The organism is Klebsiella grimontii, assembly GCF_900200035.1.
Lineage (GTDB): Bacteria > Pseudomonadota > Gammaproteobacteria > Enterobacterales > Enterobacteriaceae > Klebsiella > Klebsiella grimontii.
The window spans coordinates 1-57671 of the sequence record NZ_FZTC01000034.1 but is presented as its reverse complement, the minus strand read 5'-3'; the positions used below and the strand labels follow the sequence as shown (position 1 = coordinate 57671).

Sequence of the window (57671 nt, the reverse complement as noted above, 5' to 3'; positions counted from 1 at the left end):
TTCGACTGCGTGCGCAGCCAGCGGCGGATCCATGCCAGACAGGGGGAAATAAAGCTGCTGATTGACTCTCGCCTGCGCTGGCAAAAAGCGGAGTGGGATATCGTCGGCACCCCGTGGGTAATCAATAGCGGAATGCTGCTGCGTCTGCGGAATACGGAAAACCAACGTACCCAGCATTTATGGGTCGCGGCGGATAGCATGGACGCGGGAGAATGGCGCGACCTGCGTCGGCTGGTGTTACAGAAACCGACGCAAGAGTAGGCAAAGGCTCAGGAGAACTGCTCAGCCATTTCACCGAGGATTTGCTCGCACCAGTTCTGAATGCGCTCATCGCTCAGATCGTACTGGTTCGTTTCATCAAGCGCCAGGCCAACGAACAGCTGGCCGTCGGCGATGACCGGTTTCGGGCTGGTGAATTCATAGCCTTCGGTAGGCCAGTAGCCAATGAACTTAACCCCTTTGGTCGCCAGCTTATCGTGCAGCATACCGAGCGCGTCGAGGAACCATTCGCCGTAGCCGAGCTGGTCGCCCATGCCGTACAGCGCGACGATTTTATCCTGCAGATCCAGCGTATCAAGCTGCTGCCAGACGGTTTCCCAATCTTCCTGGATCTCGCCGAAATCCCAGGTCGGAATGCCGAGGATCAGCACGTCATACTGCGTCATCAGGGCAGGGGAATCATCTTTCAGGTTGTGCAGCGTGACCAGTTCAGGGCCGATAATATCGCGGATTTTTTCCGCCGCCATTTCGGTGTAGCAGGTGCTGGAACCGTAAAAAAGACCTATGTTCATCGCGGAAACGTCTCAATTCTTGCTGTGACTTTGCGCTTAGTGTACCAGAAAGGCCGCGCCCGCCTGCAACTCGAATTATTTAGGGTATAATGGCGCCGTTTTAATAAGCAAAGAGGCCGGAGTGGAACAGGATCTCGCACGAATCGAGCAGTTTCTTGATGCCTTATGGCTGGAGCGTAATCTGGCGGAGAACACGCTAAGCGCCTACCGCCGGGACCTGACGATGGTGGTGGAATGGCTGCATCATCGTGGCCTGTCGCTTGCCAGCGTCAGCGGCGAAGATCTCCAGTCGCTGCTGGCGGAGCGGCAAACCGGCGGCTACAAGGCCACCAGCACCGCGCGCCTCCTAAGCGCCGTGCGACGCTTCTTCCAGCATCTTTACCGGGAGAAAATTCGTCCGGACGATCCCAGCGCGCTGCTGGCCTCGCCAAAGCTGCCGCAGCGGCTGCCGAAGGATCTGAGTGAGGCGCAGGTGGAGCGGCTACTCCAGGCTCCGCTGGTTGAACAGCCGCTGGAGCTGCGCGATAAAGCGATGCTGGAAGTGCTGTACGCCACCGGTCTGCGCGTTTCCGAGCTGGTGGGCCTGACCATGAGCGACATTAGCCTGCGCCAGGGCGTGCTGCGCGTGATTGGTAAAGGAAATAAAGAACGTCTGGTACCGTTAGGCGAAGAGGCGGTGCTGTGGGTTGAGAATTACCTTGAATACGGCCGCCCCTGGCTGCTGAACGGCGTGGCGTCCGATGTGCTTTTCCCCAGCCAGCGCGCGCAGCAGATGACGCGCCAGACCTTCTGGCATCGAATTAAGCACTATGCCGTACTGGCGGGGATTGATAGCGAAAAGCTCTCCCCGCACGTGTTACGCCATGCGTTTGCTACACATTTACTTAACCATGGCGCCGACTTACGCGTGGTGCAGATGCTGTTAGGACACAGCGATCTCTCCACGACGCAGATCTACACCCACGTGGCGACCGAGCGTCTGCGACAACTCCATCAACAGCATCACCCGCGTGCGTGAGTGCTGAAAAAAAGGACTGAGTATGAAAAAAGGTTTACTGATGTTCACTCTGCTGGCGACCACCTTATCCGGTGCGGCGCATGCGGATAGCGCGGCGATTAAGCAACTGCTGGCGAAGCTGGGTGTGCAGAGTTCGGACGTGCAACCTTCGCCGATCAAAGGCATCAGCACCGCATTGACGGACAGCGGCGTGATATACGTTACCGATGACGGTAAGCACATTATCCAGGGGCCGATGTACGACGTCAGCGGCGCGCAGCCGGTAAACGTCACCAATACGCTGCTGGCCGGTAAGCTGAACGCGCTGGAAAAAGAGATGATCGTCTATAAGGCGCCGCAGGAAAAACACGTCATCACCGTCTTCACCGATATTACCTGCGGCTACTGCCATAAACTGCACGAACAGATGAGCGACTACAACGCGCTGGGGATTACCGTGCGCTATCTGGCCTTCCCGCGCCAGGGGCTGCAAAGCGAAGCCGAGCAGAACATGAAGGCTATCTGGTGCGCCAAAGATCGCAACAAAGCCCTGGATAACGCGATGAGCGGCAAAGGCGTGCAGCCGGCCAGCTGCGATGTTGATATCGCTAAACACTACACGCTGGGCGTGCAGCTTGGCGTTAACGGCACGCCGGCGATGGTGCTGAGCGACGGCACCCTTATGCCCGGCTATCGCGATCCGAAAGACCTGAAAGCGCTCCTCGATGAGCATCAAAAACAGACAAGCGGTAACTGATTCGCGTGAAACAACAGATACAACTACGCCGCCGCGAGGCGGTTGACGGCGTCGATTTACCTGCCGATCTCCCGCCGCTGCTGCAGCGGCTGTACGCCAGCCGCGGCGTGCGCAGCGCGCAGGAGCTGGAGCGCGGGGTGAAAGGCATGCTGCCGTGGTCGCAGCTGACCGGCGTCGAAAAAGCGGTAGAGATACTTTACGGCGCATTTAAGCAGGGGCTGCATATCGTGGTGGTCGGCGACTTTGACGCTGACGGTGCCACCAGCACCGCGCTGAGCGTGCTGGCTCTGCGCGCGCTGGGTTACGGCAACGTTTCGTACCTGGTGCCAAACCGTTTTGAAGATGGCTACGGCCTGAGTCCGGAAGTAGTCGATCAGGCTCACGCCCGCGGCGCGCAGCTGATTATGACCGTCGACAACGGCATTTCTTCGCACGCTGGCGTCGATCATGCCCACGCGCTGGGTATTCCGGTGCTGGTAACCGATCACCACCTGCCGGGGGATTCGCTGCCCGCGGCGGAAGCGATTATTAACCCGAACCTGCGCGACTGTGAGTTCCCGTCGAAATCGCTGGCCGGGGTGGGCGTAGCTTTTTATCTGATGCTGGCGCTGCGCACTTTTCTGCGCGATAAAGGCTGGTTTGAGGAGCGCGGCATCGCGCCGCCGAATCTGGCTGATTTACTCGATCTGGTGGCGCTTGGCACCGTGGCGGACGTCGTACCGCTGGATGCCAACAACCGGATCCTGACCTGGCAGGGGCTGAGCCGCATTCGGGCGGGGAAATGCCGTCCGGGCATTAAAGCGCTGCTGGAAATCGCCAACCGCGATCCGCAAAAGCTGGCGGCAAGCGATCTCGGCTTTGCGCTCGGCCCGCGTCTGAACGCGGCGGGGCGGCTGGACGATATGTCCGTCGGCGTGGCGCTGCTGCTGTGCGACAACACCGGCGAAGCCCGGGTGCTGGCCAATGAGCTGGACGCGCTGAACCAGACGCGTAAAGAGATAGAACAGGGGATGCAGGCGGAAGCGCTGACCCTGTGTGAAAAGCTGGAACGCAGCGGCGAGACGCTGCCCGGCGGCCTGGCGATGTACCACCCGCAGTGGCATCAGGGCGTCGTCGGCATTCTGGCCTCGCGTATCAAAGAGCGCTTCCATCGCCCGGTTATCGCCTTTGCGCCCACCGGCGACGGTACGCTCAAAGGCTCAGGTCGGTCGATTCAGGGGCTGCATATGCGCGATGCGCTGGAGCGTCTGGACACGCTCTATCCGGGGCTGATTATGAAGTTTGGCGGCCATGCCATGGCGGCAGGGCTATCGCTGGAAGAGGCGCGCTTTGAAGAGTTCCAGCAGCGCTTTGGCGAGCTGGTGACCGAGTGGCTCGATCCGGCGCTGCTGCAGGGCGAAGTGGTCTCCGACGGTCCGCTGACGGCGGCAGAAATGAGCATGGAGGTCGCGCAGATGCTGCGCGACGCCGGGCCGTGGGGGCAGATGTTCCCCGAGCCGCTGTTTGACGGGCGTTTTCGTCTGCTGCAGCAGCGGCTGGTCGGTGAGCGTCATTTGAAGGTGATGGTTGAACCGGTCGGCGGCGGCCCACTGCTGGACGGTATCGCGTTCAATGTTGATACTTCCCTTTGGCCGGATAACGGCGTTCGCGAAGTTCAGCTTGCCTATAAGCTGGATATCAATGAGTTCCGCGGCAACCGCAGCCTGCAGCTGATCATTGACCACCTCTGGCCAAATTGACAACAGTATATTAATGAGAGCGCGAATCCGGTAGAATTCCGCTCTTATCACCGCATTTTGACGAATCCATTAAAAGAAACCGACCATGTTTGAAATAAATCCGGTAAAAAACCGCATTCAGGACCTCACGGAGCGCTCGGGCGTTCTTAGGGGGTATCTTTGACTACGATGCTAAGAAAGAGCGTCTCGAAGAAGTAAACGCCGAGCTGGAGCAGCCGGACGTCTGGAACGAACCCGAGCGCGCACAGGCGCTGGGCAAAGAGCGTTCCTCGCTGGAAGCCATCGTTGATACGCTGGATCAGATGTCTCAGGGGCTGGAGGACGTATCCGGCCTGCTGGAGCTGGCCGTTGAAGCCGACGACGAAGAGACCTTCAACGAAGCCGTCGCTGAGCTCGATGTGCTGGAAGAGAAGCTGGCACAGCTGGAATTCCGCCGCATGTTCTCCGGTGAATACGACAGCGCCGATTGCTACCTCGATATCCAGGCCGGTTCCGGCGGTACGGAAGCGCAGGACTGGGCCAGCATGCTGACGCGCATGTATCTGCGCTGGGCTGAAGCGCGCGGCTTCAAGACCGAGATCATTGAAGAGTCTGAAGGCGAAGTGGCGGGCATTAAGTCCGTGACCATCAAGATTATCGGCGACTACGCCTACGGCTGGCTGCGTACTGAAACCGGCGTTCATCGCCTGGTGCGTAAGAGCCCGTTCGATTCCGGCGGCCGCCGCCACACCTCTTTCAGCTCCGCGTTCGTTTACCCGGAAGTGGATGACGATATCGATATCGACATCAACCCGGCGGATCTGCGCATTGACGTTTACCGCGCATCCGGCGCGGGCGGCCAGCACGTTAACCGTACGGAATCCGCGGTGCGTATCACCCACATTCCGACCGGCTTAGTGACCCAGTGCCAGAACGACCGTTCGCAGCACAAGAACAAAGACCAGGCCATGAAGCAGATGAAAGCGAAGCTTTATGAGCTGGAAATGCAGAAGAAAAATGCCGAGAAGCAGGCGATGGAAGATACCAAATCCGACATCGGCTGGGGCAGCCAGATCCGTTCTTACGTGCTGGATGACTCCCGCATTAAAGATCTGCGCACCGGGGTAGAAACCCGCAACACTCAGGCGGTGCTGGACGGCAGCCTGGATCAATTTATCGAAGCAAGTTTGAAAGCAGGGTTATGAGGAACCAACATGTCTGAACAACAAGCACAGGGCGCTGACGCGGCAATTGACCTTAATAATGAACTGAAAGCCCGTCGTGAGAAGCTGGCCGCGCTGCGTGAGCAGGGTATCCCGTTCCCGAATGATTTCCGTCGTGACCACACCTCTGACCAACTGCACGCTGACTTCGATGGCAAAGAAAACGAAGAGCTGGAAGCGCTGAACGTTGAAGTCGCCGTCGCTGGCCGCATGATGACCCGTCGTATCATGGGTAAAGCCTCCTTCGTTACGCTGCAGGACGTTGGCGGCCGCATTCAGCTGTACGTCGCCCGCGACGATCTGGCGGAAGGCGTCTACAACGAGCAGTTCAAAAAGTGGGACCTTGGCGACATCATTGCCGCGCGCGGTAAGCTGTTCAAAACCAAGACCGGCGAGCTCTCTATCCACTGCACCGAACTGCGTCTGCTGACCAAAGCCCTGCGCCCGCTGCCGGACAAATTCCACGGCCTGCAGGATCAGGAAGCGCGCTATCGTCAGCGCTATCTGGACCTGATCTCCAATGATGAATCGCGCAACACCTTTAAAGTGCGTTCGCAGATCCTGGCGGGCATCCGTCAGTTCATGGTCGGCCGCGGCTTTATGGAAGTTGAAACCCCGATGATGCAGGTGATCCCCGGCGGTGCTTCCGCGCGGCCTTTCATCACCCATCACAACGCGCTCGATCTGGACATGTACCTGCGTATCGCGCCGGAGCTGTACCTGAAGCGTCTGGTAGTCGGCGGCTTCGAGCGCGTGTTCGAAATCAACCGTAACTTCCGTAACGAAGGCATCTCCGTTCGCCATAACCCAGAGTTCACCATGATGGAACTCTATATGGCCTATGCGGACTATAAAGATCTGATTGAGCTGACCGAATCCCTGTTCCGCACCCTGGCGCAGGACGTTCTGGGCCACACTGAAGTGCCTTACGGCGATCAGACCTTCGATTTCGGCAAGCCGTTTGAAAAGCTGACCATGCGCGAAGCGATCAAGAAGTACCGTCCGGAAACCGAGATGGCCGATCTGGATAACTTCGATTCTGCAAAAGCCATTGCGGAAAGCATCGGCATTCACGTTGAGAAGAGCTGGGGTCTGGGCCGCATCGTGACCGAGATCTTCGAAGAAGTGGCGGAAGCGCATCTGATTCAGCCAACCTTTATCACCGAATATCCGGCAGAAGTCTCTCCGCTGGCGCGTCGTAACGACGAAAACCCGGAAATCACCGACCGTTTTGAATTCTTCATCGGCGGGCGTGAAATCGGTAACGGCTTTAGCGAGCTGAACGATGCGGAAGACCAGGCGCAGCGCTTCCTCGATCAGGTTAACGCGAAAGCCGCCGGTGATGACGAAGCGATGTTCTATGACGAAGACTACGTTACCGCGCTGGAGCACGGCCTGCCGCCGACCGCGGGCCTCGGTATCGGTATCGATCGTATGGTGATGCTCTTTACCAACAGCCACACCATCCGCGACGTGATCCTGTTCCCGGCGATGCGTCCGGTAAAATAAGCATTACGCGAATAAACGAAACCCCAGCGCTGCTGGGGTTTTTTATGCCTGACGGCTAAAGTTTATCAACGCATTACGCGCATTGTCGTCCGCTGCCTGCATCACCATCCACGGGCTAAACGCCCACGGCGTCGCGCGAATCCCGCTCAGAACATCCGCAAGATTGCTCCACTGAACATCCATCACTTCGTCAGGATTTATCCGTAACGCGCTGGCTATTCGTGCCGCATAGACCGGACAGACCTCGTTTTCGACGATGCCATTCGGCGCGACGGCCCGATAGCGAAATGCCGGAAAGACTGGGGCGATGCGGGTAATCTCAACGCCAAGCTCAAAGCGGCAGCGGCGCTCAACGGCCTGTTCGAAGGTTTCGCCGGTTTGCGGATGCCCGCAGACTGAGTTCGTCCACACGCCAGGCCAGGCTTTTTTGCCCAACGAGCGGCGCGTGACCAGCAGTTGGCCTTGTTCATTGAACAACCAGCAGGAAAACGCGAGATGCAAAGGGGTATCGAGGGTGTGAGCGGCATACTTCTCCAGCATACCTGAAGGCTTATCTTGCTTGTCCAGCAAAATGACATGTTCCCCGGCCATGACAACTCCTGAAATGAAAAATGACCCGGCACAAACCCGCCGGGTCATGTACTCAGGCCACTAGGGTAGCCCATAAATGGGACAAAGGCATTACCAAAACAAGCCCTGGCAACATGTTGGCCACTGGAAAGAGCTTAATGTTACAGATGCGCAGCCCGGTCGCCACCATCAGCAGTCCGCCGGCGCAGGAGAAATCCGCCATCATATCAGGCGAGATCGACGGCAGAATAACCACCGCCAGCATCGCCAGCGCAATCTGAATAATGACCTGCGGGATAGCAATGGTCATCACCGCGTAGCCCAGCAGCGTCGCGAAAATCCCGGCGGTAAACAGATCGAGAATCGTTTTGATATACAGAATTGACGGATCGCCGCTCATGCCTTCGGTCATCGCGCCGAAAATACCGGTGCCGCTGGCGCAAAACAGAACCAGGATGGCGACAAATTTCTCGGTAAACTCTTCATGGCCAAGGCCATTGACCGGCGGCAGCACTTTGTTGATCAAACCGCGCGTGGAGCCTGCGGCTTTACCGATGCCCTTTTCCAGATGCAGCAGTTCGCCGAGGATGGCGCCAATCACCATTGCCAGCACGACGGCGGGCATATATTTCACTTTGAGCACCAGCGTAATACCAAGACCAACGGAGCACAGGCCGAAGGTCATCGGCAGCGCCGTTTTGACGCGCTCGGGGAGCTTGCCGCCCGCCGCAGCGCCGATGAGTCCGCCGATAATCACGGCGGCTCCGTTTACATATGGGCCGATTAACATTGAATGATTTCCGGTTAATTAAAACGTAGCTCGCCTTCACCCCAGCGGGGGATGTTGTTGACCTGCAGGTCAAACAGATCGAGCGCGCGATTGACGCTATGGGTAACGATGTCGTCCGCCGTTTGCGGACGCTGGTAAAGCGCCGGGACCGGCGGAAAGATAATCCCGCCCATTTCGGTTACAGCGGCCATATTGCGGATGTGGCCGAGGTTCAGCGGCGTTTCCCGGGCCAGCAGCACCAGGCGACGACGTTCTTTCAGCACCACGTCCGCCGCGCGGGTGAGCAGGTTGTCGGTCAGGCAGTGGGCGATGGCGCCCAAAGAACGCATTGAACACGGTGCGACCAGCATCCCCAGCGTTTTAAATGAACCGCTGGAGATAGCTGCGCCAAGATTGGCGATGGGATGCACCACGTCGGCCAGCGCCATCACCTCGTCCAGGCGGTAATCCGTCTCCAGCTCGCAGGTTTTTTCCGCGCCTTTAGAGACGACCAGGTGGACTTCAACGGGATGCGGGCGCAGTAGCTCCAGCGCCTTAACGCCGTACTGAAACCCGGATGCGCCGCTGATACCAATGATGATGCGTGCCGTCATGAGGTTCTCCTTTTATTCGAAATCTGCCAGGAAGCGCTTCACGTCCACTTCTTTAAATCTGGATCGCTGGAAGTTGTGCTTCAGATGGAACGGCACCGTGCAGTCGAATATCGTTTTGCAGGACATTCCCTGCTGCAGGATGCTCGGGCTGTATTCCGGTACCTGCGACGGATCGAGCGGATGGCAGCGAACGCCGGGAATAGTGATTGTATCGACATCGCCCTGATAGCGGGTTTGCATGGCCCAAAGCACGTCGTCGCTGTCGAAAATATCGACGTCTTCATCAACCAGAATGACGTGCTTCAGTTCCGGGAAGGCTGAGAACGCCAGCAGAGCAGCCTGACGCTGACGCCCTTCGTCCGCCGGGGAGGATTTTTTGAACTGCAGCACCGCCAGCAGCTTGCCGCCGCCCGCCGAATGGGCAAAGACGTTCAGCAGCTTGCCCGGCATCGCGCGTTCGACCATATCCAGGATGCTGGCTTCGGTCGGGATACCGGCCATATTGACGTGTTCTTCGCCTGGCCCTACGGTGGTGCGCCAGATAGGGTTAATGCGATGGGTGACGGCTTTCACCTTGATCACCGGAATAGCTTCTTTCGCTTCGCCGGTATAGCCGGGGAATTCCGGCATCGCGCGCCCTGTATCAGTGTTCTGGTCTTCGCGTACGCGGGCGTGGGGCAGCAGTTCGCCTTCAATGACGATCTCAGCGTGGGCGATCGCTTTCTCGTTGATGGTTTTACACTGCGTCATCTCCACCGCTTTGCCGCGCAGCGCGCCGGCGATACTTAACTCGTTGAAGCCCAGCGGGGTGGTCGGCGGCTCAAAGCAGGCGGCAATTTCAATCGCCGGATCGACGCCGATGCTGATTGAAATCGGCAGCGGCTGGCCTGCGGCTTCCGCCTTCATGCGAAATGCGTCGATGTGGCGGCCGGGCGTTAGCCACATGGAGAGTTCGTCGCGGCTCTGGACGCACAGGCGATGAATGGTGATATCGGACTCATGGGTTTCTGGATCGGAGGCGTAGCACAGGCCCATCGTAATATAGGGGCCAGCGTCTTCTTCGGTATTCGTCGGCGCCGGCAGCAGCTTGCGCAGATCGAAATCGGCATCGTTCGCCAGATGAATCACTTCCTGGCAAACCGCTGTGCCCTGGGTCATCACCGGGGCTATCGCCTTCTCCACTGAATCCTTCAGCAGGTGCCCCAGTTTTGCCGGTTCACACTGGAGAAAATGGCTGACGCGCTGGCGGGAGCCATTCAGGCCAATCGCCACGCTGATATTTTCAAAGCCTTTGATTTTATTGAAGACCATGACCGGGCCATTCTTGCGGGTTGGACGCTGGCAGGTGCCGCCGGCGCCTACGTAACGATAGACGCCGGAGAGTTCGGCGTGCGGGTCGACTTCGGTATCGGTTTCAACATACTCGCCGGGAAGGGTTTTCAGTAGTTCCAGCGCGGAGCGTAAATCATGTACCGATGAGGGTGTTTTGTTGTCACTATTTGCCATGGGATGTTCCTTCGGAAAAGAAGTTTTGCTCCCAGCACAATATTTTTACTGCGGCGGATAAACAAATACCGTTTACCGGATGGTCAGTAGATCAAAAAAGTTTATTTTAACAAGGTGTTAAATAATAATTAATTAATATGAGGAGCAACGCTGCGGCTTTTTATTTCTCCGTCTAAGTGTGATACTGGTGATAAATTACACTGCGGATAATGATGATGGATTTAAAGCGCTTACGCTATTTTTGTCGGGTGGTGGAACAAGGTTCGGTTAGCCAGGCGGCGAAGTCTCTGAACATGGCGCAGCCGCCGCTCAGCAAGCGAATTCAGGAGCTGGAAGAGGAGCTTCAGGTATCGCTTTTTGTTCGCCGGGGAAACCGCATTGAGCCTACGGAAGCCGGTTTTTTTCTCTATCGAAAAGCGTGTGAAATATTACGCCAGGTAGAGGATACGGCGCGGGAAACGACGGATATTGCGCACAAAAACAGAACTGAATTGAGAATCGGCTTAACTCATCTCTATCAGAATTATTTTAAAGCATTGCTGATGGAGGTATATCGACGTCATCCCGACACTTCCATAAATATTTCCGTTACCGACTCCAGCCACCTCGAGACGTTATTAACCGAGGGCGCAATTGATTTAGCCTTAATCCAGCGCCCCTACCGTAGCGAAGGTTTTGATTATGTCTCTTTTGATCCGATTAAGCTGGTCGCGGTGATCAATAAAAAATGCTTGCCGGAGCCGCCGTCTAATCCCTATAGCTACACGTCGCTGGCGGCGCTGCCATTAGTGTTGTTGCATCGTGCAAAAGATTCAGGGACTTACGAGATGCTGATGGATCTGTTTCGTAAATCTGGGGTCAATGCGAAGGTTATCATGCATATCACGCAGCCAGGGGTTATCCTCGACTGGCTGGACTCCGGCCTTGAGGCTGCGACGTTACTACCGTCTTCAGAAGTGGATGCCGATAAACTTAGCCACTGCTACGTGGTCGATGTTTTTCCCTCGCCGCAAATATTCTACCCGGCGCTGGTAAAATTGCCGTCTATGCCTTATCTGCCCGCGCTGATGGATATTATTACGCATGGCTATCCGTTTAATACTTCTGTATGAAGGGTAGCGATTGGGGATTGCCTTACGGGCTGGTATGATAATCGCCCCTGGTTTTGAGGTGAATGTTTGTGTTAAGCGCAGGACGCCTGATGAGAAAACGCTTTGTTATCGCAATAATGTTGCTGAGCAGCCTGATCGTCGCGGGGTGTTCCAGCTCATCCGATTCCGGTTCCACCTATACCGTGAAGCGCGGCGACACGCTGTACGCTATTTCACGTTCCACTGGCACCAGCGTCAGGGATCTCGCCCGTCTCAATAATATTTCACCTCCCTATACCATCGAAGTCGGGCAAAAGCTGAAGCTGAACAGCGGTTCAGGAACCACGGCGAAGGCGGGGGCATCCGGCAAGAAATCGTCAGCGAAACGTACCGCCGCCGTGACGCCCTCTTCGGCGGTGCCGCAGTCCTCCTGGCCGCCGGTCGGGCAACGCTGCTGGCGCTGGCCAACCAGCGGTAAAGTCGTGCTGCCATACTCCACCAGCGATGGCGGCAATAAAGGTATCGATATCGCCGGTAAGCGCGGCCAGCCGGTGTATGCGGCAGGGGCGGGCAAAGTGGTGTACGTGGGCAACCAGCTGCGCGGCTACGGCAACCTGATTATGATTAAACATAATGAGGACTATATCAGCGCCTATGCGCACAACGACAAGCTGATGGTGAACAACGGCCAGAGCGTGAAGATTGGCCAGCAGATCGCCACCATGGGCAGCTCGGACGCGGATTCCGTGCGCCTGCACTTCCAGATCCGCTACCGGGCGACGGCGATCGACCCGCTGCGCTATTTGCCGCCACAGGGCAGTAAGCCTAAGTGCTAAAAGGTTATTTTATCGGCAGTTAGCCCGGTTTGGGCTTGTCAGCGGGTGCGTAAGGTCTATAATGACCCACGCACCTCCTTGCGGGCGTAGTTCAATGGTAGAACGAGAGCTTCCCAAGCTCTATACGAGGGTTCGATTCCCTTCGCCCGCTCCAGACTTCTGAATTCTGCTCTTCCCCTATAAATTGATCTGGTTAACCCGCCTGGCATACTTGCCTCTTGTTTTTTGTTACTTAACACATATGATTTTTCATATGTGGTGTTGAACTTATATCTCTGTGGAGTATCCTGTCCGTCGACGATCGGGAGGAATGATGTCATTAACACCCTTACAGCTTTTCAAAAATCTGTCCGATGAAACCCGCCTGGGTATTGTGCTGCTGCTTAAAGAGATGGGGGAGCTGTGCGTGTGCGATCTCTGCGCGGCGTTGGATCAGTCGCAGCCAAAGATCTCCCGCCATCTGGCTATGCTGCGGGAAAGCGGATTATTGCTGGATCGCAAGCAGGGTAAGTGGGTGCACTATCGCTTATCACCGCATATGCCTGCATGGGCGGCACAGGTAATAGCGCAGGCCTGGTTAAGCCAACAGGAGATCGTACAGGCCATCGCCCGCAAGCTGGCATCAGCAAACTGTTCTGGAAGCGGTAAAGCGTTCTGCCTTTAAAAATTTGCCGTAATATATATGTTTTTTCGAATGTGATCTTCAGGGAGGGGGTATGCTACTGGCAAGTGCTATTTTTGTCCTGACCATTTTTCTGGTTATCTGGCAGCCGAAGGGGTTAGGCATCGGCTGGAGCGCGTCGCTGGGCGCGGTACTGGCTTTGATTGCTGGCGTTGTACATGTCGATGATATCCCGGTGGTGTGGAATATCGTCTGGAACGCGACGGCGACCTTTATTGCGGTAATTATTATCAGCCTGCTGCTCGATGAGTCCGGCTTTTTTGAATGGGCTGCGCTGCACGTAGCTCGTTGGGGAAACGGTCGTGGCCGTTTGCTGTTTACGTATATTGTTCTGCTCGGCGCAGCGGTGGCGGCGTTGTTTGCCAACGATGGCGCGGCATTAATATTGACGCCCATCGTGATTGCCATGCTGCTGGCATTAGGATTCAGCAAGGGCACGACGCTGGCCTTCGTGATGGCTGCCGGGTTTATTGCTGATACTGCCAGCCTGCCGCTTATTGTGTCGAATCTGGTGAACATCGTATCGGCAGATCTCTTCGGGCTGGGATTCACTGGATATGCCTCGGTAATGGTGCCGGTCGATATTGCCGCCATAGGCGCTACGCTGGTGACGCTGCACCTGTTCTTTCGCAAAGATATCCCGCCGGCCTACGATTTGGTCCTGCTTAAATCGCCGGCAAACGCCATTAAAGATCCGGCTACGTTCCGCACCGGCTGGATAGTTTTGATTCTTCTGCTGGTCGGTTTTTTCGTCCTCGAGCCGCTTGGCATTCCGGTCAGCGCGATTGCCGCGGCAGGGGCGATCATTCTGCTTGCGGTCGCTAAGCGCGGTCATGCCATCAATACCGGCAAAGTGCTGCGTGGCGCACCCTGGCAGATCGTCATCTTCTCATTGGGGATGTACCTGGTGGTCTACGGTCTGCGCAACGCCGGGCTAACCGAATACCTTTCAGGGGTATTGAACGTGCTGGCGGATAAAGGACTTTGGGCCGCGACGCTGGGTACTGGCTTTCTGACGGCTTTCCTGTCTTCCATCATGAACAACATGCCTTCCGTGCTGGTGGGGGCACTGTCTATCGATGGAAGCACCGCAACCGGCGTGATCAAAGAGGCGATGATCTATGCCAACGTGATTGGCTGCGATCTGGGGCCGAAAATTACACCTATTGGTAGCCTGGCAACGCTGCTCTGGCTGCACGTACTTTCACAGAAGAACATGACCATCTCCTGGGGCTACTACTTCCGCACCGGGATCGTCATGACTCTGCCTGTACTGTTTGTAACGCTGGCCGCGCTGGCGCTACGTCTCTCTTTCACTTTGTCATGAGATACACAAATGACCAACGTTACCATTTATCATAACCCGGCCTGCGGCACGTCGCGTAATACGCTGGAGATGATCCGCAACAGCGGTACTGAACCCACCGTTATTCATTACCTTGAAAATCCACCGCCACGCGATGAGCTGGTCAAACTCATTGCCGATATGGGGATCGCGGTACGAGTGCTGCTGCGTAAAAATGTTGAGCCATATGAAGAACTGGGCCTGGCGGAAGATAAATTTACCGATGACCAGTTAATCGATTTCATGCTGCAGCATCCAATCCTGATTAACCGCCCGATTGTGGTGACGCCGCTGGGAACGCGCCTGTGCCGCCCATCGGAGGTGGTACTGGATATCCTTCCTGACGCGCAAAAGGGCGCGTTTGCAAAGGAAGATGGCGAGAAAGTGGTGGATGATGAGGGCAAAAGGCTTAAGTAAATTGCCTGCGGGACGGTATCACTATCACTGAACGTTGCCCTGGACGTGACGATTATCTGCAGACGCCTCCTGATGCCGCTTCAGCCAGTATTGAATATTAATCATACCTGACTGAATAAGATCCGTGTTCAGGTAAGCTGGAAAATCATCAATAATCATCACCAGCGGAAACAACATGACGCTGTCGTCTCTATGTTACTGATCTTTGGTGGCCTGCCCGGTACCGGGAAATCAACCCTTGCTCGCCTGCTGGCCGCCAGCCTGACTCTGGATACCTCCGTACTGACCGCCGAAGAGGCGGTCGAGAGGATCCTTCAACATATCCAGTCAGGCACGCCGGTAAGCGCATAAAGAGCCGCCAGGGAATCACGGGCGGCATCGGCTGCAAGAACCTACATAAAAAACTTCACGGCCTGCTGTAACGTGGTGCCGACGCCCCATAACAGCGGCACGCTCACCGCCACCCAGCTTACGGTTAGCAGCAGCGTGGACGGACGGGCCTCCCACGTGAGCTGAGCATTCTTGTTGATGGTGTACAGACCTTTCGCCTGCTGCTGCTGTTCCGCGGTCATCGCATGCTCTTCCGTCAGCGGACGCACCAGCTGATTACAGATAAAACCCATCACCAGCAGGCCGGTCAGCACCATCAGCGTAATATCATAGACGCGCTCGGGCGGGACCCCGTGCGTCAGCTGATACTCGCGTAGATAGTTGACCAGCACCGGGCCGCTGATCCCTGCCGCAGACCAGGCGGTTAACAAACGCCCGTGAATCGCGCCGACCATTTGTGAGCCAAAGACGTCGGCCAGATAGGCGGGAATACTGGCAAAGCCTCCGCCGTACATCGAAATGATAATGCACATCGCGCAGACATACAGCGCGATATAGCCGCCGTGATTCACCAGCGGCAACGTCCCGTACAGCGCGGCGCCCAGGCAGAAAATAATCGCAAAGGTCATTTTGCGCCCGCACAGGTCGGATACCGATGCCCAGAAAAAACGTCCCAGGATGTTAAACAGGCTGAGCAGGCCGGTAAATCCTGCGGCCATGGTAGCAATGCGTTTCAGCTGCTCGCCGTTCAGCTCATGCCAGCTCAGATCGAGCGACAGCAGTTTACCGGCAAAGATCTCCTGCAGCATCGGCGAGGCCATACCGAGAATGCCGATCCCCGCGGTGACGTTGAGCCACAGCACCATCCACAGCAGCCAGAACTGCGGGGTACGGCAGGCGACGCGGACGTGCACCTGGATCGTGGGATTATTGCGCATCGTTTTTTGCGCCTTCTCGCCCGAAGGGTGCCAGCCCATGGGCGGCAGACGATAGCCAAAGGTTCCGGCGAGCATAAACAGCGCATAAATCGCCGCCAGCGCCAGAATGCTTTGCCATACCCCGTTGCCGGCCGGACCGGCAAAGTAATTCATCAGTCCGTTTGCCAGCGGCGCCCCCACCAGCGCGCCTCCGCCAAAACCCATGATCGCCATCCCGGCCGCCATTCCGCGCTTATCCGGAAACCAGCGCAACAGCGTCGAAACCGGTGAGATATAGCCCAGTCCGAGACCGATTCCGCCGATGACCCCGGCTCCCAGCCACAGCAACCAAAGCTGGTGGAAATAGATAGCGACGCTAGATAGCAACAGGCCGCCGCACCAGCACAAGGTGGCAATAAAGCTCACCAGCCGTGGTCCAACCTTCTCAAGCCAGCTGCCCCACAGCGCCGCCGAACAGCCGAGAAAAACAAAAAACAGCGTGTAGGTCCATCCCAGCATGGAGATCTTCCAGTCGCAATCGCGGGTAAACAGCTGCTGCCAGAACGACATCGTGACGGGGCATTGTAAGGACTCGCTTCCTCCTATTAGCTGCGACATAGGCAACCAGTAAACCGAAAATCCGTAGGCCATACCTATGCAGAGATGAACGGCCAGCGCGGCCGGGGGCACCAGCCAGCGGTTAAAACCGGGCCTGGCGATGATGCGTGGTTTCGCGAAAAAATCGCGTAAGGGAGAGACCGGTGCGGTCGCGACGTTTTCATTCATTTGCGCCATTTTCCTGTCCTTTTTATCTATATTGACCGACGAACGCCGCCGTCGGGGAACGTAGATAAAAGGCAAGAAAGGTGCCATTTGATTAAATTATGTACAGAAATGGCGACTGAAGCGAGCAAGCTTCGCCGAAGGGATGAGGCGAAAAGCCCGCCATCGGCGACGGGCGCTCCGCTCGTGATAAAAACGCCGGGCGCGCTATTATTTTGATAAACGTCGATCTCAGAGTGATACACCGCGACCGGTAACGTTTGGGCCGCTTCCTCCCGGACATGGCTGTGGGGTATTTCCCCAGCAGGGCGGGCGAGAGCACCCGCCGCTCTTTAGCTTAAGGTATCAATCCATTCGCTCTGGCGCGGGTTCTGCCGACGATAGCAGTGTACCGACACCGCCAGCTGCGTCAGGTCGGTGAAGACCATCGGATCGAGCTGAATATGCTTTTTAATCTGCTGCAGCCGGTAGGTGAGCGTGTTGCGATGAATCCCCAACAGCAGCGACGTTTTGCCCGGCTCGGCGTTATTGGCAATAAAGCTGCTCAGGGTATCCAGCAGCACTTCGCCGGAATCATGCTCAAGCAGCTGGCGTACGTTATTGATAAAAAAATTCACCATATAGCTGTCTTCCAGCACCCGGAACAGGCAGAGCATCGCCATCTCGCGAAAGTAGTAGATTTGTCGCTGCGGCTGCACTTTGCTCCCCACCTCAATCACCGAACGGGCGAATCGGATAGCCTCGCGAATATCCGGGGCGTTGTCCGCCTGCACGCCAATCCCGATATGGTAATGGCTGATCTGATTGCTGAGAACAAACTCGATGCCCCGCAGCATCGTCTCCTGGGGTTCGCATAGCGTATTGAGGATAAGTATTTCATTGCTGCCCAGCAAAATGACGTCTCTTACCCCGGACAGCTGCGAGAATTCCCGCAGCAGCGTACTCAATACTTCGCTTAGCTGGTGCTGTTCGACCTGCACGGTCACCACAACCGGCATCAGCGGGGCATTAAAATTAAAGCCAAGCTCCACCAGGCGATGAAGCGCTTCCTGTCCGGCGGGCGCGGCTCCCTGCTCAAGGTACTGACAAAACAGGGTGTCGCGCAGACGCTGTCGCCAGTTGGTTTCCCGCATCTCTATGGCCTGGCGGACCAGTAGTTCGGCGGTAAGCACCGCCAGTTCAGCATAGCGGCTTATTGCCGCCGGGTCGCCGCTGATGCCCACCACCATCACCACGCGATCGTCATACATAATGGGATGATTAATCCCGGGATGCACATTCTGAAAACGCGCGGCTTCCGCGGTGTTATTAATACAAATACGTTTACCGGTGCGTATCACCTCGCGGGCGATTTCATGCTGCTCGCCGATACGATGACGTTCACCTGAGGCAATAATCTGTCCATGATGGTCAATCACGTTCACGTTATGATGAATTATCGCCATTGCCCGGGCGACAATTTCATTAGCCAGCGCCGTCGTAATAATCATACAGTTATCCGCTTATGTGCCTCTCCGCGCCGTCCGCTCAGAAAGGTTCGTAGAACATTCTCCGCTGCGTCGGCGAGGAGCTGTTCGCATGTGTTCATCGACTCCGCCAGCGGCATAGGGCGCTGGCAGATAGACCACATCGCGTCAATATGGTGTTGATACAATTGCCGACTGCTCTCATCGCGTCCGCCGCAAAGGGCCACAACCGGTACGCCGTGGCGCGCCGCTTTGCCCGCCACGCCCACCGGGGCTTTACCAAAGGCGCTCTGACGATCGAGCCAGCCTTCCCCGACGATGGTCAGCGCGGCATCGCTAAGATGGCGGTCGGCGTTTAGCAATTCCAGCACGAGGTCAATGCCCGGACGCAGCGTGCCGCCCGCATAGGCGATCAGCGCAGCTCCCATACCGCCCGCGGCCCCGGCGCCTGGTGCTTCGCTGACGTCGTAGCCGAGCGTTTGCGTAAGCTGCCGGCTGTAGTGCGCCATACCCGCCTCCAGCTCGCTCAGTGCCGCCTCATCCGCCCCTTTCTGCGCGCCATAAACCCAGGTGGCGCCATCGGTTCCAAGCAGAGGGTTGGTGACGTCGCAGGAGGCCTGAATTTCGGCCTGTCGTAAACGCGGGTCCAGTTCGCTTAAATCGATGCGCTGGATATGCGCAAGATCCTGGCCCGCGGCGGGAACCGGCAGCAGCGTGCCGTCCTTGCGCAAGAATCGTGCGCCAAGCGCCTGGGCAAAACCGATGCCGCCATCGTTGGTCGCGCTGCCGCCCAGCCCGATAATCAGACGCCGGCAACCGGCATCCAGCGCCGCTTTTACCTGTTCGCCCAGCCCAAAACTGCTGGCCAGACGCACATCCCGCTGCGCTTTCGGCGTAAGCTCGAGCCCACAGCTTTGCGCCATCTCAATAATGGCCCGCTCGCCGGGCAGGATCAGAAACGCGGCCTGTACGGCGAGGCCGTAAGGCGAGGTACAGCGCTGCTGCTGCCACCTCGCGCCCTTCAGCTGCGGACTTTCCGCAAGGGTCGAAAGCAGTCCCTCTCCGCCGTCCGACACGGGCATTTCGACCAGCTCCAGCCCCGCGTCAACCCGGCGCAATCCCCGTGCGACCGCTGCGCAAGCGGCCTGCGCGCTACAGCTGCCCTTAAACGAATCCAGCGCGATAACAATCTTCATGCGTTCTCCTGCGTTAATGCGCTTTGCGCGGCGTTTTATCGGTGGTCATCAGCTGCAATAACATCCCCAGCAGCGCGCATCCCGCCATGGTAAAGAAGGCATAGATATAACCCGCCGGATTTTCCCATCCCCCACCGAACTGGATGAGCCAGCCCATAAGCAATGGCGAAATGCCGCCGCCGATAAACATCGCCGTGGTGATAATTCCGTTGGCGGTAGAGGTGGCGCGTTCTTCGGCGGAATCCGAGGCCATTGCGTAGTAGATAGGCCACACGGCGTTGGCCACCAGGCCAAAAAAGAGCTGAATGGCGATAAGACGCGGCATATTGGTGGCGAAATAGAACAGCGCAATGCCGATACTCATCCACAGACCGCAGACGATCAGAGTACGTTTACGACCAAAGCTATCGGATAGCCAGGGCCAGATTATCTGGCCCAGAGTACCGGTCAGCGTGAAGATAATACTTAGCCCGGCGGATGCCGCCAGCGACAGGCCGGAGACGTGATAAAGATACGGCGGCAGCACAACGTTAATGCCCATATAGACAATTTGCGTCAGCAGGGTATTGCCCGCCGTTAGCGAAATATTGCGGTTGCGCAGGGTACGTAAAAAGGTCTTCATCCCTTCGCCTTTGGCAACATGGCTGCTTTCCTGGGTCGCCGGGCGCGTCATCCCCTGGCTATCGATATGCTGATAAAGCGTGTTGATGCGATCGGCGGTGGAATATTTCGCCCAGAAAATCATCAGCGGGATGGCGACGATCAGCGCCAGCAGGAAGCAGTAGCGCCAGCTGCCTTCGCCAAATGCGGAAAGCACCAGACTTGCCACCACGCCGCTCAGCAGCGCGCCAATCGGATAGCCGGTATGATGCACCCCCAGCGCGAAGCCGCGCTTCTCTTTCGGCCACCACTCCGCGGTGTTGCTGACGCCGACGGGCTCGCCCCAGCCGGCCCCGAGGTTGACGCCAACGCGCAGCAGCACAAACGCCGTCAGCCCGTGGCTGATCGCTTTAATCCCGGAAATAAAAGAGAGGGCGGTATAGCCCAGCACCAGCGGTACCTGAAAGCGCGCCCGCTTCCAGCCTGAACCGTAGCGATCGCTCCAGATGGAGCCGGGGATATCCAGCACCGCCAGGGCAACCATAATCAGCGCGACGACGTTGCCCCACTGTTCCGGCGAGAGCGAGAACTCCTTAGAGATGACCGGGCCAAGGCGCAGGATCATCTCGCGGTCGTAGGCGTTAAGCACCCAGATTAGCCAGCAAACCAGCAGCGAAACCCAGGAGAAACGATGTATCAGCCGCTTTTTTGCGCCTTGTTCGCCGGCAGGTGTTTGATTGATTGTTGTCATAGTCGTGTTTACTCCGCGGCGTCGCGACAGCATGGCGCGCGCCGCCAGGTATCAGGGTCAGAGTGGGTTCGCCGGGTATTATTGTTATCGCGGCGAGCCGGATATTCGTTTAACCGGCAAAGCGCCGTTCCGCTACGCCGGTGACGCCCAGGTCGTAAATGGCGAACAGGCTGCCGCGTAGCTGATTATCTTCCGGGAAGCGCGGTAGCGGCGGCTGCGCCATTGAGGTGACGTACAGCACGTCGAGGTTTTCGCCGCCGAACATCACGCTGGTGACTTTTTTCACCGGCATCTCAATGATGCGATCGACCTCGCCCTCCGGCGTGTAGCGCACCAGCTTGCCCGCATAGACCAGCGCGTTCCACAGATAGCCTTCGCTGTCCACGGTGGCGCCATCCGCCGCGCCGCCTTCGCTGCGATCGACGTGGCAAAAGACACGTTCGCCAGAGAGATCGCCGGTCGCGGTGTTGTAGTCCCAGGCACAGATTTCGCCCGTCCAGGTATCGGCAAAGTAGAACGTTTCGCCGGAGGGGCTCCAGCAGGGGGCGTTAGAGACGATGATATTTTTCTTCAGCACGTGCAGTGACAGATCGGCGTCCAGGCGATATAGCGCGCCGCTTGGCTCCTCTTCGCGCATATCCATCGACCCGAACAGAAAGCGTCCCTGACGATCGACTTTACCGTCGTTGAGCCGGTTAAAGGGCCGGTCCGCTTCCGGATGGTGCAGCAGCGTCAGCCCGCCGCTGGCGAAGTCGAGCAGATGAACGCCATTCTGTAGCGCTACCACCGCGCCTTCGCCGTTCTGGCGCAGGGCGAAAGAGCCAATTTTCTGCCGCACGTCCCAGCTCTTAATCGCGCCGCCCTGCGCGTTACAGGCGAACAGGCGCCCGTCGAGGCTATCTACCCACCAAAGACGTTGCTGCTCGATATCCCATACAGGGCTCTCGCCGAGGCGAGTTTTTAAATCCAGTAACACTTCGATACGCATAAGGCGCTCCTGATTAAGCGTTTTCGCCGCGGGCCTGTTTTGCCGAGGCGGGGGTAGAGGATGACGAACTTTTAATCAACAGAGATGCCAGCGCGCCGACAATCAGTAGCGCGACGGCGAACCATAAGCCGGACGTCGCCGCGCCGGTGCGGTCCTCAAACGCGCCGAGGATAAACGGCCCGAGAAAGCCGCCGCACAATCCGAGGCAGTTAAGCAGTCCGAAGCTGCCCGCCAGCATATGCCCGCTCATGATCGAGGGGAGCCAGTTAAAGATGATGGATTGCATGGCGAAGAACATGAAGGCGGCCAGCGAGAAGCCAAGCAACGCCACGCCGTGGCCGGCAATCGCGCCAATCGCCATGCCGGTCGCCATGACCAGATACCCGGCCATCAGCATGCTGCGCGAACGCTGTTCCGTCCGGGCGAAACGCGGCAGCAGGATCCCGCCAGCGGCGGCGGCGATCCACGGGATGGCGGTCAGCAGACCGATCTGCAGCGGGGTAAGCTGGCCCCAGCTTCCGATGATCCCCGGCAGGAAATAACTCAGGCCGTAAACCGAGAACTGGTGGGTAAAGTAAATTAGCACCAGCAACAAAAATACGCGGGTGGTGAGCGCGGTTTTCAGGGAAAAGCGGCTTGGCGTATGGCGCGTCTCCTCGGCTTCTTTCTCCAGCACCGCAGTGATTGCCTGTACGTCGTGGCTGTCCAGCCAGCGGGCGTCGGCGGGTTTATCCGGCAGCCTGCGCCAGACGACGAACGCCAGCGCTATCGCGGGCAGCCCTTCGATAAAGAACATCCACTGCCAGCCGTGCCAGCCGGACATTCCATCAAGGCTTAATAACAATCCGCCCAGCGGCGCGCCGATAATATTGGCCAGGCAGACCCCCAGCAGGAACAGGCCGGTGGCTTTAGCGCGCTCTTCACGGCCAAACCAGAGGGTCAGGTAGTAAATAATGCCCGGATACAGCCCCGCTTCGGCGGCGCCGAGCAAAAGGCGCATCACGTAAAAGGACGTAGGCCCGGTGACGAACGCCATACCGCAGGAGATGATCCCCCAGGTGATCATGATGCGGGCGATCCAGCGCCGCGCGCCAATCCGGGTTAAAAACAGGTTGCTGGGGATCTCCAGCACCGCGTAGGTGAGAAAAAACAACCCGGCCCCGAGGCCGAATGCGGTTGCGGAAAGGCCGATATCCACCGACATGGTCGCTTTCGCCATGCCAATATTGGTACGATCAATAAAGCTAATGATGTACGCCACGATAAGTAGCGGCATCAAATGGCGGTAGATCTTTTTATGGGTGCGCTGCAGCTGCGTCCCGTTTACCGCCTTTTCATTTATTGCGGACATGGTTATTATTTCCCCGTATTCGTGGTCAGAAGCCTTGCCGGGATCGCGTCGATCCCGTTCGTCAGCTCACAGGTTGTCGCCGGGTGCTGACCCGAACGACGCCCGGCCCGAAGCCCCACTTCGGGCCGTCTTTTCCTAAGCGCCTTCGCGCTCGAACAGCATAGAAATCCCCTGGCCGCCGCCGATGCACATGGTGACCAGACCGGTGCGCGCGCCGCTGCGCGCCATTTCATACATCAGTTTGACCGGCAGGATCGCACCGCTGGCGCCCACCGGATGGCCGAGAGCGATCGCGCCGCCGTTGACGTTGACGCGGGCCGGATCGAGACGCAGATCGTTCATCACCGCCAGCGCCTGGGCGGCGAAGGCCTCATTGAGTTCAATTAAATCGATGGCGTGAACATCCATATTGAGACGGTCCATCAGGCGTCGAGTAGCGGGAGAGGGACCAAACCCCATAATCTCCGCGCCGCAGCCGGCAACCGCCCAGCCGCGAATTCGCATACTCGGGGTGAGGCCGCGCTTTTCCGCCTGCTGGCGGGTCATCATCACCAGCGCGGCCGCGCCGTCGTTAATGCCGGAGGAGTTGGCCGCCGTCACCACGCCGTCGGCTTTAAATGCCGGACGCAGCGCGGCAAGCTTTTCGCGCGGGGTGTCGCGCGGGTGTTCATCGGTCGCGAACAGGCGGGTCGCTTTTTTGCCGTCCGGCACCTCAAGAGCCAGAATCTGCTCGCGGAAGCGCTCCTCAGCGATCGCCTTCAGCGCCTTCTGCTGGCTCGACCAGGCGAAATCGTCCATCGCTTCGCGGGTGATACCGAAACGTTGCGCAACGTTTTCCGCCGTGATGCCGTTGTGATAAGGCCCTTCCGGCCAGGTGAGAATGGAGATCAGCCCATCTTCCAGCTCGCCGTGGCCCATGCGATAGCCATCGCGCGCTTTACGCAGGTAGTAGGGGAGCTGGGTCATATTTTCCGTTCCGCAGGCGACGACCACCTCGGCCTGGCCGCTTTGCAGCTGCATCATGCCGTCCGCGAGGGCCTGGAGCCCGGATCCGCACTGGCGGTTAACCGAATACGCGGTGCTCTCCTGTGGGATCCCCGCCCGCAGTTGGCAGATGCGGGCGATAAAACCGCTTTCGGCGATTTGCCCGACGTTGCCGACGATCGTTTCGTCGATATCCTGCGGCGCAAGTCCGGCGCGGTTGACCGCTTCGCGAATAACCGCCGCCCCGAGGTCATGCTGGTGGGTATGCTTAAGACTGCCGTTAAACGTGCCAATAGCGGTACGGACGCCGCTGACAACCACAATATCATTAGCCTGTGTCATCGTTTTTCTCCTTACAGCACCATGCCGCCGCCGACGTTAATCACTTCACCGTTGATATAGCGCGCGCCGTCAGACGCCAGAAACGCCACGCACTCGCCAACGTCTTTCGCCTCCCCGGCGTAACCCGCGGGTATTTTATTGATCATGATTTGCCAGACGTTTTCCGGGACGCCGCGGGTCATATCGGTATCGATAAAGCCCGGGCAGATGGCGTTGACCGTGACGCCTTTCTTCGCCAGTTCGCGGCAGGCGGTTTTGGTCATCCCCACCACGCCGGCTTTTGACGCCGAATAGTTGGTTTGTCCGACGTTGCCAAGCCAGCTGGCGGAAGCGATATTGATAATGCGGCCCGCGCCGCGCTCGCGCATACGGATGGCGGCCTGCTGCATACAGAGAAAAGTGCCCTTCAGATTGACATCGATCACCGTATCCCAGTCCGCTTCGGAGAGTTTGTGCAGCATGGCGTCGCGGTTGATTCCGGCGTTATTCACCACAATATCCACCGCGCCAAACGCCTCTTCGGCCTGGGAAAACAGCGCTTCGACCTGCGCTTTGTCACCGATATTGCAGCTGATAAACAGCGCCTGTGCGCCCGATTCGCGCAGGGACGCGGCGGCGGCTTCGCCGTGCGCGTCGCGATCGGCGATGATCACGCGCGCGCCTTCCCGCGCAAGCACCTGAGCAATGCCAAAGCCGATACCGCGCGCGGCGCCGGTGACAATGGCGGTTTTACTGGCAAGTTTCATAGCTAATTTCCTTGTGAGTCAGAGGATGAATTCCGGGACAGATGTTCCGCGAGGCCGCAGGGCTGCGGGGTGAACAAGCGGCTGTCCATAACCTGAAGATCCGCGGCGATCGTCGGACGAAAATCCATATGCGCCAGGATGTCGCGCTCAAGATCGATACCGGGGGCGATTTCCGTCAGCACCGGCCCCTCCGGGCGTAGTTCGAAAACCGCCCGTTCGGTGACGTAATGCATGGTTTGTCCTTTGGCGCGGGCCAGCTCGCCGTTATAAGAAATCTGATTAACCCCGGCGACGAATTTACGTACCTCGCCTTCGCGGCGGATATGCAGCGCCCCTTGTTCACAGGCGATCTCCAGCCCTTTGGCGGTAAAAGAGGAGCAGAACACGACGTGGCGGGCATTCTGGGTGATGTCGATAAAACCGCCCGCGCCGGGGCAGGATGCGCCGAGCCGCGTAGCGTTGACGTGGCCGTGCGGGTCCATCTCGCCGGCGCCCATAAAGGTGATATCGACTCCCGCGCCGTTGTAATAGAGCATTTGATCCTGGTGGCCTATCATCGCGCTCAGATTACGACCGATGCCGAAATCAACGCCGCCCGCCTGCTGGCCGCCGTAGATCCCCGACTCCACGGTGATGGTGACCTGCTCGCCGAGCCGTTCTTCGTGAATGATGGCGCCAATAACGTCGTTGGGAATGCCGGTGCCGAGATTGATGACGCAGCCGGGCGTCAGATAGCGGCAGGCTATCCGCCCGATAAGTTTGCGCAGGTCGAGCGGCAGCGGCGCGCTCTGCGCGGCGGGCAGTTGGATATCGCCGCACAGCGCCGGATCGAAGTCCCAACTGGAGGTCTGGCGGTGATCCGTCTGCGGCTCTTCGCACACCACAATGGCGTCAATCAGGTTGCCGGGAACGGTGACGCTTTTCGGATGCAGCGAGCCTTTCGCCACGCGATATTTCACCTGCGCCAGCACCTTCGCCCCATAGCGTCTGGCGGCGAGAACCGCGTGCAGAACTTCCAGCTTCATCACCTCTTCATCGGTCGTGAGGTTGCCGTCTTCATCAGCATGGGTGCCGCGCACAATGACCACGTCCAGGGGAATGGCCGGGTAAAACAGATATTCGGCGCCGCGAAACGTCACGTGCTCGATCAGATCGGGCCGTTCGCGGGTGCGGGCGTTCATCCGCCCGCCTTCCATGCGCGGATCGACAAAGGTACCGAGCCCGACGGGGGAAAGCCTCCCCGCAAGTCCGGCGGCCATCGCGCTATAGAGATGAACGATCTGCCCCTGCGGCAGACACCAGGCTTCCACTTCGTTGTTGTTGATCATCGCCATCCAGCGCGGCGCCAGGCCCCAGTGCGAGCCGATAAGGCGCGTCACCATACCCGGATGGGCGAAGTGCTGGATGCCGCGCTGGCGATCGCTTTGCCCAGCGGCATGCAGCAGCGTCAGGTCGCGCGGTTCGCCCGCGGTCAGAAAGCGCGCTTCGATAGCGCTTAAAATGGACTCCGCCGCGCCGATAAGCGTCATCCCGACGGTGCAGACGGTGTCGCCGCTGGCGACCCGCTGCGCCGCTTGATGGGCGTCGATAAATTTGCTGCTCACTTTTTATCCTCCGTTGATAGCGTGATGATGGATTCCGCGAGGCGCGCTTTGAGCTGCTGCTTGCTCACTTTTCCGTTATGGGTACGCGGTAAAACGCGGGTGAAAATAATGCGCGCCGGCAGCTTAAAGCGGGCGATTTTGACCTTCAGCCAGCCGAGGATCTCTTCGCTGGTCAGGTGGTGCTGACCGTCCGGCACGATAAACGCCACCGGCTCTTCGCCATAGACCGGGCTGGGGGTCGGGATCACGGCAACTTCCCGCACTCCCCGATAGGTAGAGAGGATGTTCTCCAGCTCCAGCGAGTAGATCTTCTCTCCGCCGCGATTGATCATGTCCTTGCTGCGGTCTTTGATGTACAGCCAGCCTTCGTCGTCGAGATAGCCCAGATCGCCGGTACAAAACCAGCCCTGCGCATCGCAGCTCGGGCGTCGTTCGCTGTGCTGCCAGTATTCGCGGATCACCACATCGCCTTTGAGCCAGATATGCCCGATTTGCCCGGCGGGGAGGGGCTGCTGGCGATCGTTGCGGATCGCAATGGCGAGGCCGGGGATCGCCTGCCCCGAGCTGCCGCATTTATCGCTGCCCCAGACATCGCCTGGAAAGATGGTGGCGGGCGAGGTCGTTTCGGTGAGACCGTAGATCGGCTGAATCGCCGTATGCGGAAACAGGGTTTTTAGCTCAGCGATCAGTCCGTCGCTCAGGTGGCCCGCGCCGCAGGCAATCGTGCGTAGCGCGGGGAAATCGCCTGGATGGCTGGCGCTCTGCTCGCGCGCAGCCTGGCACAGCAGGATAAAAATGGTTGGCGAGCCGTGCAGAAAGGTAATGTTCTGCTCGCGCAGGGTGTTGATTACCTGCGGGGCGTTAAACCGGTGCTGTAGCCAGAGGCTCGCGCCGAGGCTAATAAACAGCGCCAGCAGCGCCGACAGGCCGGTGATGTGATAGATAGGCACCGCCAGAATGGTGCTATCCGCGGCGGTGAGATTCAGTTTTTGCGTATAGGCGTCAATCGCGCAGAGCAGGTTATTGTGCGTGATAATCGCCCCTTTCGGCTCTCCGGTGGTACCGGAGGTGAACATCATCACCGCCGTATCGTCGCGGTTAACCGGGACCGGCTGGCGGGTCAGCGGTTCGGGAAGTGAGAGCGCCTGCCATTCGCTGAGTGAAACCGCGCGCGCGTTGGGGGTGTGTTTCAGCCAGTCCTGTACGGTCGCATCGAACAGCACGACCCGCGGGGCGATATGGCCCACCAGCTCCTCGCTCTCGGCCTGCTTAAGCTTAGTGCTGAAAGGCACCACTTCGATGCCCAGACCCAGCGCGGCAAAAAGGACTTCGCAAAAAGCGGGATGATTCCCCCAGGCCAGCAGGATTCGGTCGCCTTTGCGCAGCGACCAGATGCGGTCAAGCTGCGCCATCGCTCGCTGTACCCGCAGGTGAAAATCGCGGTACAGATAGCGCCGATCCTCAAACGCCAGCGCCAGGGCATCCGGGCTGCGGGCGGCGCTGCGGCTCAGGGCCTGGTAAAGATTCTGGAAGTCGGCGGAGGTGCTGCTCATTTGTCTCTCCTGATATTGCGTATTGACTGGAAGTAGTCTGGGGAAATTCAGGAGAGGAAATTGCCGAATGGCTCACAATAGAAAATCAACAAAACGGAAGCAATTTTGTAACATTGCACAATAGGCAGGAGAGGCCGGGTAGGGGGGAGAAATACTGGAATCAGGCAGGCTTTTGTAAAGCCTGAGGAAGCCCGCTTTTAGACCCGTATTAACCGGGTCTAAAAGGGAGAAGGGGATCAGCCCTGCCGCTTAGCGTTTAAAGGCATCGAACTCGAGCCGTTCGCCGTCGGGGCCGCGAATAAGCAGGAAGCGCACATTTTCTTCCTCAATCGGCCCTTCATCGAGCGGATAGCCGAGCGCCGCCAGCCGCTGCTGCACCGCATCCAGGTCGCGGACTTCCAGCGCCAGATGATCGATACCGCAGCGAGGAGCGTCAAAGGGCGTTCCTGCGGGAAGCTGATACAGCTCGAGGACGGCGCCCGCCATTTCCAGGAACGCGACTTCAATAGTGCCCTGCGGCGACGGCTTGCTAAACCGCTGCTGGCGCTGAAAGCCCAGCGGTTCATAGAAGGCAAGCGAACGCGTTAAGTCGCTGACCTGATAGCCAATATGAGCAATCGTGTTGATAAGTTCGCGCATGTTATACCCCCTTACGCACGCACCAGAAACCGTAGAAAGCGACATACACAAAGCACAGGAGCGGAGCGATAAAGGCGATTTGCATATTGCCGCCGTTCATATCCGAGATAATGCCCATCACCAGTGGAATAACGGCCCCGCCGATAATCGACATCACTACGATCGAGCCTGCGGTCTGGGTATCTTTCCCCATGCCCTTAATGACCAGGCCAAAGTTGGTCGGCCAGCATGGCGCCATACAGAAGCTGACCAGAATGAGCGCATAGACCGCCAGCATTGAACTGCTGAATACGGCAACCAATAAAAGGGCGGTGGCGGCCAGGGCAAAGGTGCCGAGCAGCAGCGCCGGATTGAGGCGGTTCATCAGCCAGGTGGCGACGGTTTTACCCACGGCGTAAATCACCAGAGAAGCCAGCAGCCAGTAGGTCGCGGAGTGCTCGCTGGTGCCCTGCTGCACGAGCTGCACAAAGCGGATCGTGAAGCTCCATACGCCAACCTGGGCGCCGACGTACAAAAACTGCGACAGGATGCCGAGGCGAAAGCGCGGGATAACAAACAGGCGTTTCAGCGTTGACCCCATGCTTTCTGTCGGGATCTGCTGCTGTTGTGACGGCGTGCCCTTGCACGACGGGAATTTAATAAACACGAACACCAGCGCCAGCACCACCAGCACGGAGCCGATAATCAGATAGGGCCCGACCACCTGGCCGACCATTTGATGGCGCGCGGCGTCCGCGGCGGCGGCGGGCATCGCCAGCAGCTGTTCATGGCTCGGATCGTTCTCGCCAAAGACCATCACCTGGCCAATCAGCACGCCGGAAATCACCCCCAGCGAGTTGAAGATCTGCGAAAAGTTAATGCGCTGGGTGGAGGATTGAATCGGGCCCAGCAGGCTTGAGTAGGTGTTTGCCGACGTTTCCAGAAAAGAGAGTCCGCAGGCGATCACCCCCAGGCAGGCGAGGAACGCGCCGTAGGTCATGATCTGCGCGGCCGGAACGAACAGGAAACAGCCGAGGGCGTACAGGCACAGCCCAATAATAATCGCCGCTTTATAGGAATAACGCTTAATTAGCGCCGCCGCAGGCAGGGCGACAAAAAAGTAGCCGAGGAAAAAAATCGACTGCACCAGCGCCGTCTGGGTATCCGTTAAATCGAAGCCCTTTTTAAACTGGGCGATCAAAATATCATTCAGGTTGCCCGCCATGCCCCATAGCGCAAACAGGCAACAGACCAGTAAAAATTGCAGCCAGGGGGTGTGCGGTAAATACGCGCTGGTATCCAGTTTTTCATTGTGGACCGCCGCTTTATCGACCTTATCCGTTATTAGCGTACTCATTGAGCTATCCTCTTAATGGTTTTTATACAGTAGGGTTTATGCCATTTCATAATCAGAGGCGGCACGCAAAAGCCGTTCTCGTGCCTCTTCGTAGTCAGGTAAGGATGACGCGCCCTGCTTTTCGACGCTGACGGCGGCATAGGCCGCCGCAAATCGGGCCGCGGTATGCAGCGGTTCGCCGCAGGCCAGCCGCGCCGCCAGCGCGCCGTTGAAGGCATCGCCCGCGCCGGTGGTATCGCGGGGATGAGAAGGAAAGCACGGGATAGGGGATTTCACGCCCTGCTCGCTCAGCAGGGCGCCCTTTGCGCCAAGGGTGATAATGACGTTGCGCGTGCCCTGGGCATGCAGCGCATCGGCGGCCTCGGCCGCGGCCGCGAGACTATCGACCTGACACCCGGTCATTAACCCGGCCTCCGTCGCGTTCGGGGTAAGCAAATCCACTTTACTCAGAAATGCGTTATCAACGGGCTGCCAGGGGGCGGGATTGAGCACCACGAAGGCCCCGGCTGCTTTAGCGGCGTCAACGACCCGTTCAATCGCGGAAAGATTGTTCTCCAACTGAACCAGAACCACATCCGCGCAGCCGATAGCGGGGACGCAGCCGGCGATTTCATCATCGCTCACCGTCATATTCGCGCCGGGATCGACGGCGATCATGTTTTCAGCATCGTTGCCGGCCACATAAATCAGCGCATTGCCGGTGGGGATATCTTCGGCGACCAGCAGCGTCACGGCGTTAAACCCCACGCCTTTCAGATGGCGGCGGGCAAAATGGCCGAAGGTATCATTGCCAATCTTGCCGATGTAGTGGACATTCGCTCCCGCTTTTAGCGCAGCGGTGGCCTGGTTCGCCCCTTTTCCGCCGGCGCTGGTCATACTCCCGCAGGCCACTAACGACTCGCCCGGTACCGGAAAGCGCTCCACCCTGGCCACCATGTCGAAATTGAATGAACCAAAAACGCAGACTTTTCCTGACATCATTCGCTCCTTTATACGCGCTCGGGGGAGTGCAGCGCGGCGGACAGATCGCGGGACATTTTTTCCCAGGCCTGCTCAAGCGGCATATCCGGGCGGAATAAGCCGCTGCTGCCCATCACCAATACCTGCGCTCCGGCGCCCAGCAGCTCACGGTAGGTGGTGCGGTTGCATGAGCCGTCGACTTCCAGCAAGAAGTGGAGGTCGCGGGTCTCTTTTAGCTGATGAAGCTGCGCGATTTTGGCGAGCATTTCGGGAATAAAAGGCTGACCGGCATAGCCTGGATCGACGGTCATCACCGTGACCTTATCGAGCAGATGCAGATAGTGCTGGATGCTCTCAACCGGCGTGGCGGGATTGAGCACCATGCCCACCGCTTTCCCCGCCTGGCGAAGCATATTGATGAGCCGGAAGGCTTCCCGGCAGATGGTTTCCGGATGCAGTGAAATAGCGTCAGCGCCGGCTTCTATTAGCGCCGGGATAAACGAGGCGGGCTCTTCGACCATCAGGTGGACATCGATGGGAAGCGATGTGTAGGGACGAATCTGCGCGACAAAGCTGGCCGATAGCGCCAGATTTTTAACGTAGCGCCCGTCCATCACGTCGACATGCAGCCTGTCGGCTTTGCTATTTAAAAAGCGCAGCTGTTCGGTCACTTTCATCATGTCCATGCACATGAGCGAGGGAGAAAGGTAATAACGCATAAGGCCTCTTTTTATTCCGGTAGTGGCTGATTTCAGGCAAAGTCTGGCCCTGCCGCATGAAGCGGCGTTTCGACATTGCGCGTATTGGCCGTCACGTCATGACGGCGTACTCAGGCGATTTGTAGGCCGACGTTATGCCAGGTCATCTCTTTTTCCAGCAGCGGATCGGCAAACTTTTCGGTAATTAAACAGTCCAGTTCGCCTAAGCCGCCGATGCGCGCGACGCCTGTTCGCCCCAGCTTGCTGCCGTCGACTAATGCCACCGTCTGACGGGCGGCCAGCATCATCTGTTTCAGCAGGGCGGCGTGGGCTTCCGTACCCGCATATAAGCCGCTATCGCGCTCCAGCCCCTGGCAGGAGAAAAAGAGCGTATCGATGGCGTACTCGCGCAGCGTTCGTGAGGCGGTTTCACCGAAGAACGACTCCTCGGTCGGGGAAAAATCGCCCCCCAGTCCTACGAGATGCAACGAGCGTCGGCTCATCAGCGTTTGCAAGATGCGGATGGAGGGCGTAATCACCGTTAGCGCCATCTCCGGCATCTGCCGGGCCAAAAACCAGCTGGTGCTGCTGCCGTCCAGGACGATGGTCTTTCCCGGCTGCAGAAACTGCAGCGCTTTACGGGCAACGCGCATTTTGCCTTCGCTGTGCAGCAGCGTTCTCTGCTGAAAGCTTCCCTGGCTATCTTCGACCGGCAGGGCGGACGCTGCCGCTCGGGTCGTCGGCAGCGGGTTTTCCGCCGCCAGCGCTCCGCCGTGGCTCCGATTTAAGATCCCTTTCCGTTCCAGCTCGCTCAGATCGCGGCGAATCGTTTCCCTTGAGACCCGAGTCGCTTGCGCAATCTCATTCACCCGCATCACGCCGCGTTGGCCCAGCAGTTCAACAATCAAACGATGACGTTCCAGCGGCAACATAGCTCTCTCCTGAAGTACATGATCAGATTACCTTTCCCTTGCGCAGGGCGTTGAGACCTCGGGAATGTCCGACGAAGGCGAGCTTTTCGCTGCCGGACAGTGTGATAGCGCACGCATTTCGGCTGCACTGCCGCCAGCGTTTTTGCTATCTCGCCCGCTATTCAGGCATAAACAAAAACAAACAAAAATAAATGCAACATTGCCTTTGCGCCCGTTTATGACCGTTTACGCCCGCTCTGCGAGGGCACTGTTCATTTCTTGCCTGCTAATTAAAAACAAATGAAAATAAAAAAATGCTAAATCGATCACGTTATTTTCATTTGATGCGTTTTTAAATGGATTTAAGCCGCTTAACAGCATTAAATGAAAGTAATTAAAAACAAAGAGCAGGATGAAACCATGAATGAAACAACCCGTCGTTTTGCACGTTTAGTCGACCTGAGCGCAGTCCAGGCTACCAGTACCGAAGCGGACGTTCGCGCCTGCGCTGAGCTGGCCGCCCGCTACAACATTATTTCCGTCCACGTGCTGCCCTGCTGGACGCGGTTTCTCAGTACGTTGCTGCCGCAGCAGGGTACGGGAGAGGTGATGATCGGCGGGCCGGTCGGCTTTCCCGGCGGCGGGCATGCTACTGATACCAAGGTTCAGGAAGTGCGGCAGCTGATTGCCGATGGCGCCCGCGAAGTCGATATGGTGGTGAACATCGGCAAAGTGTTATCCGGCGATTATGACTATGTGCGCGAAGATTTACGCCGCGTGGTGGACGCCGCCGCGCCGGTACCGGCGAAGGTGATCCTCGAAACGCACTATCTCAATGAGGAGCAGATTCGCCGCGTGTGCGATATCGCCGTAGAGGTGGGGATGAAGTGGGTCAAAACCTCCACCGGCTGGGCGCCCACCGGCGCGACGGTGGAAAAAGTCAGCATCATTGCCGACCAGCTTAAAGGCCGAATCGATATCAAAGGCGCAGGAGGCATTCGCGATCTGGCAACGGTGCGCGCGCTTTACCAGCTTGGCGTCCGCCGCTTTGGCATGAGCCACGGCGCGGTCAGCAAAGTGCTGACTGAACTGGAGCAGCACCCGGAACGCTTTCCCGAGCTGAACGCCGATTAAACTGAGAGACCGCGGGCCTGATGGCCCGCCATAAAACGTCACCGGAGTCAGTGATGAAAGATAAAATACTCACGATTGATGTTGGCACTGGCAGTACCCGCGCCGCTATTTTGCGCGTTGATGGCACGATGGTCGGTTTTGCGCAAAGGGAGTATGAGCAGACCACGCCGCGTGCGGGCTGGTCAGAACAGGCCCCTTCTCTATGGTGGCGGGCCGCCTGCGAATGCATACGCGAGGTGCTCTACCGCTATCCTGAAACGGTTACGCAGATTGCGGTCATTGGCGCCTGCGGACAGATGCACGGCACCGTCCTGCTGGACGACTGCGGCGAGCTGGTGGAGGACCGGGCGCTGCTGTGGAATGACAAGCGTAGCCAGCCGCAGGTGGATGCCTTTGCCGCGCGCGAAGGGCGGGAAAAGTGGCTGGCGCATTTAAATAATCCCCCCGCGGCGGCGTGGCCGGCTTTCAAATTAGCCTGGTGGCGTGAACATCATCCAGAACGTTGGCCAAAGCTCGCCAAAGTGTTAATGCCGAAGGACTATATTAATTTCATGCTCACCGGCGCCCTGGCGACCGACTATAGCGAGGCGTCCTGCTATTTCCTGATGGACAGCGAAACCCGCGCCTGGTCTTCGCAAGCCTGCGAAACGTTTGGCCTGCGGGTCGATCAGCTACCGGAGCTTAAACTTTCCAGCGACATTATCGGCCAGGTGACGCCGCGCGCATCCGATACCACGGGGCTGCCTGTCGGTATCCCGGTGGTGGCGGGTACGTCGGATATGGCGGCCTCTCTGCTCGGTTCGGGCGTGTATGAGCCGGGTATGGCGTCCGACTCCACCGGCACGTCGACGCTGATAACGGTGGTATCGCAGCGGCCGTTACGCCATCCGCTGGTCAATAACCTCCATCTCGCCAACGCGGCCTGGGGCGGATTTACGATTCTGGATGCTGGGGGCGATGCCGTCCGCTGGGCGCGGCTGGCGCTGGCCGATAACCAGATAACGCACCCGCAGCTTTTGCAGGAAGCAGCCGCGGTGCCGGCCGGCGCGGAAGGGCTACTCTTTCTTCCCTATCTGACGGGAGAGCGCCTGGCCGAGCACACGAACTCGCGGGCGCAGTTCTTCGGCCTGCAGCGCAAGCATCGCCGCGGCCATTTATTCCGCGCGGTCCTGGAAGGGGTGGCCTTTGCGTCCTGGCGCAACCTTCGCCAGCTGCAGGCGTGCGGGCAATATCCGCAGCAAATGATCGCTTCCGGCGGCGGCGCGCGCAGCCCGCTGTGGCTTGAAATCAAAGCGGCGGCGTACAATCTTCCGATATTATCCACGCGCAATCAGGAGAATGGCGTCACCGGATGCGGTATTATCGCCGGGGTTGGCGCGGGGCTGTACGCGGATTTTGCCAGCGGCGTGCGGCAGACGGTGCAGTTCGACAAGCTGATTTCGCCGGATCCGCGTCTGCGGGATTATTACCAGGCCTGCAGCGAGCTTTTTGATACGCTCTACCGGCAATCCGCCGCCTTATACGACAGGCTGGATGCGCTGAGCGCGGGGCCAGACTGAAGGTATGCTATCGCGCGGAGAGCGCCGTAAATATAGAGAGAGGCAGAATGTTTGCAGAAGAAAGACAGGAGAAGTTGCTCAGTATTCTCAGGGAAAAACGCAAAGTGGCTGTTTCTGAGATGTGTGACGTCTTTAATGTATCTGGCGCCACCATTCGTGCCGATCTCCGCCAGCTGGAAGAGGAGGGGCTGCTGACCCGTACCCACGGCGGCGCCGTTCTTCGCACGCGGGCGAGCTTTGAACAGGCCTCTGACGCGCGCGAAATCGTTAATCTCAGCGCGAAAGAGCGCATCGGCCAGCGCGCGGCGGCGCTGGTTGAGGATGGTGACATTATCGTGCTGGATACCGGCACCACGACCCTGCATATCGCGCGCAATATTCGCGACAGACAAAACGTCACGGTGGTGACCAACGATTACCAAATCGCCCGCGAGCTGGAAGCCAGCCCCTCTATTCAAACCATTCTGCTGGGCGGGATCGTCAAGAAGGGGTACCACTGCGTGGTGGCGATCAATGGACGCTCCATTCTCGATACATTGAACGTCGATAAAGCGTTTATGGGCGCCAATTCGCTGTCGCTGAAACACGGCGCCTGCGTGGCCGATATCATGCTGGCAGAAACGAAACGCGGCATGGTTGAACACGCCAGCCAGGTGATTATCGTCTGCGACTACAGCAAGCTGAATAACACCTCCCTTGCCCAATTTACCGCCGCGGATCGGATTGATACCGTGGTGATCGATCGTCTGCCCGATGACGTTCAGGCGTATCGCAACGCCGGCATTCAGGTGATCTCGTTGGATGAAGAGGCGCCTCGGTAGCGGGATTTGATTTTGCCTCCACCTGCTGTACAGACGGAGGCAAGATATCAGAAAGAAGCGATAGATTGGCTCCCATTTTTGGCATCGTTACGCAGCAGGGAGCCGACCGTATCTATCCGTTCAGGGCAGCCCCCGGGTTATTGGAGGTCGCTGGCGCAGTTGCATCCTGACACCACAGTTTGTCATAAGCGTAACCGGTAAGATCTTCCACAACATGGCGGGCTTCAGGCGTCACATCCTGCTTGCGACCATGCGCTTTCAGGCGTTCGATCTCGTCGACTAAAATTTTGTGCGTACGCTTGTTCAGATGGAAAGTCAGCGCTTGCCATAGCGCGATGATCAACAGCCCGGCGGTGCCGACAAATAGCAGCATAGCAATCGTGGTGATGGCTTCCTGAGGCTGAACCTGGCTACCTTTCATGAAACCACCGCTCTGTAACAGCAGGCCTACCGCAAAGGTCGCAATGGCAACCGTTGTTTTACGGGAGAAGGTCATCACCGCAGCAAACAGACCTTCGCGGCGTTGGCGGGTTATCATTTCATCAATATCCGGAATAAACGGGAATACGTTCCACGGGGTAAATTCCAGTACGCAGCGGCCGACCTGATAAACGCCCGCGAGGATCACCAGCAGCATTACTTTGTTATCCGTCGGGAACTGATAGACCAGGAAGAATCCGCCGAGACACAGCATCATCAGGGTATAGGCGAAAACATAAAGCCGGGAGGGGCCGTATTTAATGATCGCGACGCCCGCCGCCAGCGTGACCGGCAATCCAACGATACTCATCGACAGCAGCGTTCCCGCCAGAGAGGATGACACATTCAGGCAGTAGACGCAGAAAAAGACAAACACCGTGTTGTAGATATCCTTCGCGGTGAAGGAAAAGAGATAGATAGCCAGGTGTTTACGGAATGCGCGCACCTTCAGGGTAGAGGCGTACTCTTTAAACAAGTTACCGAAGGCTGTGATTTTCTCTCCGAAGGTCGTAGGCTGCGTCTCTTTCTCGATTTCTGCCTGCATTTCCGGCGTTAACTCGCGCTCCCAGGTGACTTTCCAGGAAATGAATACGCAGAGGGTAAACATAACGGCAAAGACTACCCCGTTGATTAAATAGGCATCGGCGTTGTTCTCGCCCAGCCAGCCGATCAACAGGCCTGGAATAAAGGTGGCGAGAAAGGTGCCGGAGGCCGACAGGAACATTCGGCAAGTGGAGAGTTTGGTACGATCGTTAAAGTCTTTGGTCATCTCAGAGGGCAGCGTTTCCCATGGGATAAGCACCATTGCCGCGATAACTTCAAACGCCAGGTAGACCGCGAGATAGAACCAGAAATTCATACCGTTCATCCACAGCAGGATATAAACCAGCATGAGCGGCGCGCCAATCAGCAGGAAGAAGCGACGACGGCCAAATTTTTTACCCAGATAATTTTTATAGAAATGATCGGTGAAGCTGCCCATAAACAGGCTAACGATAGCATCAACAATACGGGCAATCGCCACGATTGAAGCCGCTTCAATCGGCGACAGACCGACAAAAGTGGTATAAAAAAAGAGAAGCCACGCGCCAATGACGGTAAAGGCGCCGCCGCCCATAATATCCGTCAGACCGTAGCCGATACTGACAGGAATGGTTACTTTTCTGTTTTTAAGGGTCATGGTTTATACCTGTCTCAGGCTTGTGAAAAACGGAAATAGCGGCGTGCGTTTTCTACGCAAATATCCCGAATCATTGAGGTAAGAATGTTTTTATCGTCAGGAACTTCTCCATTTTCCACCCATCCTCCAATCAGATCGCAGAGGATCCGGCGGAAGTAATCGTGTCGGGTATAGGAGACGAAGCTGCGGGAATCGGTGAGCATACCGACGAAGTTGGCCAGTAAACCCTGATCGGCGAGCGTATTGAGCTGATTGACCATGCCGCGGCGAGTATCGTTAAACCACCAGCCGGATCCAAACTGCAGCGGTGATTTCACGCCATCTTCGCCGCTCTGGAAGTTAGCGATCGCAGAGGCCACCACATCGTTATAGCCGGCATTGAGGTTATAAAGGATGGTTTTGGGCAGGCCATTGTTCTCGCCCATGGCGTTGAGGAGCGCATTCAGGCTTCCGGCGAGGAGCGTTTGATCGCCAACGGAATCAAAGCCGCAGTTGATGCCCACCTTCTTAAACATTGGTTTGTTATTGTTGCGAATTGCGCCAAAGTGAATCTGCATAGCCCACTCGCGCTGCTTATACATTTTGGCGAGTGCGATAAAAATTGCGCTATCCCACGCCTGCTGTTCGTCTTTTGTCAGGGCCTCGTTCTTCAGACGGCGCTGGAAAAGCGCGGCCAGAGCGGCTTCATCCAGAGGGTTGTAAACGATTTCCAGAGGACCGTGATCGGATATGCGGCACCCTACAGTGTGGAAAAAATCGATACGTGATTCCAGAGCGGCCAGAAAGTCTTGCAAAGAAGCGATACGAATTTGGGTTTTCTCCGCCAGACGGGAAATAAACGTCTGAAAGCTTTCTGGATCGGTATCAAAGAGTTCGTCAGGGCGGAAAGTCGGTAGAACAAGCGGAGAAAAATCACTATTTGCCGCCAGCCGCTGATGATATTCCAGATTATCCAGCGGCCCATCCGTTGTGCACAGGGCCTCGACATTTGAACGGCGTATTAACGCCTGAGGTAAGAATTCTTTGCGGCGTAATTGCTCATTACACCGCGTCATTATTTCATGCCAGTTACGGCTATTTAACGTGTCATCAATGTTAAAATAGTATTTAAGTTCCAGATGGGTCCAGTGATAGAGAGGGTTACCGAAGCAGGCCTCAACGGTTTGCGCCCATGCCGCAAATTTTTCTTCAGCGGTAGCGTTACCGGTGATTTTTTCCTCGGGAATACCATTTGCCCGCATCGCGCGCCATTTATAATGATCGCCTTCCAGCCATAACTGCGTAATGTCGGCGAAAGGTTCATTTTCCCAAATAGCCTTCGCCTCAAGATGGCAATGGTAATCGATAATAGGTTGCTCTCTCGCTATCTCAAGATAGAGTTTTTTTCCTGTCGGACTGCTGATCATAAAACTATCATTTATCAATGGCATAAGTTCTCCAGTAGACGCTGAACACGGTTTTTTTAGCCTAAAGCGCTGTCTGATTTAAATGGATATTGCTTTCTGATAGTGCCTGTGAGCGCCGACATTAAACCCTGCGTATAATTTTAGTCTACTACCATACAAGTGCAAATAGGAAATATGTGACTCAACTCATATTATTTAATGTCGGGCCATTGTGATAACGGTAAGGGGGAGGGGTAATTTATAACTGATGGTAAAAAAGAGGGGCGTAAATGAATTAAAATAGGCGCCATGCGCATTTTATTTCACATATAAATAACAAGTTTTAATAGTGGTTCACTTATTAATATGATGCCTAAAACGTGTGGGACGTTAGAGAGATTTATTTTTTTTAAAATAACTATTGATCTAATAAAACTTACTGAATACTCTTTTTACTACTAGTATGGTAACTATCTCAATGATGAAGGCAGAAGTTAAAATGCAGATGACAATGCGCTGGTTCGGGCCGCAGGAAGATAAAATCCCGCTGGAGTATATTCGACAGGTGCCGGGGGTAGAAGGCGTCGTCGGGGCGCTTTATGATGTTGCCCCTGGCGAAGTCTGGCCGGTAGAAAAAATTAAGGCGTTGATTGAGCAGGCCCACGCCGCAGGCCTGAAGATGGAAGTCATCGAAAGCGTAAACATTCACGATGACATCAAAATTGGTTCAGCGGAACGCGATCGCTATATTGACAACTACAAGCAAACTATCCGTAACCTGGCGGGGTTTGGCGTAAAAGTCATTTGTTATAATTTCATGCCGGTCTTCGACTGGATGAAAACCGATATGAATTATGTGCTACCGGATGGCTCATTAACCATGGCCTTTGAGAAGCGCGGTATTGATAAGTCTCTGGAAGACGTCGTTAAAGAGGTACTGGAGAACGCGAACGGTTTTGCTTTGCCGGGTTGGGAACCTGAGCGTCTGGCGAAGGTTCAGGAGCTGTTCGCGCGCTATCGCGATGTCGATGATACCAGGCTTCGGGAAAATCTGTTCTATTTCTTACGTGAAGTCATTCCGGTATGTGAAGAAGTGGGCGTCAAAATGGCGATCCACCCGGACGATCCGCCGTATTCTATTTTTGGCCTGCCGCGTGTGGTAAAAAATCATGCCGATCTGGCGTTGATTTGCGATACGGTTGATTCACCCGCGAACGGTATCACCCTTTGTACAGGGTCGATTGCCGAAGATCCTGACAATAATGTCTATGAAATTCTGGCTGAATTTACCCGGCGTAAGCGTCTTCACTTTGCGCACGTACGCAATATTAAACTTATTAAAGACAAGGATTTTTATGAGTCGGCGCACCCTTCCGCGTACGGCTCTCTGGATATGTACCGCATAATGCAGGCTCTCCATGATAATGGTTTTGATGGTTATATTCGTCCGGACCATGGTCGCTTTATTTGGGGAGAAACCGGGCGTCCGGGATACGGTCTGTATGACCGCGCATTGGGCGTTACCTACCTGATGGGTCTGTGGGAAGCGCTGGAAAAGCAAAAGTAATTGATTGAAAAACCGGGGCGAATGTCCCCGGTACTCACCTTGCACGGATAATACAAAGCCCCTTGAGGCTTAGAGGCAGCTGATACTGGCTTGCCGTTGCTCTCTGCTCACCCTTTCTTCACAACTTCAATTGTTAGATTTATCGGTCTTTCCTGGCATTGTGCCTATCAGACATGGATTTATTAAGGTTATAGATAGGTTACCACCCCCTCGGGTTTCGCCCGCTAATGATAAAAATAACTATTATTAACTATCTGTTTATTAAGATAAATTTTACATAACGTGCTCGGTTTTATGATGTCAATCACATTTCCCCTATCGCCAACTTTAAATCTGTAAAAGTAGACGTTTGTCGACTTTTCATCTAAAAAGTTGGGGGAAGGGACTAGACAGGACCATTTTTAGGTTATCAAATGGTTAAATAACGTCATATTAAATGTGAATGATTGACCTTATGTATAAAAGGCCAACACGCTTTCCGCTGCGTTAAAGCGCGGCGGACATCCTGGGAGAAGTTATGCATTCCTCTGTTAATAAAAATGAAACTCGGACCTTTTTTGGTCATCCGTACCCGCTTGGTTCGCTGTTTTTCACCGAAATGTGGGAACGGTTCTCGTTTTACGGCATTCGTCCGTTACTGATCCTGTTTATGGCAGCCACCGTTTATGACGGAGGGATGGGGCTGGCGCGCGAGAACGCGTCGGCCATCGTCGGGATCTTTGCCGGGACCATGTATCTTGCCGCGCTGCCGGGCGGCTGGCTGGCGGACAACTGGCTCGGACAACGAAAGGCAGTCTGGTACGGCTCAATTCTGATCGCGCTGGGCCATCTCTCCATCGCCCTGTCGGCGGTGATGGGCGATAGCCTGTTCTTTATCGGCCTGATGTTTATCGTGCTCGGTTCCGGCCTGTTCAAAACCTGTATTTCGGTGATGGTCGGTACCCTGTACAAAAAAGGCGATGCGCGCCGCGACGGCGGCTTCTCGCTGTTTTATATGGGCATCAACATGGGGTCGTTTATCGCCCCGCTGATCTCCGGCTGGCTGATTAAATCTCACGGCTGGCACTGGGGTTTCGGCATCGGCGGCATCGGGATGCTGGTCGCGCTGATTATCTTCCGCGTCTTTGCCGTTCCGGCGATGAAACGCTATGACCGTGAAGTCGGCCTCGATTCCACCTGGAACAGTCCGGTAGTGAAACGAAACGGCGTCGGCGCATGGCTGCTGGCGCTAACGGTGGGCGTGGCGGTTATCATCGCGCTGATTGCCCAGGGCGTTATCGTGATTAACCCGGTGGCGGTCGCCAGCGTGCTGGTCTACGTGATTGCGGCGTCGGTGGTGCTCTATTTTATCTACCTGTTCGTCTTCGCCGGACTGAGCCGCAAAGAGCGCGCCCGCCTGCTGGTATGCTTTATCCTGCTGATCTCCGCCGCCTTTTTCTGGTCGGCGTTTGAGCAGAAACCGACCTCGTTTAACCTGTTCGCTAACGACTATACCAACCGTATGATCGGCTCCTTCGAGATCCCGGCGGTGTGGTTCCAGTCGGTTAACGCCCTGTTTATTATTCTGCTGGCGCCGGTATTTAGCTGGGCGTGGCCTGCGCTGGCGCGCAAAAACGTGCGTCCGAGCAGCATCACCAAGTTTGTTATCGGTATTTTATGCGCGGCGGCGGGCTTTGGCCTGATGATGCTGGCGGCGCAAAACGTCCTGAGCAACAACGGCGCGGGCGTTTCGCCGATGTGGCTGGTGGGCAGTATTCTGATGCTGACGCTGGGCGAGCTGTGCCTCAGCCCGATTGGCCTGGCGACCATGACGCTGCTGGCGCCGGAAAGAATGCGCGGCCAGATGATGGGGCTGTGGTTCTGCGCCAGCGCCTTGGGCAACCTGGCGGCGGGCCTGATTGGCGGTCACGTGAAGGCCGATCAGCTGGATATGCTGCCCGATCTGTTCGCACGCTGCTCCATTGCGCTGCTGATCTGCGCCGCGGTGCTGTGCCTGCTGATTGTTCCGGTTCGCCGGATGCTGGAAAACACCCGTAGCGACAAGCCGCAGGAGCCCGCGGCTAACGCGTAATCCCGCAAAAACCCGGCGCGTTCTGCGCCGGGTTTATCCCTTAACGGTAAACAATACCGCCATCGATCAGAATCGACTGACCGGTAACATAATCGGAATCCGGGCCTGCCAGATAAGAGACCAGGCTTGCCACATCGTCCGGCGTTTCGGCGCGGCCAAGGGCGATACCTTCAACGTATTTTTTATAGGTTTCACCCACCGGCGCACCGGTAATTTCCGCGAAGCGCTTATCGATTTCGGTCCACATCCCGGTTCCCACAATCCCCGGACAGTAGGCGTTAACCGTAATGCCGCGGCTGGCATACTCTTTCGCCGCTGCCTGCGTCAGGGCGCGTACGGCAAATTTGGTGGCGGAATAAACGCCCAGCAGCGCGAAACCATCGTGACCGGCGATAGAGCAGGCGTTGATGATTTTCCCTTTCTGCTGACGGTCGATGAATTTTTTCGCCGCCGCCTGAATGCCCCACAGGGTACCCTGAACGTTGATGCGCATGATGCGGTCTACTTCTTCAGGCGTCACATCGGCCAGCGCCTGAACCTGGGCGATCCCGGCGTTGTTCACGATAATATCAAAGCCGCCGAGCTGTTTTTCCGCTTCATCAATGGCGGCGTACACCTGCGCGCGATCGGCGATGTTAGCGACGAAGGTGGCCGCTTTACGTCCCAGCGCTTCCACTTCGGCGGCGACGGCGGCAATCCCTTCAGGGTTCACGTCGACCAGCATCAGCGACGCGCCGTCTTTGGCCAGACGCAACGCAATACCGCGGCCAATGCCCTGACCGGCGCCGGTTACCAGCGCAACTTTATTTTCGATAGCCATGTCTGTACTCACCTTGTACTGATTAATAAACTAGGGAGGCCCGCGGCCGATGTCGTCGTAGCCGCTGCGGCGAATGGCACTACTCTATCGGGCGCGATAAGCGTGGCCTACCCCCCTGATGGGGGGGATAATGAGCGTACGGACTGGATTAAGGAGTAATCGCAGTATGGCTTTTTTATCCTCGGCGGATGATGCGCTGACAGCGCTTGTTCATCAGGAACCTTTACGCTTCACGGGGACGCTGCCGCTTATCTCCACGCGCTTTACGCCGCCCCGTACGCCGGAAAGCCTGCTGTCGCGGGAGCGCCTGCTGCTGCGCCTCGACGCCGCCGTCTCCCGCCGTTTAACCCTGGTGCGCGCGCCCGCCGGATTTGGCAAAACCACCCTGCTGGCGCAGTGGTACCGGCACCGCCTTCGACAAGGGGATGCGCTGGCCTGGCTGAGCCTTGAAGAGGATGACAACGCGCCGCTGCTGTTTATACGCTATCTGCAGGAGGCGCTGCGGCCATTGTGGCAGGGGTGGAGCCCGTCGTTTCTGCAGCTGCTGCAAGGCGAGCTTCCGGCCGACCTCCCCTTGTTCTTTGCTGAACTCGTTAATCAGCTTAATCAGTGCCCGCATCCGCTGTACCTGATCCTCGACGACTATCAATGTATCAGCGACCCGGCGATTCATCAGGGAATGAGCTGGCTGCTGCACCATGCGCCGCCGGCGCTGCACCTGATTATCGGCAGCCGCAGTCAGCCGCCTTTAGCCCTGAGCCGTCTGCATATGCAGGATCAGCTGCTGGAGGTGTACGACCCCGAGCTGCGCTTTAGCCCCAGCGAAGCCCGCGCCTGGTTCGCCGGCGCGTCGGGGCTGGATCCGCAGGCGATCCCCCGGCTTATCGCGCTCACGGAAGGGTGGATCGCGGGAATGAAAATGGCCGCGCTCTCTGCGGACGCTTCCGCGGCGATGGGCCTCAGCGCCGGCTCACGGTCAATCTCCCGCTATCTGGATGAAGTCATTTTCGCGCCGCTGCCTCCCGAGGTGTTCGACTTCCTTTTGCAGACCTCGATGCTTAATCGCCTGCATCCGGACCTGTGCGACGTCGTCTGCGGCCGCAATAACGCCAGCGCGATGCTGGCGTGGATAGAGCGGCATAACCTGTTTCTTTCCGCGCTGGATGAAAGCGGCCTTTGGTTTCGCTATCACCCGCTGATGCGCGACGCGCTGCTGCACCGCCTGCGGCACAGCGGTGAGATTGATATTCGCCAGCTGCACGACCGCGCCAGCGGCTGGTTCGCCTCACAGCAGCTGTGGGCCGAGGCGATACGCCATGCGCTGGCCGCCGGGAAGTCGGCGGCGAAGGATGCGGAAGCCGGCGCGCAGTCGCTGGCGGAAGAGGGGGATATCGATACCCTGGTGCAGTGGATCCGCTATCTGCCTGCGAATCCTGACCCGTCGCGCATTGCGCTGCAGCTGAACCTGGCCTGGGCGCTAGCCCACCGCTTCCGGTTCAGCGAAGCCCGCCAGCTGCTGGACGCCATTGAGATGCAATCGGCGGCGCATGGCGAGGCGCTGGCCCACAGCGCGTGGGTTAAGCTGCGGGTGGTTCGCGCGATCTGCGAAGCCTTTGCCGACAATATCGACCGCAGTATCGCCATTGTCGAACCGCTGCTGCGCGAGGTGCCCTGCGGCGATATCTGGGTCGATGGTCTGGTGTGCAATATCCTCAGCTACTGCCATCTGGCGGACTCCCGGCCGCAACAGGCGCTGGAGGTGCAGCAGCGGGTATCCGGCGTTAGCCTCGCTAACCGCAACCTGTTCGTGACGGTTTACCGGGCGTTCGTCATGGCGCAGAGCTATCTGCGTCAGGGAAATCTCGCCGAAGCGGAACGCCAGGCGGCACGGGCGCTGCGCTACGCGGAGCGGCACGCCGGCGAGAACGCCAGCAGCGGCGCAACCCTTGCGCCCATCCTGGCGGAGATCGCCTGGGAGCAGGGGAAGGGAGAGCAAGCGCAAAGCCTACTGGTTCCGCGTCTGGAGACCATCGACAGCTTTTGTCCGCCCGATGGCCTTAGCCGCAGCTACATCGTTCTGGCCCGCCAGGCCCGGGAAACGGGGCGGCTGGCGGAGGCCGAATCACTATTACTGCATGCCGAAGGACTGGCGGCCCAGCGCGGCTGGCTGCGGGCGCAGGCGCCGCTGCTGGCGGAGCGGATCGCCGTCGCGCTTCACGCGGGCGACAAACAGGCCGCTGAGGCGCTGCTGCTTCGTCTGCAGAGCCTCAGCCAGACGGAATCCGTCGGCGGATATATCGCCATCGGCCAGAGCCGCCTCCTTATCGCCGCCGGCGAACCGCTGGCCGCCGCGCGGCTGCTGGATATGCTGGCCGGCGTGCGGGAAAGCAGCGGCGAGCGGCTGTTCGCCGTGCGTTTGCGGCTCAGGCAGGCGCTGGCCCTCTGGCGTGCCGGCGAGCGGGAGCTGGCGATGGCTATCTGCCGACCGGCGCTTGCGCGCGCGCTGCATCAGGGGCTATGGCGCAGCCTGCTGGAGGGGAGGGAAGAGATGGCTGCGTTGCTGGCTGAAATACACAAGCGCGGCACGGCGGATGATGCGCTGACCGCCGATATCGCCGTTTTGCTGTCGCGCTTCGCCGCCGCCGGGATCGTGATTGATAGCGCCCGCCCGCAGCCGCTCGCCCTGCGGTTGACCGAACGGGAGCAGCAGACCCTGAGTTTGATTGCCGACGGCTATTCCAATAAGGGCGTCGCGCGCGAGCTGGGTATTTCGGCGGAAACCGTCAAGTGGCACCTTAAGCAGCTGTATGAAAAGCTGCAGGTGAAGGGGCGCATCCAGGCGGTAAACCAGGCGCGCGAATGGCGCCTGTTAGGCTAGCGCAATGGGGCGTTCTCGCTCAGCGCCGGGCCGCGGTAATCGCCGCCCAGCGCTTTAATCAGGGTGATATCGGTGCTGAGCCGCTGGGCCTGGATATCCAGCAGCAAAAGCTGCTGCGCGATAGTCGGGCGACGCGCCTCCTGCGCCGCATAGTAGCTGACCAGCCCGCGCTGATGGTGCGCGCTGGCGCTGCGGGTGGTCACCATCGCCGCCGTCACTTTCTGCTGCTGCAGCGCGGCCTGCTGGTTCAAATCGTTCAGCTGGCTGGAGCTAATCGCCACGTCGCGCACTGCGTCCAGCACCGCCTGGTTGTACTGCTTAATCAGGATATTGCTCGCCGTACGCGTCGATTTCAGGGTGGCGTTTAAGCGCCCGCCGTCAAACAGCGGTAAATAGAGCCCCGGCAGTATGTTGATCTGCTGGAAGGAGGACTTAAACAGGTCGCCGACGCTCAGCGCGTTGTAGCCCCAGAAGGCCTTGATATCAAAGTGCGGGTAAAAGGCCGCTTTTGCCGCGTCCACCTGGCTCATCGAGGCGCTGACGTAGCCGCGCAGGGCCTGGAGATCCGGGCGGCGGGCCAGCAGCTCAAACGAGAGCGAGTCCGGGAGCGTTTCCTGCAGCGCCGGCAGCGCCACCGGGTGGATCTCCGGCATGCTATGCGCATCAGCGCCGATCAGCGCCCGCAGGGTTTCCCGATACTGCGTTATCGTTCCCTGCGCCGTAATCACCTGCTGCTGCGCCGCCAGCAGTTCATCCTGGGCGTTGGCGACATCGACGCTATCCTCGACGCCGCGCGCGGTACGATGCTCATGGGCCTGCACCGAGAGACTGGCGATGGCCTCCAGTTGGTTGAGTAATTCGATTTTCTGGAAGGTTGCCTGCATCGCGAAATAGAGCTGGGCGACGCTGCTGGCGAGATCCAGCTCGATACCGGCGGTCTCCGCCTGGCGGGCGTTCTTTTCGCCAATCGCGGCGGCGACGCGGGCGCGGTCGGCGCCCCATAAATCGATATTCAGCGTTGCCCCGACGCCGACCGTATTCAACGTGTACCAGGGGCCGTTTTTATCCACCGGCAGGGAGAAGGAGTAGGGCCAGGTGAACTGTTTATTGGTCACCCGCAGGCGGTTTTGCGCCGCCACGGCGGTAGCCTGAACGCCCATTGCCGACTGCGCCAGCTCCACCGTGGACTGCGATTGTGAAATACGCAGCCGCGCAGCCTGCATAGTGGGTGAATTCTGCAACGCGCGGTTGACCAGCATATTGAGCTGGGGATCTTGATAGCCTTCCCACCATCGCGCCGTCGGCCAGCCGCTGTTCGCGAGGTGGATCACCTGCGCCAGCTCGGCCTGCTGCGGGTTGACTAGCGGCACCTGGCCGGGATCGTCCTGGATTAACGCGCACCCGGTTAACAGCGTCAGAGCGAAGGCAAGCGCCGAGGTACGCCAGACGCGCGGAGGAGGAGTGATTTTTATCATGAGCGGGTTGCCTGTCGCGGAATAACGGAGGATGCAAAGGGCCACGTTGGCAGCGCTGCCAACGCGTTGACCAGCGGCGCGCCAAACGGATTCGCCGGGTCCGGGAGAAGCGCCTGAGAGCGTTCTGCGGCGGTTTGCTGCGCGTCGATACCGGCGGCGTAGTCCTCAAGTCGCGGGGCGCAGCGGGCTAAAAAGGTATCCCCCGGCGCCGCGTACAGGCGATAGCCTTCACTGAGGCGCAGGATCTCTTCTGCCTGACGAAAACTCGCCCGCGTCGGCCAGTTTTTGGCTTCCGGCCACGGGTGGGCGTAGGTTCCCAGCGGCTCGGCGGACACCCGGTTGATTAAGGTTTCGCTCTCGGTCAGCGCGGCAAAGAGCGGTACCAGTTGAACCTCATCGTCGCGGGCGGCGAGGGTTTGCGCCAGCTGGCGATACAGCTGCGCCAGCCGCGCTTTAAGCTGCGGCACTTCGCTATCCGGCCACAAATAGAGATGAACAATTGAGGAAACCAGCACGCCGAGCAGGATACCGATAACCCTGTCGCGCAGTTCGGTGAGGTTACTGAGCGGGCCAAACCAGCTGAGAAACGCCAGCGCGAAGGTAAAGCCTATCTGGATCCCGGCGTAGGCAATGCGTTCCGAACCTGCAGCAATCCACGCGGATAACGCAAAGACCGGTAGGGTCATTGCCAGCAGGCCGCTCAGCGAATCGGTCCAGGGCTGCACAAAGACGATTAATAGCAGCGCAATCAGCGTGGCCAGCAGCGCGCCGCCGATGCGTAGCCACGTTTTCTGCATGGTGGCGCCCAGGCCCGGCTGGGCGACAATGACGCAGCTCAGCATAATCGTGTGGATGCCCTGCCAGTCGGCGGCGGTATAGAAAACGTAGCAGAGCAGGGTCGCCAGCAGCGTTTTCAGGGCAAAGTGCAGATAGGCTGGATTAGACCACGCGTCCGGCAGAAGCAGCGGCGCTTTTTCCACTTCGCCCTGCGGCAGCGGGATGACTTCGCCGCGCGCCAGCCGCGCCAGCACCTGGGCCATTTCTTGCAAAATGGCGCTGTTGGCGCCGTCGCGCGGGACGGGAAGAGGCTGGAAATCCGCGGCGGTGGAGAGATTATCCGCCAGCGCATTCAGTTCGCAGGCGATGCGCTGGCGCGCGTCGGGATGGTCATGACCCGGCTGTAGCAGCGTGGCCAAATGATAGCAGCGCAGCGCGGCACCCATCAGCGACTGCCAGGTTTGCGGGCTGGCGGCAATCTCCGGCGTGGCGCGCGCGGCCTGCTGATACAGGGATTGCAGCTGGTTAAACTGTCCGGCGAGCGCTTTGAAGGTAGGCTGCTCCTCGCCGGGCTGGGTAAGAGCCCTCGCCGTCTGGCGCAGCATTACCACCAGATGAGCTTTAAACTGATAGCCGGGAAAGGCCTGCTGGAAGCAGGCATTGACCAGCAGCGTCACCACAATGGCGGTATTGATCGCCACCCATAGCCACAGCAGCAGGCGTACCAGAATTTCGCTCTGGCTGGTCATCGACGGGAAGGTCTGGGCGTAGATAACCGCCAGCGCTACCACGAAAAACGCCAGCCCCAGCTTACCCAGCACCCGCATCAGGTAAATCGCGCAGAAAAACAGGGCTACCGAAGCGACCAGACGGATCAGCGGGTAGTCGTAGGTCCACTTGATAATCAGCAGAACGCCGCCGAGCGCGACGCTGACGGTGAGCACGAAAACCACGCTGACCAGCTTAATCATCAGCACGTTAGGCTGGCTGACGTAAAACACCACGATCAGCGCCACGGCGAGGAAGGGAATATGCAGCGTCATAAACAGCACGATCAGCACCGCGCAGCTGAGCGTCAGGCGCAGGGTGTAGTTCGCCCGCCCCGGCGCATCGCGGAGTTCACGGGTGAGAAATGGCCACAGGCTCTGCATCCCGTCTCCTTATTGCGGCTGGAGAACGGCGCTGGCGGAGGCGCCCATACGGAACAGGGCCGGGTCGGGGTCTTTGACGGCGATTTTGACCGGGAAGCGCTGGGAGACGTGGACCCAGTTGATACTCTTCTGGATGACCGGCAGGCCCTCGATGACGCTGCCGCCGTCGGGCAGAACGCCGGTGCCGACCGAGTCGACCACGCCCTCGAAGGTGCGGCCGTGGTTGGTCATGACGGTGATTCTGGCCGGAACGCCGGGCCGCACGTTCTGCAAGTCGGTTTCGCGGAAGTTCGCCACCACGTACCAGTGGTCGTCATCCAGCAGGGTAAAGACCGGCTTAAGGGCGGAGGCGTACTGGCCGATCGTCGTTTTCAGCGCTACCACCACGCCGTTAAACGGCGCGCGGACTTCGGTAAATTCGAGATGCAGCTCGGCCAGCGCAATCTGCGCGAGGATCCCCGCCCGCTGCGCCACCATGGCATCAACGCCGGTCACGGCGGCGGAAGCCTGTTTCGCCTGCAACAGGGTGGCCTCCAGTTCGGCGCGCGCCGCTTTTTCGGCCGTTCGCGCCTGATCAAGATCTTCTTGTGAGGCAAACCCTTGCGGCACCAGCGGTTCAAGACGAATGCGTGAAGAGGTGGTCTGCTTAACCAGCGCTTTAGCGCGTTCAACGGCGGCGCTGACCGACTGCGCGTTGTACTCCTGCGCTTTGATCGTGCGCTGGGTCAGCATAATCTGCGCATCAAGCGTGGTCAGCCGCGCCTTGGCATCATCAAGCATCGCCTGGTAGGGACGCGGGTCGATGCGGAACAGTAGATCGCCTTTTTTCACCCGCTGATTGTCGCGAATCGGCATCTCGACGATCCGCCCGCTCACTTCCGGCACCACGTCGATGGTGTCGGCATACACGTAGGCATCGTTGGTTTCCGGCGAGGTTTGCAGCTGCCAGATAACCACAATCAGCGCCACGATAGCGGCGAGAACGAGCGCCAGCAGGGGCCATTTTTTGCGGATAACGCTTGAGCGGGATTGAGTCATAGGTATCTAGTTTACGAAGAACAGGAACCACAGAATCGTGGCGAACAGGAACATCAGCGCCAGATAGCTGAAGACCAGCGGAGAAAATCGCGACTGCCATCCTTGACGCACAATCAGGATATGGCAGGGAATAAGTAATAGCGAGGCGCCTAATAAGCAGAAGAACCAGCCTGGAAAGGCGGCGCCTAATACCGGAATCGCTGGGGATAATGAGCAGCCGGTGAGCGTAAATAGCGAGAATAAGAGCGAAGGGCGCGCCAGCTTTACAATGCGATTCAAGACTAAATACCTGAGTGCTCGGGTTAGGATGGAATGAGTTTAATCTCACTGCCGGGGAAATTAAAGATGGATATAACAGAAGTGTCCGTATTTTATCGGCAATCAGAACATTTTCTTTGGCTAAAGAGTGCATAGAAAATCATTCATTCTGCATTAACGGCGTGCGGCTACCGAAATAAAATTTCACCCGTCGCCGATAGTCAGCGGTTGTTGGCAGGGCTATGCTTAAAGACAAAGCTATAAAAAATAGTCAGAACTGAGGCAATGTCATGGATAAAGAACTACTGGACGCGGGCTATCGCGCCTATACCGGCGAGAAGATCGATGTCTACTTTAACACCGATATCTGTCAGCACTCGGGCAACTGCGTGCGCGGCAGCGCGAAGCTTTTCAACCTGAAACGCAAACCGTGGATCGTCCCCGATGAAGTGGACGTGGCCACGGTGGTTAAGGTTATTGATACCTGCCCGAGCGGCGCACTGAAGTATCGCCAAAAATAAGCGAGGAAACGATGGAAATACTGGAAGGTCATAATAAGTTTTACGTCAATGACGCCGACGGGAATCAGGTGGCGGAAATTGTTTTTGTGCCCACGGGCGAGCACCTCAGCATTATTGAGCATACCGATGTCGACCCCAGCCTGAAAGGCCAGGGAGTAGGGAAAAAGCTGGTGGCGAAAGTGGTGGAAAAAATGCGCGGCGAGCAGCGTAAAATTATTCCACTATGCCCGTTTGCCAAACATGAATTTGATAATACCCGCGAGTACGACGATATCCGCGCCTGAAATAAATGCGCCAGCGCGCTGGCGCAACTATTTTAGCCTGGTGCGGCTGGCGACGTATTCTGGCGATTTTTCATTCGTCGATAAGGCTCAGATTGCGACCGGATAAAAGCTGGTGGATAAGGTCACTGACGTTTTCCCGCTCCACCGGCGGCGAGATGAGATAACCCTGAAAACGATCGATTCCCAGCGCTTTCAGTCGGTTGAATTTATCCAGGCTGTCCACGCCTTCGGCAACACAGCGGCTACCGGTTAGCTGGCAGTAGTAAAGCAGGCTTTTGATCAGAGCCAGGGCGTGAGGATCGCGCTGCATATCGTTGACGATGCTCATATCCAGCTTATAGGCGCTGAAGCTGACCGATCTCACCGGAAACATGACGCTACTTTGTGAAAAGCAGTCATCGAGCATAATGGCAAAGCCCTGCTTGCGTAGCCGGGAAATATTGTCGGCAATTTTACTCTGCAGGTTGAGGTCCAGGGTTTCAGCAAATTCCAGTACCAGCCTCGAGGACAGATGGGGCTCGCGCAGCTGCTGGCGCGCGGTCTCCAGCATGCGGATCAGGTTGTCATTGCTGGCGATAGCGGCGGGAATATTGACTGAGAAATAAAACTCACCTGGATGTAAATTGATATTCTCCACGGCCTCGCGAAGCACAAAGGCCGTCAACACCAGCCAGGCGTACGCGGAACGTATCTGCGGTAAAAACTCGCCGGGAAGCAGAACCTGTCCTTTTTGCCGCCAGCGAGAGAGGATCTCTAACCCTTTTAGCCGCATCCGATCGTCAGTGATGGGCTGGAAAACCGGGAAAATTTGCCGACAGTGAATCGCGTGGACAAATTCGCGCTCAAAGGCGGAAAGCGCGGCATCCGGCTGGCTCTTCTGCCCTTTTGTCTGGCTCCCGGGGAAACGGGTTGCCAGCTGAGGATAATGTTCCACCATTTTTTTCAGTCCTGCGGTTCGCTGGTTATAAAGCGTTTTGTGACTAATGCCGCGGCGCTTTGCCTGGGCGTTGACGCTGTATCCGCTGAGTAGACCGAGAATGGCATTGAGCTCCGGCCGGGTGAGCCCGCCAGGGCGCTTTCCGCCGAGGCGTATCTCTTCGTCGGCAAGCTGCTTAAGCGAAGGATATCTTTGCAGAATGTAGTCCTGGAGCACTGCGGTCAGGCTGGGGACGGGCAGGTCCGAGGCGGCGGATCGCACTTCAGAAAGTAAATGGTGATCGATGACCTGATGCAGCAGCGTATGCCACAGCCAACTGGCCGGGCTGCGGCTAAGGATCAGCATCGGCAGCGGCGTTGCCGAATGTTCGAGAAACGCAGCGGCTTGCTGTAGGGTGGCGAGCAGCCTGGCCGGGGTTTCCGGCAGAAAAACGATGATGCGGCGAATGTCCGCGTCGCCGGGAAGCGTCGTCGCATCCGACGGCAGCACAACGGGCTGCATGCTGTTGGCCATCATCACTTTGACTAATCCATCGGCGACCAGCGAGCAGGGCGAAAGAATATAGTCCATTCCCGTTCTATCACGCGCCGCTGGCGCGTTACTGGTAAACAAAGGTCACCCCAATAATGGATTGCACGTTGCCCGCGGTGACCTGGCCGCTGGTACGCGCATAGGTTGCGGTGAGTCCCAGGTTGACCGCGGAGGTGCCCACGGTTCCCATGGAGACGGTACTGTTTGAACGCAGGATGGTGCCATTGCGCAGTAGCTGAACGCCAATGCCCTGAGCCGGTGAGGCGGAGGAGGTATTGGTGAAAACGGTGTTGGCGCTATCCGCCGTGGTGCCGGAGAGGTAAAAACCTATCTTTTGATTTTGCCCGCAGCGTACCGTGAGCGGAACAGCGGTCGAACCCGGGTACTCAGGCAGCGTTACCGTGACGTTGCGAGCGGAAACATCGCAGCCGCCCGTCGGGATGATCACGCTATTGTTGGCATAGATGTTCCAGGTAAATTTTGAGGTACGAACGTTACCGCCGCCGTTGATATCGGAGCCCACCTGATACATCACCAGCGTAGCGATATGCGAGCCGGCGCTTATCGCCAGTCCGGAGGCGGTGGATATTGGCGTCAGGTAGAGCTGGGTATTCCAGCTCGTGTAGTTACCGGAAGTAAAGTTGTGGCTGGCAGTTGGGGAATTTAGCGGGAAACTGTAGCTAACCCCGTAATATTTTAAAGAGCCCGTGAAGTTGGTAAGCAGGCCGCTATAGGCCGATCCCTGTAGCATGCTTACCATGTCGTTGCGCCTGTCCGGTGCGTCATTTTTACAATAAATCGAACTGGATAAGTCGACGACCAGGTTCTGCCCGGCCCCGAGGCTTGGCTGCAGGTTAACGTAGACGTTGGATACTTTTCCGCCGGAATCGCTATTTAATATGGTGCCGGTGGAGTCGTAGCAGGTATAAGCTCTGACGCTGGTGGAAAAGCCCGCTAACACAATCGCTAGCCACAGCGCCTTGACCAGCGCCATACGACATCTAAGGGGGGCGGTAATCCGCTGATTCATAACGTTCTCCTGCCTTATAGCCAGGTGTAGGTGACGTTAATCACCGCCTGGATTGTTCCTTGCGTTGGCCCGCCGTTAACCGTCAGCGCCCTGACGCGCAATGGAAAGCGGGTGGATTGCGTGGCATCGTTGACGGCCACCGTTTTGCTTGTGCCGTTGTTAAACCGGGCTCCGCTGGTGTCCTGCAACTCCAGCTGGAGGTTGCCCGCCGTTCCCTGATTTTTGTAGTAGCCCGTGCTGTCCGCCGTTCCGCTGAAGGTGGCGGTGACCCGCGAGGTGCCGACCGGACAGTTGCTGAGATCGAGGGTGACGTCATGCCAGCCTGATGCCGAGCCGGGTGAAAGCATGTTAAAGGTGTATAAATCACCGAGGTCAACGGTGGCCTTCGGGGTGGTGATGGTGCAGGGTTTGGCCACCACTTTACCGTTAACGGTAATGGTCACGTCGGCGGCGCGGGGGGCGCTGGCGAAGGCCATCATTACCGCCAGCAGCCAGGGTGCATGAGTCCATTTCATTTCAGCCTCCGGTTACTGAAATTCAAGCGTGAAGGTTGCGGTGGCATTAACGTGTCCTGCTGTAATCGGGACGCGCGCGGCCATCAGCCGGGCGTAAAAGTTCAGGGTGTTGGTCTGCCCGGGTTTCAGCGTGGTCCACGCGATGTTTGACGAGGGGGCGTTGAGCAGCAGGGGGGCCCGGCTGCCGTTAAGGATCTGCACGCCGATGCCGGACGCTGCCGATACGCCGCTGTCCAGCTTAAGCAGGCTGGTGTTGTCGCTATCCGCTATGCCGGTAAAGCCGACTTTAACCGCGGTGACGGAGCCGCCGCAGGGCGACAGCACGATGCGAAACGGCACCAGCGGCGTGGTCGTGCCGACGGCATTAAACTGTCTGGCGGCGTTATTCATCAGATCGACGGTAAAATCTTTTGACTCACCTGCGACGGCGCAGGTGTTATCCCTGACATATCCGCTAATCGTGATGGTGCTATCGGCGGCAGGAGTGCTGAAGGAGACCAGAGAGAGTATGGCGCCCAGCAGATACAGGTTTTTTCTCATCATCATGGTTTCCTTAGCGGCACGCTGCCGACAGCTGGCTTAACGCCTGGTTCTGGCTTTCCGGCGGCAGACGGTAGTCGGCTTCACAGCTGGCATCGGGCCCGTCTCCCCACTTCGCGCGCACCTTGCCCGCCATCGGCATTCCGCTCAGATAGACCTGACCGTTATCGGCGACGATGCTGCTATTCTGGCTATCGACAGCGGCGGCTATGGCGCCAAAAGGAACCGGTTTACCGTTGTGGGTCAGCGTCATCAGCAGTTTCATGCCGACGCTGGCCTTAAATTCAGCGCGCGCAATCGCCCCGTGGGTGGGCACAATACTGACCACCGCATCATCAAGGTCGACGTTGTTGGCCAGCGTATTGGTGTTCAGCGCCACCCGGTTTTCCCGGTATTCGGTGGCGTAGGGCAGAACGGCGTAGCCGCGCCAGTCGGTCCGTACCCCGGTCTGGTTTTCTACCTTCACGCCATCCGCTCCGGGGGCTTTGATCAGCACCACCGTGTCGTTCATCGGCTGGCTCAGGGTGATGCCATCAGCGTGGGCCAGCACGCCGCCGCTCAGGCCGTAGTAGAGCTGTTTGATACCGTCGCTGCGGCTGTAGCCGACGTTGGCGTTACCGTAGCCGCCGCGGTAATTCAGCGCCGCGTATCCGGTGCCGCCGCTGTTGCCATCGCCGCCGCCGGCGTAGCCGGTCTGTACGCTGTAGCTCAGGTTGTTGTCCTCCAGCAGCGTGCCGTACAGCCCCGCCATGCTGGTGGTCCTGCCGTTCAGATCGTTGGACATGCTGTAGCTGGCGTTTCCGTTTCTCCAGGCGGAGGTGCTGTCGGAGCGCATCCAGTGGCTGAACGGGATACTGATGTTGAGCGCCAGCATCTGGTCACGACCCTGCTGCCAGGCGTTTTTGGTCAGGCTGTAGCTCAGGGTCCAGTTGATATCGTCGACGGCGGCGTTAAGCCCGGCCTGGAGCTGCTGGTCGGCGCTGTTGGTTCCCCAGTAGGTCTGGTGGCTGCCGCTCAGGTAAAGCGTGGCGGTACGCCCCAACTGCTGGGTAACGCTGAGCTGTACTTTGCCGCGCTTGTTGTACGCGAGGTTGTAGTAATCGGTGAACTTCGGCTTCATCTGCATCACACCGTCCTGGGTCTCGACGTTGTAGCCGCTCATCCGGCTGTAGGTGGTGTCGGCGAAGCTGAAATAGCCGCGCGTCGAGTAGCGGTAGCCCACCAGTTGAATATTGGTGCCGGTATCCGTCAGCGACTTGTTATAGAGGAAACGTACCGACTGCCCCTGACGCTCGCTGTCATCGGGCAGGGTGGCGTTGGCCTGGGTGATATCCAGCGACAGCGCCCCCAATTGGCCCAGATTTTTGCCGACGCCGAGGTTAAAGGCGCGGTAGCGGTCCGCCAGCTGGGTGCCGCCGTACAGCGTCCAGCCCCCCGGGAGACCACGCATTACGGTGCTTTGGAAGAACTTTGGTTTGTCCTGCCGATCGTTACCGCTGCGGTACTCCCCGGCGGTGACGGCATAGCGGGTATGGCCCTCGCGCTGGAGCACAGGAACGGACGAGTAAGGGACGGTGAAGACCTGGCTGCTGCTGTCGGCCTCTTTGATGGTCACCTGCAGATCGCCGCCATTGCCGGCGGAGTAGAGATCGTTGATGGTGAACGGGCCGGGCGGCACCGTGCTCTGGTAAATCTCATAGCCGTTCTGCTTCACCGATACCTGAGCGGTGCCGCGGGCA

52 protein-coding genes and 1 tRNA gene (1 of these 53 running past the window's edge) are annotated in these 57671 nt (G+C 57.8%); 21 read left to right on the top strand and 32 right to left on the bottom strand.

Annotation, left to right across the window (positions count from 1 at the left end):
• Positions 1 to 261: the 3' portion of a protein YgfX gene (locus KOSB73_RS25770; protein ID WP_004134421.1), read on the top strand. 150 nt of this gene lie to the left of the window's left edge; only the last 261 of its 411 coding nucleotides appear in the window; its start codon lies beyond the left edge, outside the window; its stop codon occupies positions 259 to 261.
• Between the two features lie 8 nt (positions 262 to 269).
• On the opposite strand, the gene fldB is transcribed toward KOSB73_RS25770, so the two are convergent.
• Positions 270 to 791: a flavodoxin FldB gene (gene fldB / locus KOSB73_RS25765; protein ID WP_004134423.1), complete on the bottom strand. Its 522-nt coding sequence runs from the start codon at positions 789 to 791 to the stop codon at positions 270 to 272.
• 121 nt (positions 792 to 912) lie between these two features.
• Here fldB and xerD point away from each other — a divergent pair, with 121 nt between their 5' ends.
• From xerD to lysS, 5 genes are all read left to right on the top strand, one after another.
• The gene (gene xerD / locus KOSB73_RS25760; RefSeq protein ID WP_004124942.1) at positions 913 to 1809 is read left to right on the top strand and encodes a site-specific tyrosine recombinase XerD; all 897 of its coding nucleotides are present in this window, start codon (positions 913 to 915) and stop codon (positions 1807 to 1809) included.
• Between the two features lie 22 nt (positions 1810 to 1831).
• On the top strand, positions 1832 to 2545 hold the full coding sequence (dsbC, locus tag KOSB73_RS25755) for a bifunctional protein-disulfide isomerase/oxidoreductase DsbC (protein ID WP_004134425.1): 714 nt from the start codon (positions 1832 to 1834) through the stop codon (positions 2543 to 2545).
• A gap of 5 nt (positions 2546 to 2550) precedes the next feature.
• Complete coding sequence (recJ, locus tag KOSB73_RS25750; protein WP_004134426.1) at positions 2551 to 4284, top strand: single-stranded-DNA-specific exonuclease RecJ; 1734 nt, start codon at positions 2551 to 2553, stop codon at positions 4282 to 4284.
• Positions 4285 to 4369: 85 nt separating this feature from the next.
• A protein-coding gene (gene prfB / locus KOSB73_RS25745; RefSeq protein WP_098066859.1) for a peptide chain release factor 2 occupies positions 4370 to 5468 on the top strand; the annotation gives its coding sequence in 2 pieces (ribosomal slippage) (positions 4370 to 4444 and positions 4446 to 5468; 1098 coding nt in all).
• Between the two features lie 9 nt (positions 5469 to 5477).
• Entirely contained in the window at positions 5478 to 6995 is a 1518-nt protein-coding gene (lysS, locus tag KOSB73_RS25740) for a lysine--tRNA ligase (RefSeq protein ID WP_004134430.1), read from the top strand.
• A gap of 42 nt (positions 6996 to 7037) precedes the next feature.
• Here lysS and idi read toward each other — a convergent pair whose 3' ends face one another.
• Genes idi through KOSB73_RS25720 form a run of 4 tightly spaced genes read right to left on the bottom strand, consistent with a single transcriptional unit; the run spans position 7038 to position 10454 of the window.
• Positions 7038 to 7586: an isopentenyl-diphosphate Delta-isomerase gene (gene idi, locus KOSB73_RS25735; protein WP_004134432.1), complete on the bottom strand. Its 549-nt coding sequence runs from the start codon at positions 7584 to 7586 to the stop codon at positions 7038 to 7040.
• Positions 7587 to 7638: 52 nt separating this feature from the next.
• Complete coding sequence (locus KOSB73_RS25730; RefSeq protein ID WP_004134433.1) at positions 7639 to 8355, bottom strand: DUF554 domain-containing protein; 717 nt, start codon at positions 8353 to 8355, stop codon at positions 7639 to 7641.
• Positions 8356 to 8369: 14 nt separating this feature from the next.
• Positions 8370 to 8948 (bottom strand): UbiX family flavin prenyltransferase, encoded by a 579-nt coding sequence (locus KOSB73_RS25725; RefSeq protein WP_023321611.1) that lies wholly within the window; start codon positions 8946 to 8948, stop codon positions 8370 to 8372.
• Positions 8949 to 8960: 12 nt separating this feature from the next.
• Positions 8961 to 10454 carry a UbiD family decarboxylase gene (locus tag KOSB73_RS25720; protein WP_049087338.1) on the bottom strand — a complete coding sequence of 498 codons (1494 nt, stop codon included), beginning with the start codon at positions 10452 to 10454 and terminating at the stop codon, positions 8961 to 8963.
• A gap of 215 nt (positions 10455 to 10669) precedes the next feature.
• Here KOSB73_RS25720 and KOSB73_RS25715 point away from each other — a divergent pair, with 215 nt between their 5' ends.
• From KOSB73_RS25715 to KOSB73_RS31240, 7 genes are all read left to right on the top strand, one after another.
• Positions 10670 to 11566: a LysR family transcriptional regulator gene (locus KOSB73_RS25715; RefSeq protein WP_049099823.1), complete on the top strand. Its 897-nt coding sequence runs from the start codon at positions 10670 to 10672 to the stop codon at positions 11564 to 11566.
• 89 nt (positions 11567 to 11655) lie between these two features.
• On the top strand, positions 11656 to 12381 hold the full coding sequence (gene actS / locus KOSB73_RS25710) for an amidase activator ActS (protein ID WP_004124922.1): 726 nt from the start codon (positions 11656 to 11658) through the stop codon (positions 12379 to 12381).
• Between the two features lie 80 nt (positions 12382 to 12461).
• Positions 12462 to 12535, top strand: a tRNA-Gly gene (locus tag KOSB73_RS25705).
• 159 nt (positions 12536 to 12694) lie between these two features.
• Positions 12695 to 13045 carry a transcriptional regulator gene (locus tag KOSB73_RS25700; RefSeq protein WP_004134443.1) on the top strand — a complete coding sequence of 117 codons (351 nt, stop codon included), beginning with the start codon at positions 12695 to 12697 and terminating at the stop codon, positions 13043 to 13045.
• Positions 13046 to 13097: 52 nt separating this feature from the next.
• Positions 13098 to 14390 (top strand): arsenic transporter, encoded by a 1293-nt coding sequence (locus KOSB73_RS25695; protein ID WP_004134447.1) that lies wholly within the window; start codon positions 13098 to 13100, stop codon positions 14388 to 14390.
• A gap of 9 nt (positions 14391 to 14399) precedes the next feature.
• Positions 14400 to 14825 (top strand): glutaredoxin-dependent arsenate reductase, encoded by a 426-nt coding sequence (gene arsC / locus KOSB73_RS25690; RefSeq protein WP_024358596.1) that lies wholly within the window; start codon positions 14400 to 14402, stop codon positions 14823 to 14825.
• A gap of 192 nt (positions 14826 to 15017) precedes the next feature.
• Entirely contained in the window at positions 15018 to 15176 is a 159-nt protein-coding gene (locus KOSB73_RS31240; protein WP_004134456.1) for an AAA family ATPase, read from the top strand.
• 41 nt (positions 15177 to 15217) lie between these two features.
• Here the strand turns inward: KOSB73_RS31240 and KOSB73_RS25685 are convergent, their stop codons facing one another.
• The 15 genes from KOSB73_RS25685 to KOSB73_RS25615 form a co-directional block, all read right to left on the bottom strand.
• The gene (locus KOSB73_RS25685) at positions 15218 to 16867 is read right to left on the bottom strand and encodes an OFA family MFS transporter (RefSeq protein WP_024358595.1); all 1650 of its coding nucleotides are present in this window, start codon (positions 16865 to 16867) and stop codon (positions 15218 to 15220) included.
• Positions 16868 to 17187: 320 nt separating this feature from the next.
• Positions 17188 to 18345 (bottom strand): CdaR family transcriptional regulator, encoded by a 1158-nt coding sequence (locus KOSB73_RS25680; protein WP_004134458.1) that lies wholly within the window; start codon positions 18343 to 18345, stop codon positions 17188 to 17190.
• Positions 18342 to 19517: a glycerate kinase gene (locus KOSB73_RS25675; protein WP_098141183.1), complete on the bottom strand. Its 1176-nt coding sequence runs from the start codon at positions 19515 to 19517 to the stop codon at positions 18342 to 18344. Before KOSB73_RS25675 ends, KOSB73_RS25680 begins: the two co-directional genes overlap by 4 nt.
• Positions 19518 to 19530: 13 nt before the next feature.
• Entirely contained in the window at positions 19531 to 20901 is a 1371-nt protein-coding gene (locus KOSB73_RS25670) for an MFS transporter (protein ID WP_165775033.1), read from the bottom strand.
• Positions 20902 to 20977: 76 nt separating this feature from the next.
• Entirely contained in the window at positions 20978 to 21856 is an 879-nt protein-coding gene (locus KOSB73_RS25665; RefSeq protein WP_024358593.1) for an SMP-30/gluconolactonase/LRE family protein, read from the bottom strand.
• Between the two features lie 13 nt (positions 21857 to 21869).
• Positions 21870 to 23207, bottom strand: a complete 1338-nt coding sequence (locus KOSB73_RS25660; protein WP_004134464.1) for an MFS transporter — start codon at positions 23205 to 23207, stop codon at positions 21870 to 21872.
• A 135-nt stretch (positions 23208 to 23342) separates the two neighbouring features.
• Positions 23343 to 24533, bottom strand: a complete 1191-nt coding sequence (locus KOSB73_RS25655) for a thiolase family protein (RefSeq protein ID WP_064343181.1) — start codon at positions 24531 to 24533, stop codon at positions 23343 to 23345.
• 11 nt (positions 24534 to 24544) lie between these two features.
• Positions 24545 to 25279 (bottom strand): 3-oxoacyl-ACP reductase FabG, encoded by a 735-nt coding sequence (gene fabG / locus KOSB73_RS25650; protein ID WP_004134466.1) that lies wholly within the window; start codon positions 25277 to 25279, stop codon positions 24545 to 24547.
• Between the two features lie 2 nt (positions 25280 to 25281).
• Positions 25282 to 26883: an acyl CoA:acetate/3-ketoacid CoA transferase gene (locus KOSB73_RS25645; protein ID WP_049131308.1), complete on the bottom strand. Its 1602-nt coding sequence runs from the start codon at positions 26881 to 26883 to the stop codon at positions 25282 to 25284.
• Entirely contained in the window at positions 26880 to 28436 is a 1557-nt protein-coding gene (locus KOSB73_RS25640) for a class I adenylate-forming enzyme family protein (protein WP_098141179.1), read from the bottom strand. The genes KOSB73_RS25645 and KOSB73_RS25640 overlap by 4 nt, the downstream gene beginning before the upstream one ends.
• Positions 28437 to 28685: 249 nt before the next feature.
• A complete protein-coding gene (locus KOSB73_RS25635) occupies positions 28686 to 29075 on the bottom strand; it encodes a VOC family protein (protein ID WP_004134469.1) in 390 nt (129 codons plus the stop codon).
• Between the two features lies 1 nt (position 29076).
• A complete protein-coding gene (gene fucP, locus KOSB73_RS25630; protein ID WP_024358589.1) occupies positions 29077 to 30411 on the bottom strand; it encodes an L-fucose:H+ symporter permease in 1335 nt (444 codons plus the stop codon).
• Positions 30412 to 30447: 36 nt separating this feature from the next.
• A complete protein-coding gene (locus KOSB73_RS25625; protein ID WP_049131310.1) occupies positions 30448 to 31389 on the bottom strand; it encodes a ribokinase in 942 nt (313 codons plus the stop codon).
• Between the two features lie 11 nt (positions 31390 to 31400).
• Positions 31401 to 32090 (bottom strand): D-allulose 6-phosphate 3-epimerase, encoded by a 690-nt coding sequence (alsE, locus tag KOSB73_RS25620; RefSeq protein ID WP_049090254.1) that lies wholly within the window; start codon positions 32088 to 32090, stop codon positions 31401 to 31403.
• Between the two features lie 110 nt (positions 32091 to 32200).
• Entirely contained in the window at positions 32201 to 33001 is an 801-nt protein-coding gene (locus tag KOSB73_RS25615; protein ID WP_082237666.1) for a DeoR/GlpR family DNA-binding transcription regulator, read from the bottom strand.
• Between the two features lie 363 nt (positions 33002 to 33364).
• Between KOSB73_RS25615 and deoC the strand changes: the two genes are divergently transcribed.
• The 3 genes from deoC to KOSB73_RS25600 are packed head-to-tail and all read left to right on the top strand — an operon-like array spanning position 33365 to position 36494.
• Complete coding sequence (gene deoC, locus KOSB73_RS25610; protein WP_024358585.1) at positions 33365 to 34114, top strand: deoxyribose-phosphate aldolase; 750 nt, start codon at positions 33365 to 33367, stop codon at positions 34112 to 34114.
• Positions 34115 to 34167: 53 nt separating this feature from the next.
• Positions 34168 to 35673, top strand: coding sequence for a xylulokinase (locus tag KOSB73_RS25605; protein WP_098067216.1), 1506 nt, complete (start codon positions 34168 to 34170; stop codon positions 35671 to 35673).
• A gap of 47 nt (positions 35674 to 35720) precedes the next feature.
• Entirely contained in the window at positions 35721 to 36494 is a 774-nt protein-coding gene (locus tag KOSB73_RS25600; protein WP_004134484.1) for a DeoR/GlpR family DNA-binding transcription regulator, read from the top strand.
• Between the two features lie 112 nt (positions 36495 to 36606).
• On the opposite strand, the gene KOSB73_RS25595 is transcribed toward KOSB73_RS25600, so the two are convergent.
• Together KOSB73_RS25595 and uxaC are read right to left on the bottom strand one after the other, a co-directional pair.
• Positions 36607 to 38154 (bottom strand): MFS transporter, encoded by a 1548-nt coding sequence (locus tag KOSB73_RS25595; RefSeq protein ID WP_004134486.1) that lies wholly within the window; start codon positions 38152 to 38154, stop codon positions 36607 to 36609.
• A 14-nt stretch (positions 38155 to 38168) separates the two neighbouring features.
• Positions 38169 to 39584 (bottom strand): glucuronate isomerase, encoded by a 1416-nt coding sequence (gene uxaC, locus KOSB73_RS25590; protein WP_098141177.1) that lies wholly within the window; start codon positions 39582 to 39584, stop codon positions 38169 to 38171.
• A 454-nt stretch (positions 39585 to 40038) separates the two neighbouring features.
• Here uxaC and uxuA point away from each other — a divergent pair, with 454 nt between their 5' ends.
• Both uxuA and KOSB73_RS25580 read left to right on the top strand, forming a co-directional pair.
• Positions 40039 to 41106: a mannonate dehydratase gene (uxuA, locus tag KOSB73_RS25585; RefSeq protein WP_024358582.1), complete on the top strand. Its 1068-nt coding sequence runs from the start codon at positions 40039 to 40041 to the stop codon at positions 41104 to 41106.
• Between the two features lie 517 nt (positions 41107 to 41623).
• The gene (locus KOSB73_RS25580) at positions 41624 to 43177 is read left to right on the top strand and encodes a peptide MFS transporter (protein WP_049131314.1); all 1554 of its coding nucleotides are present in this window, start codon (positions 41624 to 41626) and stop codon (positions 43175 to 43177) included.
• A gap of 40 nt (positions 43178 to 43217) precedes the next feature.
• Here KOSB73_RS25580 and KOSB73_RS25575 read toward each other — a convergent pair whose 3' ends face one another.
• On the bottom strand, positions 43218 to 43997 hold the full coding sequence (locus KOSB73_RS25575) for an acetoin reductase (RefSeq protein ID WP_004134509.1): 780 nt from the start codon (positions 43995 to 43997) through the stop codon (positions 43218 to 43220).
• Positions 43998 to 44163: 166 nt separating this feature from the next.
• Here KOSB73_RS25575 and KOSB73_RS25570 point away from each other — a divergent pair, with 166 nt between their 5' ends.
• Positions 44164 to 46875 carry a winged helix-turn-helix domain-containing protein gene (locus KOSB73_RS25570; protein WP_098141175.1) on the top strand — a complete coding sequence of 904 codons (2712 nt, stop codon included), beginning with the start codon at positions 44164 to 44166 and terminating at the stop codon, positions 46873 to 46875.
• On the opposite strand, the gene KOSB73_RS25565 is transcribed toward KOSB73_RS25570, so the two are convergent.
• From KOSB73_RS25565 to KOSB73_RS25550, 4 genes are read right to left on the bottom strand one after another with little or no spacing between them, the layout of a single operon-like run.
• Positions 46872 to 48350 carry an MdtP family multidrug efflux transporter outer membrane subunit gene (locus tag KOSB73_RS25565; RefSeq protein ID WP_024358579.1) on the bottom strand — a complete coding sequence of 493 codons (1479 nt, stop codon included), beginning with the start codon at positions 48348 to 48350 and terminating at the stop codon, positions 46872 to 46874. The genes KOSB73_RS25570 and KOSB73_RS25565 overlap by 4 nt on opposite strands.
• Positions 48347 to 50278 (bottom strand): FUSC family protein, encoded by a 1932-nt coding sequence (locus KOSB73_RS25560; RefSeq protein ID WP_098141173.1) that lies wholly within the window; start codon positions 50276 to 50278, stop codon positions 48347 to 48349. Before KOSB73_RS25560 ends, KOSB73_RS25565 begins: the two co-directional genes overlap by 4 nt.
• A gap of 9 nt (positions 50279 to 50287) precedes the next feature.
• The gene (gene mdtN, locus KOSB73_RS25555) at positions 50288 to 51316 is read right to left on the bottom strand and encodes a multidrug transporter subunit MdtN (RefSeq protein WP_004134521.1); all 1029 of its coding nucleotides are present in this window, start codon (positions 51314 to 51316) and stop codon (positions 50288 to 50290) included.
• 6 nt (positions 51317 to 51322) lie between these two features.
• A complete protein-coding gene (locus KOSB73_RS25550) occupies positions 51323 to 51595 on the bottom strand; it encodes a YtcA family lipoprotein (RefSeq protein ID WP_004134523.1) in 273 nt (90 codons plus the stop codon).
• 269 nt (positions 51596 to 51864) lie between these two features.
• Between KOSB73_RS25550 and yjdI the strand changes: the two genes are divergently transcribed.
• Both yjdI and KOSB73_RS25540 read left to right on the top strand, forming a co-directional pair.
• On the top strand, positions 51865 to 52095 hold the full coding sequence (yjdI, locus tag KOSB73_RS25545) for a 4Fe-4S mono-cluster protein YjdI (RefSeq protein ID WP_024358576.1): 231 nt from the start codon (positions 51865 to 51867) through the stop codon (positions 52093 to 52095).
• Positions 52096 to 52106: 11 nt separating this feature from the next.
• Positions 52107 to 52379, top strand: a complete 273-nt coding sequence (locus KOSB73_RS25540; protein WP_004124777.1) for a GNAT family N-acetyltransferase — start codon at positions 52107 to 52109, stop codon at positions 52377 to 52379.
• A 70-nt stretch (positions 52380 to 52449) separates the two neighbouring features.
• Here KOSB73_RS25540 and KOSB73_RS25535 read toward each other — a convergent pair whose 3' ends face one another.
• The 5 genes from KOSB73_RS25535 to KOSB73_RS25515 form a co-directional block, all read right to left on the bottom strand.
• The gene (locus tag KOSB73_RS25535) at positions 52450 to 53886 is read right to left on the bottom strand and encodes an EAL domain-containing protein (RefSeq protein ID WP_064411325.1); all 1437 of its coding nucleotides are present in this window, start codon (positions 53884 to 53886) and stop codon (positions 52450 to 52452) included.
• Positions 53887 to 53914: 28 nt separating this feature from the next.
• Positions 53915 to 54877: a fimbrial protein gene (locus KOSB73_RS25530; protein ID WP_077259152.1), complete on the bottom strand. Its 963-nt coding sequence runs from the start codon at positions 54875 to 54877 to the stop codon at positions 53915 to 53917.
• A gap of 14 nt (positions 54878 to 54891) precedes the next feature.
• Complete coding sequence (gene fimG, locus KOSB73_RS25525; protein ID WP_064411324.1) at positions 54892 to 55392, bottom strand: type 1 fimbrial minor subunit FimG; 501 nt, start codon at positions 55390 to 55392, stop codon at positions 54892 to 54894.
• A gap of 12 nt (positions 55393 to 55404) precedes the next feature.
• The gene (gene fimF / locus KOSB73_RS25520; RefSeq protein ID WP_064411323.1) at positions 55405 to 55935 is read right to left on the bottom strand and encodes a type 1 fimbrial adaptor subunit FimF; all 531 of its coding nucleotides are present in this window, start codon (positions 55933 to 55935) and stop codon (positions 55405 to 55407) included.
• Between the two features lie 10 nt (positions 55936 to 55945).
• Positions 55946 to 57671: fimbria/pilus outer membrane usher protein (locus tag KOSB73_RS25515; RefSeq protein ID WP_098141171.1), on the bottom strand; the 1726-nt coding region annotated here is incomplete at its 5' end.

Coding starts and splice junctions, on each gene's coding strand:
- fldB (WP_004134423.1), bottom strand. CDS start 791: ATGAACATAGGTCTTTTTTACGGTTCCAGCACCTGCTACACCGAAATG.
- dsbC (WP_004134425.1), top strand. CDS start 1,832: ATGAAAAAAGGTTTACTGATGTTCACTCTGCTGGCGACCACCTTATCC.
- lysS (WP_004134430.1), top strand. CDS start 5,478: ATGTCTGAACAACAAGCACAGGGCGCTGACGCGGCAATTGACCTTAAT.
- idi (WP_004134432.1), bottom strand. CDS start 7,586: ATGGCCGGGGAACATGTCATTTTGCTGGACAAGCAAGATAAGCCTTCA.
- KOSB73_RS25730 (WP_004134433.1), bottom strand. CDS start 8,355: ATGTTAATCGGCCCATATGTAAACGGAGCCGCCGTGATTATCGGCGGA.
- KOSB73_RS25725 (WP_023321611.1), bottom strand. CDS start 8,948: ATGACGGCACGCATCATCATTGGTATCAGCGGCGCATCCGGGTTTCAG.
- KOSB73_RS25720 (WP_049087338.1), bottom strand. CDS start 10,454: ATGGCAAATAGTGACAACAAAACACCCTCATCGGTACATGATTTACGC.
- KOSB73_RS25715 (WP_049099823.1), top strand. CDS start 10,670: ATGGATTTAAAGCGCTTACGCTATTTTTGTCGGGTGGTGGAACAAGGT.
- actS (WP_004124922.1), top strand. CDS start 11,656: ATGAGAAAACGCTTTGTTATCGCAATAATGTTGCTGAGCAGCCTGATC.
- KOSB73_RS25700 (WP_004134443.1), top strand. CDS start 12,695: ATGTCATTAACACCCTTACAGCTTTTCAAAAATCTGTCCGATGAAACC.
- KOSB73_RS25695 (WP_004134447.1), top strand. CDS start 13,098: ATGCTACTGGCAAGTGCTATTTTTGTCCTGACCATTTTTCTGGTTATC.
- arsC (WP_024358596.1), top strand. CDS start 14,400: ATGACCAACGTTACCATTTATCATAACCCGGCCTGCGGCACGTCGCGT.
- KOSB73_RS31240 (WP_004134456.1), top strand. CDS start 15,018: ATGTTACTGATCTTTGGTGGCCTGCCCGGTACCGGGAAATCAACCCTT.
- KOSB73_RS25685 (WP_024358595.1), bottom strand. CDS start 16,867: ATGGCGCAAATGAATGAAAACGTCGCGACCGCACCGGTCTCTCCCTTA.
- KOSB73_RS25680 (WP_004134458.1), bottom strand. CDS start 18,345: ATGATTATTACGACGGCGCTGGCTAATGAAATTGTCGCCCGGGCAATG.
- KOSB73_RS25675 (WP_098141183.1), bottom strand. CDS start 19,517: ATGAAGATTGTTATCGCGCTGGATTCGTTTAAGGGCAGCTGTAGCGCG.
- KOSB73_RS25670 (WP_165775033.1), bottom strand. CDS start 20,901: ATGCTGTCGCGACGCCGCGGAGTAAACACGACTATGACAACAATCAAT.
- KOSB73_RS25665 (WP_024358593.1), bottom strand. CDS start 21,856: ATGCGTATCGAAGTGTTACTGGATTTAAAAACTCGCCTCGGCGAGAGC.
- KOSB73_RS25660 (WP_004134464.1), bottom strand. CDS start 23,207: ATGTCCGCAATAAATGAAAAGGCGGTAAACGGGACGCAGCTGCAGCGC.
- KOSB73_RS25655 (WP_064343181.1), bottom strand. CDS start 24,533: ATGACACAGGCTAATGATATTGTGGTTGTCAGCGGCGTCCGTACCGCT.
- fabG (WP_004134466.1), bottom strand. CDS start 25,279: ATGAAACTTGCCAGTAAAACCGCCATTGTCACCGGCGCCGCGCGCGGT.
- KOSB73_RS25640 (WP_098141179.1), bottom strand. CDS start 28,436: ATGAGCAGCACCTCCGCCGACTTCCAGAATCTTTACCAGGCCCTGAGC.
- KOSB73_RS25635 (WP_004134469.1), bottom strand. CDS start 29,075: ATGCGCGAACTTATCAACACGATTGCTCATATTGGCTATCAGGTCAGC.
- fucP (WP_024358589.1), bottom strand. CDS start 30,411: ATGAGTACGCTAATAACGGATAAGGTCGATAAAGCGGCGGTCCACAAT.
- KOSB73_RS25625 (WP_049131310.1), bottom strand. CDS start 31,389: ATGTCAGGAAAAGTCTGCGTTTTTGGTTCATTCAATTTCGACATGGTG.
- alsE (WP_049090254.1), bottom strand. CDS start 32,090: ATGCGTTATTACCTTTCTCCCTCGCTCATGTGCATGGACATGATGAAA.
- KOSB73_RS25615 (WP_082237666.1), bottom strand. CDS start 33,001: ATGTTGCCGCTGGAACGTCATCGTTTGATTGTTGAACTGCTGGGCCAA.
- deoC (WP_024358585.1), top strand. CDS start 33,365: ATGAAAGTAATTAAAAACAAAGAGCAGGATGAAACCATGAATGAAACA.
- KOSB73_RS25605 (WP_098067216.1), top strand. CDS start 34,168: ATGAAAGATAAAATACTCACGATTGATGTTGGCACTGGCAGTACCCGC.
- KOSB73_RS25600 (WP_004134484.1), top strand. CDS start 35,721: ATGTTTGCAGAAGAAAGACAGGAGAAGTTGCTCAGTATTCTCAGGGAA.
- KOSB73_RS25595 (WP_004134486.1), bottom strand. CDS start 38,154: ATGACCCTTAAAAACAGAAAAGTAACCATTCCTGTCAGTATCGGCTAC.
- uxaC (WP_098141177.1), bottom strand. CDS start 39,584: ATGCCATTGATAAATGATAGTTTTATGATCAGCAGTCCGACAGGAAAA.
- uxuA (WP_024358582.1), top strand. CDS start 40,039: ATGCAGATGACAATGCGCTGGTTCGGGCCGCAGGAAGATAAAATCCCG.
- KOSB73_RS25580 (WP_049131314.1), top strand. CDS start 41,624: ATGCATTCCTCTGTTAATAAAAATGAAACTCGGACCTTTTTTGGTCAT.
- KOSB73_RS25575 (WP_004134509.1), bottom strand. CDS start 43,997: ATGGCTATCGAAAATAAAGTTGCGCTGGTAACCGGCGCCGGTCAGGGC.
- KOSB73_RS25570 (WP_098141175.1), top strand. CDS start 44,164: ATGGCTTTTTTATCCTCGGCGGATGATGCGCTGACAGCGCTTGTTCAT.
- KOSB73_RS25565 (WP_024358579.1), bottom strand. CDS start 48,350: ATGATAAAAATCACTCCTCCTCCGCGCGTCTGGCGTACCTCGGCGCTT.
- KOSB73_RS25560 (WP_098141173.1), bottom strand. CDS start 50,278: ATGCAGAGCCTGTGGCCATTTCTCACCCGTGAACTCCGCGATGCGCCG.
- mdtN (WP_004134521.1), bottom strand. CDS start 51,316: ATGACTCAATCCCGCTCAAGCGTTATCCGCAAAAAATGGCCCCTGCTG.
- yjdI (WP_024358576.1), top strand. CDS start 51,865: ATGGATAAAGAACTACTGGACGCGGGCTATCGCGCCTATACCGGCGAG.
- KOSB73_RS25540 (WP_004124777.1), top strand. CDS start 52,107: ATGGAAATACTGGAAGGTCATAATAAGTTTTACGTCAATGACGCCGAC.
- KOSB73_RS25535 (WP_064411325.1), bottom strand. CDS start 53,886: ATGGACTATATTCTTTCGCCCTGCTCGCTGGTCGCCGATGGATTAGTC.
- KOSB73_RS25530 (WP_077259152.1), bottom strand. CDS start 54,877: ATGAATCAGCGGATTACCGCCCCCCTTAGATGTCGTATGGCGCTGGTC.
- fimG (WP_064411324.1), bottom strand. CDS start 55,392: ATGAAATGGACTCATGCACCCTGGCTGCTGGCGGTAATGATGGCCTTC.
- fimF (WP_064411323.1), bottom strand. CDS start 55,935: ATGATGAGAAAAAACCTGTATCTGCTGGGCGCCATACTCTCTCTGGTC.